The sequence below is a fragment of the Lactobacillus sp. UMNPBX12 genome (assembly GCF_002553955.1).
Taxonomy (GTDB): Bacteria; Bacillota; Bacilli; order Lactobacillales; family Lactobacillaceae; genus Lactobacillus; species Lactobacillus crispatus.
This window is the reverse complement of the sequence record NZ_PCYY01000011.1, coordinates 1-57,671: the sequence shown is the minus strand read 5'-3', so window position 1 is coordinate 57,671 and position 57,671 is coordinate 1. Positions and strand designations below refer to the sequence as shown.

At 36.9% G+C, this 57,671-nt stretch carries 51 protein-coding genes, 7 pseudogenes and 1 CRISPR repeat array (1 of these 59 running past the window's edge); of the genes and pseudogenes, 8 read left to right on the top strand and 50 right to left on the bottom strand.

The window, feature by feature from the left end; translation table 11 throughout:
- The 9 genes and pseudogenes from CP363_RS06005 to CP363_RS05960 all read right to left on the bottom strand — a co-directional run.
- Positions 1-32, bottom strand: partial view of a putative quinol monooxygenase gene (locus tag CP363_RS06005; protein ID WP_065989791.1) — the start only. The gene continues 631 nt to the left of window position 1, outside the view; 32 of the gene's 663 nt are visible here — the first part of the coding sequence; the start codon lies at positions 30-32; its stop codon lies beyond the left edge, outside the window.
- A gap of 95 nt (positions 33-127) precedes the next feature.
- On the bottom strand, positions 128-676 hold the full coding sequence (locus CP363_RS06000) for a hypothetical protein (protein WP_005719232.1): 549 nt from the start codon (positions 674-676) through the stop codon (positions 128-130).
- A gap of 89 nt (positions 677-765) precedes the next feature.
- On the bottom strand, positions 766-1,383 hold the full coding sequence (locus CP363_RS05995) for a LysR family transcriptional regulator substrate-binding protein (protein WP_098035999.1): 618 nt from the start codon (positions 1,381-1,383) through the stop codon (positions 766-768).
- Positions 1,373-1,534, bottom strand: coding sequence for a hypothetical protein (locus CP363_RS10800; protein ID WP_005719234.1), 162 nt, complete (start codon positions 1,532-1,534; stop codon positions 1,373-1,375). Before CP363_RS10800 ends, CP363_RS05995 begins: the two co-directional genes overlap by 11 nt.
- A 15-nt stretch (positions 1,535-1,549) precedes the next feature.
- Positions 1,550-2,716 (bottom strand): enhanced intracellular survival protein Eis, encoded by a 1,167-nt coding sequence (gene eis / locus CP363_RS05985; RefSeq protein ID WP_098035998.1) that lies wholly within the window; start codon positions 2,714-2,716, stop codon positions 1,550-1,552.
- A gap of 115 nt (positions 2,717-2,831) precedes the next feature.
- A complete protein-coding gene (citX, locus tag CP363_RS05980) occupies positions 2,832-3,368 on the bottom strand; it encodes a citrate lyase holo-[acyl-carrier protein] synthase (protein WP_098035997.1) in 537 nt (178 codons plus the stop codon).
- Positions 3,369-3,381: 13 nt separating this feature from the next.
- Positions 3,382-4,560: pseudogene (locus tag CP363_RS05975) on the bottom strand (hypothetical protein).
- A gap of 10 nt (positions 4,561-4,570) precedes the next feature.
- A complete protein-coding gene (gene arcA / locus CP363_RS05965) occupies positions 4,571-5,800 on the bottom strand; it encodes an arginine deiminase (protein WP_098035995.1) in 1,230 nt (409 codons plus the stop codon).
- A 73-nt stretch (positions 5,801-5,873) separates the two neighbouring features.
- Positions 5,874-6,722 carry a LysR family transcriptional regulator gene (locus CP363_RS05960; protein WP_057726506.1) on the bottom strand — a complete coding sequence of 283 codons (849 nt, stop codon included), beginning with the start codon at positions 6,720-6,722 and terminating at the stop codon, positions 5,874-5,876.
- A 128-nt stretch (positions 6,723-6,850) separates the two neighbouring features.
- Here CP363_RS05960 and CP363_RS05955 point away from each other — a divergent pair, with 128 nt between their 5' ends.
- Complete coding sequence (locus CP363_RS05955; RefSeq protein ID WP_098035994.1) at positions 6,851-9,124, top strand: HAD-IC family P-type ATPase; 2,274 nt, start codon at positions 6,851-6,853, stop codon at positions 9,122-9,124.
- A gap of 67 nt (positions 9,125-9,191) precedes the next feature.
- Here CP363_RS05955 and CP363_RS10955 read toward each other — a convergent pair whose 3' ends face one another.
- The 3 genes and pseudogenes from CP363_RS10955 to CP363_RS10735 all read right to left on the bottom strand — a co-directional run bounded on the left by CP363_RS10955 (position 9,192) and on the right by CP363_RS10735 (position 10,243).
- Positions 9,192-9,302, bottom strand: a complete 111-nt coding sequence (locus tag CP363_RS10955) for an Ada metal-binding domain-containing protein (protein ID WP_233186472.1) — start codon at positions 9,300-9,302, stop codon at positions 9,192-9,194.
- On the bottom strand, positions 9,290-9,463 hold the full coding sequence (locus CP363_RS10950; RefSeq protein ID WP_233186471.1) for a hypothetical protein: 174 nt from the start codon (positions 9,461-9,463) through the stop codon (positions 9,290-9,292). The genes CP363_RS10955 and CP363_RS10950 overlap by 13 nt, the downstream gene beginning before the upstream one ends.
- A 92-nt stretch (positions 9,464-9,555) precedes the next feature.
- A pseudogene (locus CP363_RS10735) lies at positions 9,556-10,243 on the bottom strand (Bax inhibitor-1 family protein).
- A 199-nt stretch (positions 10,244-10,442) separates the two neighbouring features.
- Between CP363_RS10735 and CP363_RS05940 the strand changes: the two are divergent.
- Entirely contained in the window at positions 10,443-11,534 is a 1,092-nt protein-coding gene (locus tag CP363_RS05940) for a DUF871 domain-containing protein (protein WP_065989786.1), read from the top strand.
- Positions 11,535-11,578: 44 nt separating this feature from the next.
- On the opposite strand, the gene CP363_RS05935 is transcribed toward CP363_RS05940, so the two are convergent.
- Both CP363_RS05935 and CP363_RS05930 read right to left on the bottom strand, forming a co-directional pair.
- Positions 11,579-12,898 (bottom strand): FAD-dependent oxidoreductase, encoded by a 1,320-nt coding sequence (locus CP363_RS05935; protein WP_089146792.1) that lies wholly within the window; start codon positions 12,896-12,898, stop codon positions 11,579-11,581.
- Positions 12,899-13,187: 289 nt separating this feature from the next.
- Positions 13,188-13,890: a CRISPR direct-repeat array (repeat unit 28 nt; unit sequence GGATCACCTCCACATACGTGGAGAATAC).
- 93 nt (positions 13,891-13,983) lie between these two features.
- Positions 13,984-14,223, bottom strand: a complete 240-nt coding sequence (locus CP363_RS05930; protein WP_089145791.1) for a hypothetical protein — start codon at positions 14,221-14,223, stop codon at positions 13,984-13,986.
- A 165-nt stretch (positions 14,224-14,388) separates the two neighbouring features.
- Here CP363_RS05930 and CP363_RS05925 point away from each other — a divergent pair.
- Positions 14,389-15,180: pseudogene (locus tag CP363_RS05925) on the top strand (ABC transporter substrate-binding protein); the annotation flags it as partial.
- A gap of 82 nt (positions 15,181-15,262) precedes the next feature.
- Here the strand turns inward: CP363_RS05925 and CP363_RS05920 are convergent.
- The 26 genes from CP363_RS05920 to CP363_RS05795 all read right to left on the bottom strand — a co-directional run bounded on the left by CP363_RS05920 (position 15,263) and on the right by CP363_RS05795 (position 46,563).
- A complete protein-coding gene (locus CP363_RS05920) occupies positions 15,263-15,790 on the bottom strand; it encodes an adenine phosphoribosyltransferase (RefSeq protein ID WP_089150327.1) in 528 nt (175 codons plus the stop codon).
- A 104-nt stretch (positions 15,791-15,894) separates the two neighbouring features.
- Positions 15,895-18,168, bottom strand: coding sequence for a single-stranded-DNA-specific exonuclease RecJ (recJ, locus tag CP363_RS05915; RefSeq protein ID WP_098035993.1), 2,274 nt, complete (start codon positions 18,166-18,168; stop codon positions 15,895-15,897).
- A 123-nt stretch (positions 18,169-18,291) separates the two neighbouring features.
- Positions 18,292-18,978: a class A sortase gene (locus CP363_RS05910; RefSeq protein WP_068813264.1), complete on the bottom strand. Its 687-nt coding sequence runs from the start codon at positions 18,976-18,978 to the stop codon at positions 18,292-18,294.
- A 2-nt stretch (positions 18,979-18,980) separates the two neighbouring features.
- Positions 18,981-20,819 carry a translation elongation factor 4 gene (gene lepA, locus CP363_RS05905; protein ID WP_023488776.1) on the bottom strand — a complete coding sequence of 613 codons (1,839 nt, stop codon included), beginning with the start codon at positions 20,817-20,819 and terminating at the stop codon, positions 18,981-18,983.
- Positions 20,820-21,036: 217 nt separating this feature from the next.
- Positions 21,037-22,188 carry a molecular chaperone DnaJ gene (gene dnaJ, locus CP363_RS05900; protein ID WP_005719254.1) on the bottom strand — a complete coding sequence of 384 codons (1,152 nt, stop codon included), beginning with the start codon at positions 22,186-22,188 and terminating at the stop codon, positions 21,037-21,039.
- A gap of 82 nt (positions 22,189-22,270) precedes the next feature.
- Positions 22,271-24,124 (bottom strand): molecular chaperone DnaK, encoded by a 1,854-nt coding sequence (gene dnaK, locus CP363_RS05895; protein WP_013086488.1) that lies wholly within the window; start codon positions 24,122-24,124, stop codon positions 22,271-22,273.
- A 16-nt stretch (positions 24,125-24,140) separates the two neighbouring features.
- Positions 24,141-24,725 (bottom strand): nucleotide exchange factor GrpE, encoded by a 585-nt coding sequence (grpE, locus tag CP363_RS05890; protein WP_057726509.1) that lies wholly within the window; start codon positions 24,723-24,725, stop codon positions 24,141-24,143.
- A gap of 12 nt (positions 24,726-24,737) precedes the next feature.
- Positions 24,738-25,787, bottom strand: coding sequence for a heat-inducible transcriptional repressor HrcA (gene hrcA / locus CP363_RS05885; protein WP_005719259.1), 1,050 nt, complete (start codon positions 25,785-25,787; stop codon positions 24,738-24,740).
- A gap of 137 nt (positions 25,788-25,924) precedes the next feature.
- A complete protein-coding gene (gene ribF / locus CP363_RS05880; RefSeq protein WP_023488778.1) occupies positions 25,925-26,875 on the bottom strand; it encodes a riboflavin biosynthesis protein RibF in 951 nt (316 codons plus the stop codon).
- A 5-nt stretch (positions 26,876-26,880) separates the two neighbouring features.
- Positions 26,881-27,774 carry a tRNA pseudouridine(55) synthase TruB gene (truB, locus tag CP363_RS05875; RefSeq protein ID WP_098035992.1) on the bottom strand — a complete coding sequence of 298 codons (894 nt, stop codon included), beginning with the start codon at positions 27,772-27,774 and terminating at the stop codon, positions 26,881-26,883.
- Between the two features lie 55 nt (positions 27,775-27,829).
- On the bottom strand, positions 27,830-28,195 hold the full coding sequence (locus CP363_RS05870) for a ribosome-binding factor A (RefSeq protein ID WP_013086491.1): 366 nt from the start codon (positions 28,193-28,195) through the stop codon (positions 27,830-27,832).
- A 19-nt stretch (positions 28,196-28,214) separates the two neighbouring features.
- Positions 28,215-30,818 carry a translation initiation factor IF-2 gene (infB, locus tag CP363_RS05865; protein WP_098035991.1) on the bottom strand — a complete coding sequence of 868 codons (2,604 nt, stop codon included), beginning with the start codon at positions 30,816-30,818 and terminating at the stop codon, positions 28,215-28,217.
- A gap of 4 nt (positions 30,819-30,822) precedes the next feature.
- On the bottom strand, positions 30,823-31,134 hold the full coding sequence (locus tag CP363_RS05860; protein WP_005719268.1) for a ribosomal L7Ae/L30e/S12e/Gadd45 family protein: 312 nt from the start codon (positions 31,132-31,134) through the stop codon (positions 30,823-30,825).
- A gap of 2 nt (positions 31,135-31,136) precedes the next feature.
- On the bottom strand, positions 31,137-31,433 hold the full coding sequence (gene rnpM, locus CP363_RS05855) for an RNase P modulator RnpM (protein ID WP_005719270.1): 297 nt from the start codon (positions 31,431-31,433) through the stop codon (positions 31,137-31,139).
- Between the two features lie 9 nt (positions 31,434-31,442).
- Positions 31,443-32,636 carry a transcription termination factor NusA gene (gene nusA / locus CP363_RS05850; protein ID WP_089145795.1) on the bottom strand — a complete coding sequence of 398 codons (1,194 nt, stop codon included), beginning with the start codon at positions 32,634-32,636 and terminating at the stop codon, positions 31,443-31,445.
- Positions 32,637-32,655: 19 nt separating this feature from the next.
- Entirely contained in the window at positions 32,656-33,132 is a 477-nt protein-coding gene (gene rimP / locus CP363_RS05845; RefSeq protein WP_005722018.1) for a ribosome maturation factor RimP, read from the bottom strand.
- 110 nt (positions 33,133-33,242) lie between these two features.
- The gene (locus CP363_RS05840) at positions 33,243-37,553 is read right to left on the bottom strand and encodes a PolC-type DNA polymerase III (protein ID WP_098035990.1); all 4,311 of its coding nucleotides are present in this window, start codon (positions 37,551-37,553) and stop codon (positions 33,243-33,245) included.
- Positions 37,554-37,558: 5 nt separating this feature from the next.
- Positions 37,559-39,256 carry a proline--tRNA ligase gene (locus tag CP363_RS05835; protein ID WP_005719278.1) on the bottom strand — a complete coding sequence of 566 codons (1,698 nt, stop codon included), beginning with the start codon at positions 39,254-39,256 and terminating at the stop codon, positions 37,559-37,561.
- 27 nt (positions 39,257-39,283) lie between these two features.
- Entirely contained in the window at positions 39,284-40,540 is a 1,257-nt protein-coding gene (gene rseP, locus CP363_RS05830) for an RIP metalloprotease RseP (RefSeq protein ID WP_098035989.1), read from the bottom strand.
- A 12-nt stretch (positions 40,541-40,552) separates the two neighbouring features.
- Positions 40,553-41,368, bottom strand: coding sequence for a phosphatidate cytidylyltransferase (locus CP363_RS05825; protein WP_023488787.1), 816 nt, complete (start codon positions 41,366-41,368; stop codon positions 40,553-40,555).
- 2 nt (positions 41,369-41,370) lie between these two features.
- Positions 41,371-42,105: an isoprenyl transferase gene (locus tag CP363_RS05820; RefSeq protein ID WP_005719282.1), complete on the bottom strand. Its 735-nt coding sequence runs from the start codon at positions 42,103-42,105 to the stop codon at positions 41,371-41,373.
- 2 nt (positions 42,106-42,107) lie between these two features.
- Positions 42,108-42,665, bottom strand: coding sequence for a ribosome recycling factor (gene frr / locus CP363_RS05815; protein ID WP_005719284.1), 558 nt, complete (start codon positions 42,663-42,665; stop codon positions 42,108-42,110).
- Positions 42,665-43,390, bottom strand: a complete 726-nt coding sequence (gene pyrH, locus CP363_RS05810) for a UMP kinase (protein ID WP_005719286.1) — start codon at positions 43,388-43,390, stop codon at positions 42,665-42,667. Before pyrH ends, frr begins: the two co-directional genes overlap by 1 nt.
- A 144-nt stretch (positions 43,391-43,534) precedes the next feature.
- Positions 43,535-44,560 carry a translation elongation factor Ts gene (gene tsf, locus CP363_RS05805; RefSeq protein WP_005719289.1) on the bottom strand — a complete coding sequence of 342 codons (1,026 nt, stop codon included), beginning with the start codon at positions 44,558-44,560 and terminating at the stop codon, positions 43,535-43,537.
- 33 nt (positions 44,561-44,593) lie between these two features.
- Entirely contained in the window at positions 44,594-45,367 is a 774-nt protein-coding gene (rpsB, locus tag CP363_RS05800) for a 30S ribosomal protein S2 (protein ID WP_005719291.1), read from the bottom strand.
- 164 nt (positions 45,368-45,531) lie between these two features.
- Entirely contained in the window at positions 45,532-46,563 is a 1,032-nt protein-coding gene (locus CP363_RS05795) for a GIY-YIG nuclease family protein (RefSeq protein WP_098035988.1), read from the bottom strand.
- Between the two features lie 64 nt (positions 46,564-46,627).
- Here CP363_RS05795 and CP363_RS05790 point away from each other — a divergent pair, with 64 nt between their 5' ends.
- Positions 46,628-47,242, top strand: coding sequence for a 1-acyl-sn-glycerol-3-phosphate acyltransferase (locus CP363_RS05790; protein WP_057726517.1), 615 nt, complete (start codon positions 46,628-46,630; stop codon positions 47,240-47,242).
- A gap of 123 nt (positions 47,243-47,365) precedes the next feature.
- Positions 47,366-48,541 carry a cyclopropane-fatty-acyl-phospholipid synthase family protein gene (locus tag CP363_RS05785; RefSeq protein WP_089149833.1) on the top strand — a complete coding sequence of 392 codons (1,176 nt, stop codon included), beginning with the start codon at positions 47,366-47,368 and terminating at the stop codon, positions 48,539-48,541.
- A gap of 96 nt (positions 48,542-48,637) precedes the next feature.
- Here the strand turns inward: CP363_RS05785 and CP363_RS11200 are convergent, their stop codons facing one another.
- The 8 genes and pseudogenes from CP363_RS11200 to CP363_RS05760 all read right to left on the bottom strand — a co-directional run bounded on the left by CP363_RS11200 (position 48,638) and on the right by CP363_RS05760 (position 53,973).
- Positions 48,638-49,177: a transposase gene (locus CP363_RS11200; RefSeq protein ID WP_369822259.1), complete on the bottom strand. Its 540-nt coding sequence runs from the start codon at positions 49,175-49,177 to the stop codon at positions 48,638-48,640.
- On the bottom strand, positions 49,167-49,517 hold the full coding sequence (locus CP363_RS11195; protein ID WP_369822260.1) for a transposase: 351 nt from the start codon (positions 49,515-49,517) through the stop codon (positions 49,167-49,169). The genes CP363_RS11200 and CP363_RS11195 overlap by 11 nt, the downstream gene beginning before the upstream one ends.
- Entirely contained in the window at positions 49,496-49,888 is a 393-nt protein-coding gene (locus tag CP363_RS11190; RefSeq protein WP_369822258.1) for an IS66 family transposase zinc-finger binding domain-containing protein, read from the bottom strand. Before CP363_RS11190 ends, CP363_RS11195 begins: the two co-directional genes overlap by 22 nt.
- A pseudogene (locus CP363_RS05775) lies at positions 49,854-50,024 on the bottom strand (transposase). Before CP363_RS05775 ends, CP363_RS11190 begins: the two are co-directional and overlap by 35 nt.
- 57 nt (positions 50,025-50,081) lie before the next feature.
- Positions 50,082-50,429, bottom strand: a complete 348-nt coding sequence (gene tnpB / locus CP363_RS05770) for an IS66 family insertion sequence element accessory protein TnpB (RefSeq protein WP_098035987.1) — start codon at positions 50,427-50,429, stop codon at positions 50,082-50,084.
- Positions 50,426-50,602 (bottom strand): hypothetical protein, encoded by a 177-nt coding sequence (locus CP363_RS10795; RefSeq protein ID WP_198563869.1) that lies wholly within the window; start codon positions 50,600-50,602, stop codon positions 50,426-50,428. Before CP363_RS10795 ends, tnpB begins: the two co-directional genes overlap by 4 nt.
- A 125-nt stretch (positions 50,603-50,727) precedes the next feature.
- Entirely contained in the window at positions 50,728-52,980 is a 2,253-nt protein-coding gene (locus tag CP363_RS05765; protein ID WP_158227632.1) for an SLAP domain-containing protein, read from the bottom strand.
- Between the two features lie 134 nt (positions 52,981-53,114).
- Positions 53,115-53,973, bottom strand: a pseudogene (locus CP363_RS05760) (IS982 family transposase).
- Positions 53,974-54,205: 232 nt separating this feature from the next.
- On the opposite strand from CP363_RS05760, the pseudogene CP363_RS05755 reads away from it, so the two are divergent.
- The 3 genes and pseudogenes from CP363_RS05755 (at position 54,206) to CP363_RS05745 (ending at position 56,985) form a co-directional block, all read left to right on the top strand.
- Positions 54,206-54,825: pseudogene (locus CP363_RS05755) on the top strand (IS607 family transposase).
- Positions 54,800-55,960 (top strand): RNA-guided endonuclease TnpB family protein, encoded by a 1,161-nt coding sequence (locus CP363_RS05750; protein ID WP_098035985.1) that lies wholly within the window; start codon positions 54,800-54,802, stop codon positions 55,958-55,960. The pseudogene CP363_RS05755 and the gene CP363_RS05750 overlap by 26 nt, the downstream one beginning before the upstream one ends.
- A 182-nt stretch (positions 55,961-56,142) precedes the next feature.
- Entirely contained in the window at positions 56,143-56,985 is an 843-nt protein-coding gene (locus tag CP363_RS05745; RefSeq protein ID WP_098035984.1) for an SLAP domain-containing protein, read from the top strand.
- Positions 56,986-57,161: 176 nt separating this feature from the next.
- On the opposite strand, the pseudogene CP363_RS11185 reads toward CP363_RS05745, so the two are convergent.
- Both CP363_RS11185 and CP363_RS10945 read right to left on the bottom strand, forming a co-directional pair.
- Positions 57,162-57,350, bottom strand: a pseudogene (locus tag CP363_RS11185) (hypothetical protein); the annotation flags it as partial.
- Between the two features lie 135 nt (positions 57,351-57,485).
- Positions 57,486-57,671, bottom strand: a 186-nt coding sequence (locus CP363_RS10945) for a hypothetical protein (RefSeq protein ID WP_233187142.1), incomplete at its 5' end; no start/stop codon positions are given.

Below are 57,671 nucleotides of genomic sequence, written 5' to 3'. Positions count from 1 at the left end.
AAACGCAAAATTGGTGTTTGTTTTAATTTCATAACTTCTCCTCCAAGAATTAATTTTGTCACTATTATACTAAATTTTACCGCGTCTATTAGTAAAAAACATCCCTTAGTTAAGGGATGTCACAAAACTATAACGTGTAATTAACTTTCTTAAACTTGTAGTCCTTCATTTTTTTAGCTAATTTCTTGCTTCTGAAGTAGTTACCACCATCATATCTACTAGAATAAACCAGCACGTTATGCTTTTTACCATTAATGGTTTGTGGTACCACTCGATAAAGACTCCAATTTTCAAAAGTAATCCACGGATCAATCTCATAGAATGTATCATTCTTCATTTTGGTAGTTTTACCAGACATCCAGTTTTGCGTTACCTTATCAAAGTTCTTCTGGTTAGCAATTCTACCATTGAAGTAATCACTAATTGTCGAAGCCTCCTGGGTAAATATTGGTTTGCCATTAACAGTATGTTCAGTAAAGGTGATCTTTGTGCCATTATGTGCATTACGATCATAAGAGTACCAAGTACCCTGCATCTTTTTTGGAATAGTAACCTGTACACCATTACCATAAGTTGAAGCATCAACAGTCTCAACTTGACTAGCCAAACCAGTTAATCCTAAAACAAGTACCATTGATGTTAAAGGTAACAAAGTTCTTTTTAGCATAAAAATCATCTCCAGAATGTAAAATATATGAATCCGCTTTCATAATATATTTTACAGTATCTCATAGTACTTAGACAAGATATTTTTAACTTTACAGATTAATATTCTTGCTGCAATAGCTTTATAAACTCACTACTTAACACTGAATTTGACTTATAAAAAGCCATTATCTTTTGCTTTATTAACTGACCATGATCAAGCAAGAAAAGTGGCTGCAAATCTGCAGTATTAATTAACCTAGCCGTATTCTCATTTAAAATAAAATAGCCAGACCCAGAGGCGACCAACAGTGCTGCTTCTTCAACCGAGTTAGAAGCGATGAATTGACTGCCAATTTGATACAAATCTTTAAATAAATGTAGCTCACTAACCTCTTCTTCAGGTTTAGCCACAATAAAACAAGTCATATCATTGAGCTCGTCTTTTTCAATCATTTGAATGCCATTAGGATACATTCCCTTGGGCAAAATTGCCATTACACCAGCTTGAGTCAATTCTGTTTCATCAAAGTTAAGATTCTCGTCACGCAAATCATTGATTGCTATGTCTGCTTCATCTTCATTCAGTTTTGCAAAAGCACCATCATGACTAGTCGCAAGTAGTTTTACATCTACATTAGGATGTTTTAACACAAAATGCTGCACTGCCTGATCTAATTCCTTACGACCTAATTGGTCAAAATATGCAATCTTTAATTCCGTCATTTTATTTTTCATCCAGCGGTGCGTGTCCTTCTTCTGCTACTCTTCTTTTATCCTTAGTATCTTCATGCTTATTAAGTGCCATCAAGGCAAAAAAGATCAAATTCAAACCACTAACTACAATGCCAAATAATTTTATTAAATTGAGTTTCTTTTCTTTGCTCATTTTTTAACCTCACAACTAAAAATAATCATAAAATGATACATCGCCTTTAACGAAATCTAATTTTTGGATGCGGTAATCTGTAATTAATCCTAGTTTAACAGCAGCATTCATGGTTAGTCTACCTAATAGTACCTGGGTCCACGCAGTAATTGATCCCGAAAAATCAACCAATGCATCTTCCTTACGTTCTACCGCTACCTTACGTCCATGATTACTTAATTGCCAAACTCCAATATTCCAAGGACACTGTTCATCGCTATTGACTTCCAGATTAAAATCACCTTCTTGCATTGGCCGCATACAAGCCAAAACTTTTTCAAAATCAATAATTCGACTCATCATATAAGGACGCAAATCAACTTGGAGTTCGTTTTGTTCAGGAAAAAGTTCAGCTCGTAACGATTTCTCTGGTACGCTCATTTTAAATTGCTTAACACTGCCCGCGTGCGAACCCATAAAACCAAACATACTCAGTAATCCCTGCGGCGTAATTGCGTACATTTCATCAGCTAAAAAAGTATTGTCTCTAATGCGATAAATCAAGTAACTCATTGGCCGCTCATCTGCGTCAAAATAAACGGCTACATTGCGGTGATGATAATAAGAATCAAGTCTATTCCACCACCATGCCTCACGTACAACCGTGTTACGTTCATCATTAGTATGCAGTTGACGTTCATAAAGTTGAATCACACCATTTTGAACAGCTAAATTGTCCCACTTGCCACGCACTATATGACCAGAACGTGGTAATTTAAAACTACGCAATGCGCTTCCATCAAAGCGATATTCTTTTTGATAAATACTATTGCTAAACCCGTACTGGCGATAAAAGCTCTCCGAAAATGGTGCCAGGTTAGCAAACGGAATATCTTGCCTATGTAATTCATGCAAAATTTCTTTCATTAATTGGGAAATATGACCTTGGCCACGATACTCAGGATATGAAGCTACATAACCTATTCCAGCCATCGGTAAATGATGCCCAAAAACATCACTTTTAAATCGATTAACCATAATATAGCTAGCTAATTTTTCCTTATCAAAATAGCCATAACCTGTACTATGATCATAACGACTCATAAAATTTTCATCTTTAGTCAAATCATTATTTTTCAAAAATGCATATTGAATTAATGCCGTAATTTGCTTTAAATTATTCTTATTTTTCTTTAATTTCATGCTTATTCCTATACGTACATCTATAAATTTATTCATTACTATTTTAGTTCATTTTTTTAATTTTTAACTAGATTTTTCATAAAAATAAACCGGAATCATAAAATCCCGGTTTATTTTACGCAACGTATTCTTGATAAAGCTGAGAGATAAATGCCTGCATCTGTTCCACTGAATGTCTCCGGCTGCGAGCACATTCTTTAGCAGGGCGATCACATAAAAAGCACTTACGTGGCTGCCTGCCCAAATCTCTGCGTGAAATTGCAGCTTGTTTATTTTTTACCAACACGTCTGCATCAAAGAGACGTCCCAATGATGTCTGATCTTCAAAATCAATTGTTGAGCGCTTTACTTTTTTAATTGACAAAGATAATACATAGAAGTTTTCACAGCCACTATCATCATTAAGCTGTGTCACCAATTTAAAATGATAACCTAGGTTAGTCCAAGCATTTTCCAGCTTATTGATACCAAACATAAACATTTTAGTTAAATAGCGATTATTCTTGATTGGTCCTGGGATATTCATCTTAATGTCGACTAGAGTTTGATTAGGATACTTATTAAAAATCTTATGTTGTACAGCTACTCGCCTATCTTTAGCTGCTAAAACTTGGGCAATATCCTGCTTTTTTCCTTCATTAAAAATATTCATTTTTATCACCCAGTTAATTATAAACGATTGTGCCGACTCCGTCTGCTAGTTTGTTGGCATTGCTCAAAGAGGTGATAATTGCTAAATTACCTGTTTTTTCTACAAATTCAATTGCAGCTTCTATCTTAGGCTTCATACTCCCAGCTGCGAAATAACCTGCTGCTAGATATTGTTTGAGCTGTTCAACTTTTATTTTACCAATTGCTTGTTGATTTTCTTTGCCATAATTCAAAAATGCATGATCCACCGTTGTTAGAATTACTAATTCATCAGCGTTGATATCTTCTGCCATTTTAGCAGCGGAAAAATCTTTATCAATTACGCCGGCAACACCTCTGAGATGCCCATCTTTCACAATAACAGGGATGCCACCACCGCCACAGGCAATCGGAATAAATAAATTTCCTAAAGTAGCCTCCATCACTGCTTTAATTGAATGCAATCGATTTTCAGCTTCTGTAAATTGCCAAGCATACTTTGAATTAAAGACCTCATCAGTTACTTCCATCTCATTTAAGCCATATTTTTCATAGATTTCTTCTCCCACCTGAGTTGTTCGATCATGAAAAGCTGGCAAACAATGCATAAAGATCAATTGGTCATCTGGTGTACCAGTCATTTTCACCCATCGAAACCCAAACATCGGTATAAACAACATTGGCTCCTTTAACGCCCTGAGCAATTTTTTGTACATCAGGATGTGTAAACAAAGGCTTGGGTGTAACAATATGTACATTAACACCTAACATTGAGCCACAAACTAAAAGACTGTCGGCAACATTATCGCGGCCATCACCCATTTCCAAACAGGAACACCAGAATATTTAGCCAGCTCTTCTACATCTTCTTGAGCAAAACCGCGATATTCAATTCCATCATACATTGAGCCTAGGACTTTAGCCGTATCCTTGACGCTTTCTTTTTTACCTAAGTGGATCTCGCTTGCGCCTAGATATTCTGGATGAGCACCTAAATCATTACAAGCTACTACAAAAGCAGATTGCGTCCTAGTTGAGGCTTTTTCAAAAAGTAGTGCAATATTTTTACCTTTCAGATATTCATGTGGGATATGCTCTTTTTTAAGTTCTTTTAAATGTGATGCAAAATCAATTAAATATGAAATTTCAGCTGGAGTATAGTCTTTACAATCGAGAAAACTTCTACCTTGAAAAACATTTTGTAAATATTTCATTTTTTGCCTCTTATAAATCTTCACGAATCAACGGACACGACATACATCTAGGACCGCCACGACCACGTGAGAGTTCACTAGACCGAATCTCATGAACGATGATGCCATGTTTTCTTAGCAAATCATTGGATACATAATTACGATCATAAGTAACGACTTCACCTGGTGCAATTGCCAAGGTATTTGAGCCGTCATTCCATTGCTCACGTGGTGCGTCAATTGGATCACCACCGCCAGTTGGAATTAAATCCAATTCGCTTAAATGCAAGTTTTCTTTCAAAACCTGCACCAAATCATTCTTTTCTGTAATTTTTACACCGTTGTGATCATCGGGCTGTAGAACATAAATATCAATTTTGCCGGCTTTATCTAAAATAAAGGGATGAACCGTAAATTGATCATAATTAATCATTGTAAAAACTGTATCAAGGTGCATCATAGCATGATTGTGCGGAATCTTAATCGCTAAAATCGTATCATAACTTGAATGACCAAATAAATTATGAGCTAAGTCAGTAATTGCAGTTGCAGAAGTGCGTTGTGAAATACCTACAGCTAACACATGGTTATTTAGAACTAGTTCATCCCCGCCCTCAAGGCGACCATGATGATAACGGTCACGCCAAACTGGAATAGTTGCGTTCTTGAAATCAGGATGATTTTTCAAAATTGTTTCCATAAATAATGATTCACGTCGTCTAGCTCTGAAAGTCATCCGGTTAATGGTCATCCCTGAACCAATTGCAGCCTGTTGATCTCGAGTAAAATATACATTTGGCATTGGATCAAGATAAAAAGGGTAATCTGGGTCCTCAGCCAAATCTGCTAAAGATGGGGTAGAATTATGAATCGCACTTTTTCTAATTCCAGCAATCACCGTTTTTACCATTTCCTTAGTTGGCAATTCTTGGAGATAATTCAGCAATAATTGATGCAAAGGATCCTGTTTTTTAATACTTGATTCATCCAGTAACTGATCTAAGAATGCCCGACGAACTTTCTCATCTGTTAAAGATTCTGCTAATAAATCCTCAAGATATAATACTTTGATCCCCTGCTGCCTCAATACATGCGCAAAAGCATCATGTTCTTCTTGGGCAATCTTCAGATAAGGAATATCGTCAATTAACATTCGATGCAAAATATCTGGGGCTAGATTTTCTAGTTCTTTTCCCGGTCGATGTAACATCACCGTTTTTAACTTACCAATTTCTGAATAAACATGAATCGGACTCGACATTCAACCACCTTCTATTAATTATTGTATCCGTTTACATTCATTATGGATCAATTAGGCAAAAGTTACAGTATTATCATATTGCATCAATGATTTTTTTCATTAAAGGTGTAACTTGATGATCTTTACGCCAAACCAGCTGCAAATGTGTTATCCAATTAGCATGTTTAATTGCGATCATATTTTCTTGGGCATAAGTTGTCGCAATTGATTCTGGTACTAGCGCTACTCCCATTTTTCTCTTAGCCCAAGTAATTGCTGTCCGTGAATCATCACACTTAACCGCATAAAATGGCTTAAGCCCATGATGTGCAAAAGTTTGATTAAAAATATCCTCAAAGCGGCGATAAATAATCAATGGCTGATCTGCTAGATCTTTAATGCGTAATTCTTTTTTTTGCTGAAAATCTGGGTCTACACTAATAGCCATCATTTTTTCAGTTGTTAAAGTCTTGGTATTTAAACCTGTCTGGTTGTAAGGCGTTCGTACAATGCCTAGATCGATTGTCTTTTTTTCTAATTTATCCAGGATGCCATAAGTATTATCTTCATAAATATCAAAAGAAATTTCCGGATAATATTTTCGTAATTCATTAAAAGAATTCATTGGTATCAAGCCCGTTGAGGAAGATGCCATTCCAATTGCAATCGTTCCCAATTCACCGGAAATAGTCTTATGTACTTGGTTTTCAGCATTTTGAGCTAGAGAAATAATTTCATTGGCATAGCTTTGAAAAATTTGTCCCACATCAGTTAACTCAATACCATGTGCCGTTCTTTTAAATAATTGCGCGCCCAACTCTTTCTCTAATTGTTTTAATTGATAGCTTAATGGTGGCTGTGCAATATACAAGCGCTTAGCAGCTGCTGTAATCTGCTTTTCTTCTGCTACAACTAGAAAATAACGTAACTGTTTTAGATTCATATTATTTATCCTTTTTTTATTTCAATTGATAGTGATATTAAAATATTTAATATCTTATATTGTATTTTAGTATTTTATTCATAGCAATATCTGTGCTACCTTATTAAGGTAGATTTGGAGGGAAAATAATGTCTGATAAATTTCACGGCTTAACTCAAGCCGAAGCAGACAAGCGCTTAAAAGAAGATGGCTTAAATGAAGTACCAGAGCCTGAATATAATTTCTTTAAAGAGTTCTTGTCTAAGTTATGGAACCTATCCGCTTGGATTCTAGAAGCTGCTTTAATTCTAGAATGTATCTTGGGCAAATGGGTCCAATCATTATTCGTGTTGTTGATGCTTTTATTTGCTGCATTTAACGGTGCATCTAAGAAAAAGCAATCAAGACGAGTTTTAAATAATATTTCACACAAGTTGACTCCTACTGTATCAGTTGAACGCGATGGCAAGTGGATCAAACTTGATTCTAAACAACTAGTTAAAGGCGATTTAATCTCACTTAAACGCGGGGACGTACTCGCAGCAGATGTTAAAATTGTTGACGGTAACTTAGCTTGTGATGAAAGCTCAATTACAGGTGAATCTAAACCAGTTAAGAAAGCAATTGATGACACCGCCTTTGCCGGTACTACAGTTGTTGAAGGTGATGGCCTAGCTGTTGTTACTGCTACAGGTAAAGATTCTAGAAGCGGTAAGACGATTAATTTGATCAACAATTCCGCTGCTCCTGGTCACTTACAACAACTTTTGACTAAGATTATCTACTACCTTTGCTTACTAGATGGTGTTTTAACCTTAGTTATTATTATCGCCTCCTTCTTCAAAGGCGGTAATTTCAATACCTTTATTAATATGTTGCCATTCCTGGCAATGATGTTTATTGCTTCAATTCCTGTAGCAATGCCATCAACTTTTGCTTTATCCAACTCATTTGAAGCAACCCGCTTAAGTAAAGAAGGAGTCCTGACTTCTGACCTAACTGGAATTCAGGACGCAGCTAACTTGAACTTGCTTTTACTTGATAAGACTGGAACAATTACGGAAAACAAAACTGCCGTAGCCGCTTGGACTGATCTAAGTGACTTGCCTGATAAAGACGTGCTTGCTTTAGCTGGAGCCGCAACTGATAAACGTAATGCTGGTATTATCGATACAGCAATCGATGAATACTTAGTAGAAAATAACATTCCAGTCATGAATGCTGAAAACTTTACTCCATTTACTTCTGACACTGGTTATTCTATGGCTGATGTTGCTGGACATAATGTAAAGCTTGGTTCATTTAAGCAATTATCCTTGATCGATAAACATGCCGATGAAGAAATTTCTGGAATTAATTTCAAGGCAGGACGCTCAGTGGCAGTCTTGATTGACGATAAGTTAGCTGGTGTCTTCATCTTACAAGATAAAGTTAGAACAGACTCTAAAGCAGCTTTGGCTGAACTCAAGAAACGTGGCGTTCGCCCAATTATGTTAACTGGTGACAATCAAAAGACCGCTGCTGCAGTGGCAGAACAAGTTGATTTAACTGGTGAAGTAATTTCGATTCACGATTTCAATGAAAATACTGATATTAATGATTTGGCCGGTATTGCTGATGTTTTACCAGAAGATAAACTCAAGATGGTAAAGCTTTTCCAAGAAAAAGGCTATATCGTAGGGATGACTGGTGACGGAGTTAACGACGCACCTGCATTAAAACAAGCTGAAGTTGGAATCGCGGTTTCAAATGCTGCTGACGTAGCTAAGCGTTCGGGTAAAATGGTATTACTAGACGATGGTCTAGGCTCAATTGTTAAAATTTTAGACGCTGGACATCGCGTATACCAAAGAATGACTACTTGGTCACTAACCAAGCTTGCTAGAACTGCTGAATTAACGATGCTGTTAACTTTTGGCTATCTTTTCTTTGACTACATCCCAATGGCCTTGAATGCAATGGTTATCTATACCATTATGAACAATATGGTTACGATGATGATTGGGACGGACCGGACTCACATTACTTATAAGCCAGAAAACTGGAATATGGCTAAGCTTGCTAAGATCGCCTTTTCACTAGCTGCTGGTTGGACTTTAATTGGTATTGGGTTTGTTTGGTTCTTAAACACACACGGTTGGAGTCACGGTGCTGTTTCTACTATGGTTTACGTATACCTAGTTCTTAGCGCAATGTTGATTGTTTTGATTACTAGAACTCGTAAGTACTTTTGGCAAGATTACCCATCCAAGTTGGTTGGTAGTGTTCAAATTGCAGATGTTCTATTGACCTTTATCTTAGCTCTTTGTGGTTGGGCAATGGTGAAAATTTCCATTCAAAACTTAGCAATTACCGTTTTAGTCGCACTAATTGCTGCTGTAGTGATCGATTTAGTTTACCAACCGGTGATGAAAAACAGATAAATTATTAATTCAATTTTGCATTAAAAAAGCGCTTCTAAGAAATTACATTCTTGGAAGTGCTTTTCGTTTACCTTTTTGACTCACGATATCCCGCCGCACGAGCCGCTGCTTTGCTCTTAAAGAAAATTGCATTTTCGCGATTCATTCGGTAATTATGTCCACGCATTACATGAAATATTTTTGATCGCTTATTACCAACAATTTTAGTCCTGTCATGTTGCTTACGCCTTCTTTTTTACGATAAGATGTATTCTGTAGATTCGCAGGTATAACACTAATTTCCCCAACTAACGTTAATAATGCAACAATTGCCATCAACAAATTTTTGCATTTTTTCATTAAAAACCTTCCTAATAATAACTATATCTTCGTAGCATACGCTTATATATTAGATTGTGCTTATTTCATTTGAATTAACATAAAGTCAAATTTTAATTACTTTCACTTGCGCTAAAAATATCTAGAAATTGTAAAAACAAGTTAACAAAGTCAAGATATAACTGCAGTGCACCCAGCACTGCTAGTCCATTAGTTGAAATATCATCACCATAGCGTAAATAAATATTCTTCATGCGCTGAGCATCCTATGCCGTCAATATAGTAAAAATAATGACCGCAATAGTTGAAAAAATATAATCAATTATAGGATTATGTAAAAACAAATTAATTACCATTGCTACAATTAAGCCGATTAAAGCAGCGGAAGCATAAGAACCAATTCGACTCAGGTCTTTTTTAGTTACAGTTCCGATAATTGCCATAATGACAAAAACAGTAGCCAAAGCAACATTGTGTCCGCTATAAGCCTCGGCAAGAAAAGCAAAAGTAACGTCATAAACAATTGCGGTTATCATCAGTAAGGCAAAACTCGCGACGGGATTACGCGTTGCTCTAAAACTAATAATAAAAGTCAAAGCAATTGGCAGTAAAATTAAAAGCCACACTTCCCATTGATGAGCCGCAATAAAGCTAGCAAATGATCTAGCAAAAACCGTCATTGTTAGATAAGCACTGGTAGCTGAAATAAAAACCGCCAAGGCCATATATTCTACTCAAAAAAAGATTTAACCCAAGTGCATCCACTTGTCGTCGCTCAGACTCTTGATCACAATTTTCCATCTTGATTTTCCCTCTTTTTAAACATACTCTGTACACCTAATATAACACCTGGTTTACTGAAAAAGTAACGAGACGAATTGCTATCAGCATACTATATTTTGAGCGTATTATTTCACTGCTTTTCTTGCTTTGGACTAGACCTATAATGCTAAGCTTGATCTAATTGGTATAGACATATTAATAAGAAAGAGGTACTTTTATGACAATGAGATCACTTGGTCTGTCCATTTATCCAGATCATACCAACTTTGAAGATAATACGAAATACTTAGAACTAGGTCATAAATACGGCTTTACTCGTATTTTTATGAGTATGCTTGAGGTACAAGGTAGCCCTGAAGAAACTCCAGCTAAATATAAGAAGATTATTGACTACGGCAATAAATTAGGCTACCAAACTTTTCTTGATGTATCACCTCAGCTCTTTAAGAAATTAGAAATTGATTATTCAGATCTGAAATTTTTTGCAGATATCGGTGCAGCTGGTATTCGGCTTGATGAAGCTTTTGACGGTGCAACAGAGGCCATGCTTTCATACAATCCTTATGGCCTAATTATTGAACTTAACATGAGTAATAATGCTGACTACCTCAACAATATTTTATCTTATCAAGCCAACCAACCTTTCATCTATGGCTGCCATAATTTTTATCCACAGCGCGGCACGGCTCTACCTTATGATTTCTTCTTAGATTGTAGTACACGTTTTAAAAATTTGGGCATTCACTCTGCTGCTTTTGTCTCTAGTCAAGTTGGCAAAGTTGGTCCTTGGAATGTTGAAGATGGCCTCCCTACTTTAGAAGAAGACCGCGATTTACCAATCGAAGTAAAAGCAATGCATTTATTTGCTTCAAATATGATTGATGATGTAATTATTGGCAACGCCTATGCTAGTGAAGCGGAACTTAAAGCACTCTCTGAAGTAAATCGCTATCAGTTAAAATTACACGTAAATTATGTATCTGACATTAACGAAATTGAAAAAACAATAGTTGAAAAGCCACAACACTTCCGCCGAGGTGACCTAACTAAGGCGGTTATTCGTTCAACTATGCCGAGAGTTACCTATAAAGATATTCCTAATCCTATCCATGATAACGAAGTAGAATTTCAACGCGGTGACGTTATTATTGGCAATGATAATTTTGGTCATTATAAAAATGAATTACAAATTGTCCTTGAACCGCATAAAGAACCGCGCATGAATAAAGTTGGTTCTATTAGTTCAGATGAATTATTCTTGCTCGACTTCATTAAACCATGGTCTAAATTTAAATTAACCAGTAAGTAAAAAACAGCTCGTGATCTACTATTTTGTAGACACGAGCTGTTTTTTTACTTGAATAAATCGTTAAAACTTTCACTCATCGTTGGGTGCGTATAAATTTGATCCCGCAAAACATGTGCTGGTATTTTCATTTTCATAGCCAAACTGATTTGATTAATTAATTCATATGATTCAGCGCCATATAAAGTTACACCTAAAATCTGGTTATTAGCTGGATTAATTAGAGCCTTAAATAAACCACGTGGGTCTTTCAGTACTTGTGCTTTAGGAATTGCAGCTACCGGCAACTTTTTCAATTCATATTCAACTTTCTGTGCCTTTGCTTCTTTTTCATTTAGGCCAACTCGAGATAAAGCTGGCGTAATAAACACACTATATGGCACATTAATTCGATCACTTACTTTCCTTTGGGCATCCCCATATAATTGGTCCTTAATAATTCGAAAATCATCAAGCGAAATATAGGTAAATTGCAAGCCGCCTTTAACGTCTCCAATTGCCCAAACATTTTTGACATTAGTCTTTAAATAATCGTCAACTACAATTGCACCACGTTCAGTTAGCTTAATCTTAGTATTCTTTAAGCCGAGATTCTCAGTATTTGGCTTTCTACCAGTAGCAACTAAAATTCGATCAGCAGTTATTGTTAAAGACTCGCCATTTTTCTCATAATAAATAGTATGGTCATCAACTTTAGTAATCTTTACACCTAATTCAAATTTTACGCCATTAAGTTCCAGATCACGCTTAATTTCAGCCGCAATATCATCATCTTCACGTGGCAAAAAATTATCGTGCAAGTCCAATACGGTTACTTCTGAACCATATTCTGCAAACATTGAGGCAAATTCTAAGCCAATATAGCCAGCACCAATAATGACCAACTTCTTAGGTAATTCAGCTTGGGCCATAGCAGCAGTTGAATCAAGAATAGCACTACTTTCTGCCAGACCGGGAATCGGCAACATCACTGGAACTGCTCCAGTGTTAATAAAAATTCGCTCACCGCGGTATTCTTCTACTTGACCATTTGTTAAAGTTACAGCAACTTCATGGTCTCCTGTAAACTTAGCAGTACCATCAAGCACAGTCACTGTTTTCTCATCTGCTAGCATATGGTAATTCTTCCCGCGTAACATTGAAGTCATTTTGTTTTTACCATTAACTGCATCTACGAAATCCACGCCATTACCCGCTTCGATAATTAAGCGTTTAGATGGCAGACAAGCAATATTAATGCAAGTACCACCATACATTTGATTAGATTTTTCAATGACTAGGACTTCTTCGCCCTTTTTCGCTAAAAATTTAGCTAGCGTTTTGCCGCCTTTACCAAAGCCGATAATAATATTCTTTACTGTTTTCATAATTAAATCCTCTAATTCAACAATTTGTTGTTCCCTATTGTGAATGATTACAGCATTTTTGTCATCTTTTTTGTTTGGCAATAAAAAAACAAAACCTCCTAAAAGCGAGTCGCCTTTAAGAGGTTTGCTAAAATTTCTGTTGATCGGGCATCGTGAATAAGGATTCTCAATGCAACACTTTCTTTAGTATAACGATGTTTGGAAGTTAGATCAAGCACGATTTTTAGAATGATTAAGTTAATCGATTATCTATTTTTTTATTTTTAGAGAAATCCCTTGATACAAGAGTAAGATGCCTCCACGTACGTGGAGAATACAGCCACGTTGGAACGGTGATATTGACAGCCTTGGGATCACCTCCACATACGTGGAGAATACTCTAAATATGCATCTTCCATTAATGCACCAACAGGATCACCTCCACATACGTGGAGAATACTGCGTGCTTACATTTCAACCGTATTCAAGAATAGGATCACCTCCACATACGTGGAGAATACCAATTGTTAGACGTGCAATGCTGAAACATTCGGGGGATCACCTCCACATACGTGGAGAATACGGCTTGATCCATAATCATCTTAAAAATGTCCATAGGATCACCTCCACATACGTGGAGAATACCTCAATTCTTCGACAGTGAAGTAGACAAAGACAGGATCACCTCCACATACGTGGAGAATACGCCACGATCAATGCGTAACTTAACTAAAATTTTAGGATCACCTCCACATACGTGGAGAATACTGTTCATCATAAATTTGATAAACAAATCTTTCTGGGATCACCTCCACATACGTGGAGAATACCACTCTCGCCATCAAGAAATCCATTTACCTTAAGGATCACCTCCACATACGTGGAGAATACCCAGGGCTCATTTTTCCAATCGCATCAGCAATAGGATCACCTCCACATACGTGGAGAATACGCTTGTTGAAGTAAATCTGCTAATCCGTTCTTGGGATCACCTCCACATACGTGGAGAATACACTAAACAAATCCCGCTATATCAATGATCCTTAATTCAAATCATAACATTTTCAATCACTTTTAAGAAGACTCACTTTTCAAAATTTATGTAATTAGATATTCAAAGTTAATTGAATAAAATAAGATTCTCTTTTTCTGATTCGTTGACTAACTCCCCGATCATCGTTAAGCTTCATCCAATTTTGATTTAGCAGCTTAGCTTCAAGATACATCTGAAAGATTTGTTCATCTTGCAAATTTTGTAATTTTTTACAATCAGCACCAATAATATTGCTAATTATGGCATTAATTGCTCTCCTTCCCTGATTGATAGTACGTGTTTTTTTAGGCATATAATGAAAAGGCTTAGAAATACCTTTAATTTTTTATTTAACTTTCGCAGTTTTTCAAATAATTGACTATAATCCATATCAGCGCTTAATGATTGTTTTAATAAATTCAAATTATCCATCAGATAAAAAACAGCTTGATCAAACTTCTTATCACTCAATAGTGCTTTTCGCGTCGACCGTTGGGATAGTAAATTAGGCAAAAATGTTGAGAATAAGCACAGCAAGATGAATAACCTAGCTTTAAGAAGAGCAATGTTATCAGCCATGAATATTGATATGATCAACCACCGCTTCTATCATGATCTTAATTTCCGAGTTGACACTTTAATTCCAGAACAATACGGTAAATTTCATGATGGAAGTATTCCTGGTTATCCATATAATCTTAAAAAAGCAAAACAATTGCTAGATCAAGCTGGATATAAATATCAAAAAGGTGCCAAATTCCGTAGTCAGCCTAATGGTAAACCATTAACAATTAACTTAGCAGTTCGCGCATCGTCACCAAACGCGGAATCTATCTGGTCCAATTATATTCAACAATGGAAGAAGGTCGGCTTGAATGTACGTTTTTTAGGCGGTCGACCAATGGAATTCAATTTTTGGGTTCAAGCAGTTAAAGCCGCAGACCCTAGAATTGATGTACTTGAGGGTGCCTGGGGCTTAGAAGATGCTTCACCAAATAGTCTCTATGGTCAAAGTTCGCAATTGAATTTTGCCCGGTTTGCTTCTAAAACCAATAATAAACTATTAAACGATATCGACAGCCAAAAGGCCTTCGATCCTAACTACAGAGTTCAAGCCTTCAAAAAATGGCAAAGATGGATGCATGATCAAGCCTATTTCGCACCAATCTCTAATAGTTATGAATTGACCGCCGTTAATGCAAATGTCACTGGCTGGTCAGTTAAATACAATAGTAATGTCTGGTATGACGCCGGCTTTGTTAAAAAATAATTCTTAATATAATATCAACTTGCTCAAATAAAAGAGGGAACTAAATCAGATCGATTTAATTCCCTCTTTTTATTATTCTATTTTAAGCGCCGTGATACTTAACCAAACTGTAAATATCAACATCTGGCAACTTTTCTCTACCATGTAAATCCGGTAATTCAATATAGAACGCAGCACCTACAAGCTTACCACCAAGATTTTCGATTAATTCTTTAGAAGCTCTTAAGGTACCAGCAGTAGCCATCAAGTCATCACACAGAACCACTCTTTGACCCGGCTTAATTGCATCTTTATGCATTTCCAAACTGTTTGAACCATATTCCAAATCATAGGAAGCACGTTCAACTTCTCTTGGTAACTTATGTGGCTTTCTTGCAGGTACAAAACCTAAACCTAACTCAGTAGCTACTGGACAACCTACAATAAAACCACGTGCTTCAGGCCCAACAATTACATCTGCTTTTTTACTCTTTGCATATTCTGCTAATTCGTGAGTAGCGGCACGATACAATTCACCATCTTGCAAAATTGGTGTAATATCGCGAAAAACGATGCCTTTGTTAGGAAAATCCTTAACACTTGCAATATATTTACTAAAATCAACTGCCATAAGAAGCATAACCTCCAAAATTCTCTGTGTTTGTGTTCAAACGCTTTTGACCAGTATATTTTAACAAATTTTAACGATAAAAGCACTGAAAACAGAATAGTTATCTATTTATTTGTCAAATTATTAACATATGTAATCAAACGTTGACTAGGCATAGTTCTTAGTTGATTAACAAATTTAATCTGAGAAGAAGTTCCCATTAAATATTTAGAAGCTGTCAGCGGCTGTTTTTTAGGAGAAGGCTCTCCTACCAATTTACCTTCATCCAATTTTACAAAGCCTAATTCAAAGAAAACTCGTAAAATGAAAAGCACACTATCATAATCTAGTCCCAAATAAGGTGCAACTGTACGGTAATCTGCTGGCTTTAACGTAGGGTGACTATAAATATATTTTAAAACAGCACCAAAATAATTTTTAGCGGGAATTTGTTCAACAGGCAATTGATCAAGCAAAAAGCGTAAATAGATTTGTTGATAATCTTTCTCCAATGCAGCATTTAATTCAATCTGATTGCGTGGCACATCTAATAATGCAACTGTTTCACCAGTTTGATCATAATCTTTAACTAAAGAGATCTTGTCTTCATCGATCTGTAGTCGGTTGCGAACAATCGGAATATTTTTTTGATCAAATAACAGGTAGCGGTCCGCGAAACCCATAACATATTTCTCTTGGCGTAAGTCAACAACTGGCGTTGGCACTGCCAATTTTGGTGAAGCAAAAGCTAGTCCGGTCATGATTCCTTGTAAAGAAACTTGATTTCGATAAGTATTTAATGATAATTGAACAAAAATTTGAGAAATAAACGGCAAAAGATTATTATTCAAAAAGCCTTTATTAAATCCAACAACTGATAAGTTACCGCCTTTTTTAGCAACCGTAAATTTGACATGATTCTTATCTTTACCCATTTTAAAGAAATGAGTGATTGTTGGATTAGAGATACTAAAGATTGGCTGCGTGTCACCTGTCCCAAATGGACCTACTTGATTGATTTGTGCTAGTGTCTGCGGAGTTAAGCCCTGCATAGGCAATTCCATGTCATATTTTTTAGTCTCAAGACCACCTTCAACATGAAAGTCATCTTCAAATTTTTCCCGTAATGGCGCAATCTGATTTTCTTCTAATGATAAACCACAGGCAAAATCATGGCCACCAAATTTGGTTAAATATTGATCCTTGATTGGATTTAAAGCATCAAACAAGTTGAAACCAGCAAATGACCTACCTGAGCCTTTAACCTCACCTGCATCATTTTTAGTCAAAACAATCGTGGGTTTATGTGTCTTTTCAACGATCTTATTAGCTACTAAACCTAACACACCTTCGTGAAATTCAGGGTCATATAAAACGAAAGTATTTTGTTTTTGCCAGCTATTTTTATGAATTAACTTCATACATTTGTCATAGACTTCGGTGGTTAATTCTTTCCGTTTATTGTTTAATTCTTCGATCTTATCTGCAATTTTTTGGGCCTCCAGGTCATCATCACTTAGCAAAAGCTCAACTGCCAAGTTGGCATTATCTAATCGACCTACAGCATTTAATCGAGGAGCAATATTAAAGCCGACATCAGTTTCATTAATACTGCCTAAAGTCAAACCAGCATTTTTGATTAAAGCGCGCAAGCCAGGACGATCTGTCTGATTAAGCATTTCTAAACCACGCTTAACGATAATATGCCCCTCTCCGGTCACCTCAACCATATCGCCAATAGTTCCGATCATAGCCAAATCTAGCAGCTCAGGCATAGTATCCTGCATTAGACCACGACAAATCGTGTAAGCTACTCCGGCACCACAATAATCATCAAAAGGATATTTTTGGCCAGGATAATTACAATGAACAGTAGCATAAGCTGCCGGTTTCTTTTCTTGAAAAGTATGATGATCTGTAACGATTACATCAACATTATGTTCTTGAGCATATTTGACTTCCTCGACCCCAGTAACACCATTATCAACAGTGATAATCAATCTGGTTCCATCAGCTACAATATCTTGATAGCGGTCCATATTAGGACCATACCCATCATTGAAGCGATTAGGAATAAAATAATGAACATCAGCGCCCAAAATGCTTAAGGTTTCAGTCATAATAGTCGTTGCAGTAATTCCATCAGCATCATAATCGCCATAAATTGTAATCTTTTCGCCGCTATCAATTGCTTGATTAATTCGGTTAATTGCCTTATCCATGTCATGCATTAACGCTGGATCAGCCAGATTTTCTTCTGTTGCATTAAACCAAAAATCAAGTTTTTCGTCTGTATTAATACCCCGCAATGCAAAAAGTTTGGCTGCAATGGGACCTAGTTGATATTTCTCAATCAAGTCTGGTGCTAATTCATCAGCTATTCTTTCTTGCCATTTCATTAATTATCAAACACCTTATGTTCTCTCATCAAAACGAAAAGGCACTCATTGTTGAGTGTCTTTATTACAAAATCTATTTATAATTTTATCGCAAATCTAAATCTGATTAAAGATTGTAAATTTTTATTTTAATTTAAAAACCTTAAGATTATTGTTGTTAGCCTTTTCGGTTTTAATCAGATTACCCCGAATTGCCCAACGATTCTTACCGCCATCAGCACAAGTAATCAAAGTTACAATATTCTTCTTAGTATTATCGACTAGCCAAACCGCAGTTGGATCAACAATCTTTTTCATATAAATTCGATAGACATATACTTTGTTAAGATTAGTTAAATAAACTAACTCACCTTTTTTAACATCTTCAAGTGGTGAGAAAAGAATGCCTTTTGCTGTCATGTAGTGACCTGCAAGAGGATAATTTCCCTTACCCATTACTTGGTCGGCTCGCATCGTGCCGCCACCAGTCGACATTGCATCATCACTCATCCCCAACATAATCGGTAAATACATATTAACATCGGGAATAGCTAACGCACCAATCGCACCAGAAGTCTTTTTCACTTGTGATCTTGCTGCTTGTGCAATGCCTAAAGACTTAACTTTACTAAAATCATACATTCCTTTTTTCTTTTTGTTTTCTTCAATCGTCGTTCTATTTATTCCACTTAAAGTAGATTGTTGATTATGATGAATTAATTGATCACTGATCTGTTTGTTAAATATCAAAGCAATACCAACAAGCAATAAAATAATAGCAGCAACTCTAAGTAAAATTGTACTTACACTATTTTTTTTATTTTTAGCCATTTTTATTTACCTTTGATATCATCATCGTTCATCTTCAAGACTGCCATGAAAGCATCTTGAGGTACTTCAACTCTACCAACTGCTTTCATTCGCTTCTTACCACGTTTCTGTTTTTCAAGCAGCTTAGCCCGACGATCTGGATCACCAGTATGAATTTTCCAGGTAACATCTTTTCGGTATGGCTTAATTGTAGCTCGAGAAATAATTTTAGCTCCAATTGCGCCCTGAATATCAACTTCAAAGTTTTGCCGTGGAATTAGTTTTTTTAGCATTGAAGTCATTTGACGGGCACGATCTTGAGCTTCTGATCTGTGAGCAATAAAACTCAATGCATCAATTGGCTCCTTGTTAAGCAAAATGTCGATCTTAACCAAATCAGTAGCACGATAACCCGTAATTTCATAATCAAGTGAAGCATAACCTTTAGTCGAAGATTTCAAATCATCAAAGAAATCAAAAATAATTTCAGCTAATGGCATGTTGTAAATTACATTAACTCGGTACTTATCCAAGTAATCCATGGTAACGAATTCACCACGCTTACGTTGACAAAGCTCCATTACTGGACCAACAAAATCATTTGGCACCATAATTTCCGCTTTTACATAAGGTTCTTGAACTTCCTTATATTCACCAGCATCTGGCAAATCAGATGGATTATCAATCACCTTGGTTGTTCCATCATTCATAATTGCATGATAATCAACAGATGGTGCTGTCATGATTAGATCAAGGTCAAATTCTTGCTCTAATCTTTCCTGTACAACATCCATATGAAGTAAGCCTAAGAAGCCACAACGAAACCCAAAGCCTAAAGCTGTTGAAGTTTCAGGCTCAAATTCTAAAGCTGCATCATTCAGCTGTAGTTTTTGTAAAGCTTCCTTCAAATCTTCATAATCACGGTTGTCAACTGGGTACATCCCAGAATAAACCATCGGTGGAATTTGACGATAGCCTGGAAGTGGTTCAGCCGTTGGATTATCAGCTTGAGTAATTGTGTCACCAACACGTGTTTCTCGAACGGACTTAATGTTAGCAGTAATATATCCTACATCCCCTGCGATTAAAATATCCTTCTTAATTGGATGAGGACTAGAAACACCAACCTCTGTGACTTCATATTCCTTGCCAGTATTCATAATTTGAATTCGATCGCCTGGTTTAACAGATCCATCTTCAATTTTGACAGACATTACCACTCCGCGATAATCATCATATTTAGAGTCGAAAATCAATGCTTTTAATGGAGCAGCAATATCACCAGACGGAGCTGGAATATCTTTAACTACCTTTTCCAGCATGTCCTTAATACCTTGACCGGTTTTACCTGAAACTTCGGCAGCTTCTGAAGCATCCAAACCTAACATTTCTTCAATTTCTTCCTTAGTCTTAGGAACATCGGCAGATGGTAAGTCAATCTTGTTAATTACTGGCAAGATTGCCAAATCGTCATCAATTGCCAAATAAGTATTAGCCAAAGTTTGAGCCTGTACACCTTGAGAAGCATCAACCACCATTAAAGCACCTTCACAGGCAGCTAGAGAACGTGATACCTCATATGAAAAGTCAACGTGTCCTGGTGTATCGATTAAGTGGAAAATGTAGTCTTCACCGTCTTCAGCATGATATTTCACTTCAACTGAGTTCATTTTAATGGTAATACCACGTTGACGTTCAAGTGGCATATCATCTAACATCTGATTTTTAAGCTGACGTTGACTAACTGTATCAGTTAACTCTAAGATTCTGTCAGCAATAGTCGATTTACCATGGTCAATATGCGCCACAATAGCAAAATTTCGAATGTGTTTTTGATAGTCTTTTAATTTTTTTAAATCCATAAAATCGTTCACCCTTTACTATGTATTAATTATAGCAAAGCTAGAATAAATGATGAAATTGTAGCATAGTAAATTTTCAATAAAATGCAGAGTTTTTAGAATAATAATTGAAAATTCAGCATTGAATATTTTCCAAGAAAAACTCTAAAAATCACCAAAAAATTAATTGATCTTAAAAAAGGTTTCTGTTGCAATTAGCAGAAACCTTTTTTAGCATTTACATATTAAACTTATCTTTTAAGCGTTCAAAAAATCCTTTTTCTTGTGGTGTAATATTGCCACCACCATCATGAACAAAGTTGGTCAAATCTTTCTTTTGCTTATCATTAATGTGCTTTGGAATAACAATATTAACTGTAGTAATTTGATCACCATTGCCATTACCACGAAGATATGGCACACCCTGTCCACGCAAAGTAAACTTCTTATTAGGTTGCGTACCAGCTGGAATAGTTAGCTTTACATCACCATGCACAGTCTTAACGTTAATTTCATCTCCTAAAGTAGCCTGGGCAAATGAGATTGGTACTTCTGTATAGATAGTCTGGCCACGACGCTCAAAATCTTTAGATGGTTTAATTCGATAGTTAATATATAAATCACCATATGGTCCGCCATTTATACCTGCTTCGCCTTGGCCTTGATATCTAAGTTGTTGACCATTGTCGATTCCCGCTGGAATATCCACTTCAATAGTATTCTTACGGTCAACTGTTCCTTTACCGCCACAGGTTTTACATGGATGCTCAATAATCACACCACGACCATGACATTTGTCACAAGTGGTTTGACGACGGATCATGCCCAACATTGATTGTTGAGTAATTGTCATATAACCAGTTCCATGACATTTATCACAGGTAATTGGATGTGTACCTTTTTCACAACCATTACCGCCACAAGTCTCACAAGTTTCGCTTCGAGTATAGCTGACCTGGGTCTTTTTGCCCTTAATGGCATCCATAAAATCAATTGTCAATTGATAATCCAAATCTTGGCCACGTTGTGGTGCAGTTGGATCAACCCTCTGTTGACGGCCTTGACCAAAAATATCGCCAAAGATATCGCCAAAATCACCAAAGCCAGAAGTATCAAATCCGGCACCGCCAAAGCCTTGACCAGCTCCACCACCAAAGCCACCTTGACCATTTACACCAGCAGAACCAAATTGATCATATTGCGCACGTTTTTGCTTATCGTGCAAAACCTCATAGGCTTCGTTAACCTGCTTATACTTTTCTTCAGCTCCAGGTTCATGGTTTAAATCTGGGTGATATTTTTTGGCTAATTTACGATATGCCCTACTTATTTCCTGATCACTGGCGTCACGATCTACGCCAAGTACTTTATAGTAATCTTCTTGTGCCATCTATTTGAACTCCTTGTATTCTCAAAAGAAAAGAACTACTCAATGGGTAGTTCTTTTCTCCTTTTGTTTAATTATAAACCCATTACTTATTTGGATCTACTTTGTGGAATTCACCATCTTGGGCATCACCGTTGTTGCCATTATTTGAATTACCACCTTGTGGGCCTTGAGGACCTGCTTGTGGACCAGCTTGACCAGCAGCACCACCATTTTGTTGATACAACTTAACAGCTAAGTCTTGAGCAGCCTTGGATAAAGCATCTTTCTTTTCTTTCATTTCATCCAAGTTGTTGTCCTTTTGGGCTTTCTTCAAAGCTTCAAGAGCATCTTCAACTGGCTTACGATCGCTATCAGAGAGCTTATCCTTAGTATCTTTCAAAGTCTTATCTGTAGTAAAGATTAATTGATCTACTTCGTTTCTAAGGTCTGCTTCTTCCTTACGCTTCTTATCTTCATCAGCGTGTTCTTCAGCATCCTTTTGCATACGTTTAATTTCTTCATCTGATAAACCGGATGAACTCTTAATAGTAATCTTTTGTTCCTTGCCAGTACCCATATCCTTAGCAGATACATTTACAATACCGTTCTTATCGATATCGAAGGTAACTTGAATTTGAGGAACACCACGTGGTGCTGGTGGAATATCAGTTAACTCAAAGCGGCCAAGAGTCTTGTCGTCTGCAGCCATTGGACGTTCACCTTGCAATACGTGAACATCTACAGCTGGTTGATTATCTGCTGCAGTTGAGAAGATTTGACTCTTTGAAGTTGGAATAGTAGTGTTTCTGTCGATTAACTTAGTGAAGACACCACCCATGGTCTCAATACCAAGTGACAATGGGGTAACATCAAGTAAAACAATATCCTTAACATCACCTGAGATAACACCACCTTGAATTGCTGCACCCATAGCTACAGCTTCATCAGGGTTAATTGAATGGTCAGGTTCCTTACCAGCCCATTCCTTAACTGCCTTTTGAACAGCTGGAATACGAGTAGAACCACCATTTAAAATAACCTTGTCAATGTCATTAACAGTAAGACCTGCATCCTTCAATGCATTGTCAAATGGTACCTTAGTCTTTTCTACCAAGTCAGCAGTTAATTCATCAAACTTAGCACGAGTCAAATCTGCTTCAAGGTGTAATGGACCAGCTTCGCCAGCAGAAATGAATGGAAGTGAGATGTGAGTACTTGATACACCTGACAAGTCCTTCTTTGCTTTTTCTGCAGCATCCTTTAAGCGTTGCATTGCCATCTTGTCCTTCGACAAATCAACACCATTTTCATCCTTAAAGTTCTTAATTAACCAATCCATGATACGGTGATCAAAGTCATCACCACCAAGATGAGTATCACCATTAGTTGACAATACTTGAAAGACACCATCACCTAATTGCAATACAGAAACATCAAAAGTACCACCACCAAGGTCGTATACTAAGACTTTTTCATCTTGGTCTTTATTTAAACCGAAGGCTAATGCTGAAGCAGTTGGTTCGTTAATAATTCTTTGCACATTCAAACCAGCAATCTTACCAGCGTCCTTAGTAGCTTGGCGTTGAGCATCATTGAAGTAAGCAGGAACAGTAATAACAGCATCCTTAACTTCTTCACCCAAGTAATCTTCTGAGAATTTCTTAATATATTGTAAAATAAATGCTGAAATTTCTTGTGGTGTATATTCCTTATCACCAACTTTAACCTTATAATCAGCTTCACCCATGTGACGCTTAATTGAAACAATGGTATTAGGGTTGGTAATAGCTTGACGCTTTGCTACCTCACCGACTTGAATTTCACCATCTTTAAATGCAACTACTGAAGGAGTAGTCCGGTTACCTTCTGGATTAGTGATAATCTTTGGTTCTTTACCTTCAAGAACTGCAACTGCTGAGTTAGTAGTCCCAAGGTCAATCCCAATAACTTTTGACATATATTAGCTTCCTCTCTTATTGAGCAACTACAACCATTGCTGGTCTTAGTGTTCTATCCTTATATTGATATCCTTTTTGTAAAACCTGAACAACGTGATCTTTTTGATCATCATTCTCAGCTGCTACTGTTTGAACAGCTTGATGTAATGTCGGATCAAATTTAACGCCATCAGCCTCAATCTCAACTACACCGTGATCTTTCATTGCCTTCACAAGTGCATCCAGGGTCATTTTCACGCCCTTCTTTAACTGCTTAGACACATCATCATCGGCCTCAACGCTTAGGGCTCTTTCCAAATTGTCCATTGCTGGCAAAATGTCCTTCGCTAAGCTTTGAGATTCGTACTTAATTAATTGAGCACGTTCTTTAGTGTAGCGATTTTGCATATTTTGAATTTCTGCTTCACTACGCAAATACTTATCTTCAAGATCCTTGTTCTTATCTTTTAAATCAGCTAATTCTTTAGCTAATTTTTGATCTTGTTTATTTTTTTCTTGCTTCTTTTCTTCACCTTTATCGGCTTCTTTTTTAGCCTTAGGCTCAGAAGTCTTTTCTTTTTGCTCTAGATTTTTTTCACTTGGAAATTCTTCTTTACTCACGGCTAACCTCCTTTATTGAAACTTGCCGTAATAATCAAGCAACTTTTTAGCTAGTTCATTTCTAAAATATTCAAGCAACCCAATCATTTGTGAATATGGCATATTCGTTGGTCCAAGTAAAGCAATAGTTCCTTTACCATGGGAGCCAACGCTGTACTCAGCTGTCAGCAAACTATAATTTTTTAATAAATCATTGGGTAATTCAGATCCCAACTTTACCTTTACTGGATAATTTCCAGACTTTGGATCCACCTTTGCATCCATTAAATTAGTGAACAGATTATTATGATCAATCAACTCGTACAAAGAACGAATGTCATTTACATCATGTTCAGAAGTATTATTGAGCAAATTAATCTGTCCATCCACATACATCTGCTCACTAGCTGCATCTTTTACGACATCTTCAACTAAACTAAGCAATTCAGTCACATGTTCGCCGCCTAATTCGTTTTTAGCTAATTCACTTAGCAACGAAACGTTGATTTCATTTAGGCTCTTTCCGACTAACTGATCATTAATCATGCGGACAGCCTTTTCAATTTCTTCGCCGTGAATATTATGTGGCAAAGCATATACCTGATTTTGAATGTTACCATCACTTGTAACCAAAATTGCCATAATCTGTCGTTGAGACAGCGGTACAATTCTAAATCCTGTGACTCTAACATCATGACTCTCAGGTCCTTCCGCAAATGCGGTATAGTTAGTTAAATCTGACAGAATTCGTGCAGCTTCTTGTACAATTTCATTTACTTGATGAAAAGGTCGATCTAATTGACTTCCTATTGTATTATAAACAGACTCTGGTAATTGCAACGGCTCAACTAAATTATCAAGATAATAACGATAGCCCTCGCTTGAAGGAATTCGACCACTTGAAGAGTGAGTTTTTTCAATTAACCCCTGCTCTTCCAACACGGCCATTTCATTTCTAATCGTTGCACTTGAAACTTTAATTGGCAACTGCTTCATTACGGTCTTTGAACCTACTGGCTCATGACTTTGTGTAAAGTCTGTAATTATTGTTTTTAAAATAAGCTCTTGACGCTCGGTCAACATATTATATCGCCCTCACTTTTAGCACTCACATCTCTCAGGTGCTAACAGTTAATATGATACCAGAAATTAGCACTAAATCAAGTAGATTGCTAATTTTATTCAAAAAAATACGCACTTTTTTCAAAGTACGTAGCTTCTTAACCCTTTTGCTTAAAATAAGCCCTAATTTCTTGCTCATCTCGTTCAAGTTGCTCTTTCAGTTCAGGTAATCCGGCAAATTTTTTCTCACCTCTGGTATATTTATACCATTTGATCTTCATTGGCTTACCATAGATATCTTCATTAAAATCAAAAATATTAGATTCAATATATATCTTCTTGTCCTGATTAATGGTTACATTATAGCCAACGCTAGTCATGGAGTTATACCACTTACCATTTACTTTAGTCTTGGTAGCATAAACTCCAATTTTAGGAATCACCTTATGGTCTGCCCAAATCAAATTAGCTGTTGGATAGCCTAGCTTATGACCATTTCGTTTACCATGCCCAATGATACCACTCATTACATAATGGTGCCCCATTAATTCAGTGGCTAATTCCATCTGACCATCCTTAATTGCTTGACGAATTTCAGTTGAGCCAATTTTTCTACCGTTAAAAGTTTGCTTTGGCATCACTACAATATTAAAACGCCCTTTGGAAAATTGGGGTAAATTAGCCATATTTGCAATATTCTTAGGACCATAAGTGTAATCAAAGCCAGCAACAACGGTATCAGCATTTAATCTGACAATTACATTATCGACAAATTCTTGTGCAGAAATTTGACTGAAATTTTTAGTAAATGGTAAAACAGCCAAATAATCTACTCCTAATTCCGCCATTTTGTTAGCTTTTTCTTCCAAAGTTTCTAAGTATTTAAAATCTCGTTTCGACTCATAAACTTCCTTAGGATGTCGATCAAAGGTCAACACAACTAATGACAATTTCTTCTGTAATGCAATTTCTTTAGCCTGATTAATTAAGCGCTGATGTCCCAAATGAACCCCATCAAAAAAGCCAAGGGCAAGCACAATTCTAGTAGATAAAATATTTTCCTTAACAGGATATGTTAAATGAACGATTTTCACAGCTAATTCCTTCATTTCATTTATTCATTTTGCAACAGCATTAAGCTTGGGCGATAAAGCTTTCCTTTTTTTTCATAAATTGCTTTCACCTTTTTATTGTATCGTAGTGCAACTTTTTTCGCATTAGTTTCAAGCGAAATACCTGCTCCATTTTTAACTTTAAGCCACTTTTCTTCAGTTAAATCAACCTGAGTGTATTCCTTAAAAAATGCATCAATCGGCTGTATAAGTTCAGTGGCCTTTTTCGGATTCTCTTCAATCTCCTTTAATTTTACTGCTTGTGTAATATTAAAGCCAGAACTAGCTGTTCTTCTCAAATAAGTCATCGTTGCGGGGCAATCTAATTTTTCACCTAGATCATTAACTAACGATCTAACATAAGTGCCTTTGCTGCATTTAATCTTAAAATCAAAGCTTTCTTGTCCAGTATTTATATCAAAAACTGGTTCTTTAGTTAGATCATATTGTTTGACTTCAACCCTTCTCTGAGGCCGTTCAACTTCAATTCCTTCACGCGCATATTCATAAAGATGTTTACCATTCACTTTAACAGCAGAATAAATTGGAGGCACTTGAACAATTTCTCCTACAAATTTATTCATATTTTCTTGAATTTCTGCACCAGAAAAAGGCTGAATCAACTTTTTTTCTTTTAAAACAGTTCCAGTTGCATCATAACTATCTGTGCTATAACCAAATAGTCCCGTGCCAATATATTCTTTTGGCCTAGTATGCATCATTTCAATTAATTTAGTAGCCTGACCAATAGCAATTGGTAAAACGCCTGTCACCTCAGGATCAAGCGTACCAGCATGTCCTATTTTTCTAATATTTAATACGCGGCGCAAATGATAAACTACATCTGCACTAGTCATCCCTTTATCTTTATCAATAACTAAAATTCCGTTTAACATAATTATTCCCTATTCCTTTCAACAAAAAAAGGGCACCATCACGGCGCCCTCTTTTTTATTTGTTTTCCCGCTTAGCATCTTGTTTCTTAACTTCTGCAATCAAACGGTCAATCTTACTACCATACAAAACTGAATTATCACGTTTAAAAATTAATTCAGGAACCTTATAAACAGTTAATGTTTGACCAAGCAAATGACGCATCATGCCTTTTGCCTTTTCAAAACCTGCCTGAACCTCTTCTTCCTTATGCTCATCTTCAGTTAGCAGGCTGTAATAAACAGTTGCATATGAAAGATCATTCGTACATTCAACTGCGGTAATAGTTACACCACTTAAGCGCGGATCACGAATATTCTTTTGTAAAATCTTGGTTAATTCGCGTAGAATTTCACCTTCAACACGACCAATTCTATGCTTCATGTTTTCCTCCTAATAGTAATTACTTAGGCTCAACTTGTTGCATTTCGTAAACTTCGAATTCGTCGCCAACTTTAATGTCGTTGTAGTCCTTAATCGTTAAACCACAATCGTTACCTTGCTTAACTTCCTTAACATCATCTTTAAATCTCTTAAGTGAAGCAATTTCACCATCATATTTAACGATACCATCACGAATAACTCTAATCTTAGAATCATTCTTAACCAAGCCCTTATCAACGAAGGAACCAGCAATTGTACCAACCTTAGAAACCTTCCAAGTTTCACGAACAGTAAGATTACCGATAACCTTTTCTTCATAAGTTGGTTCAAGCATACCCTTCATGGCAGCAGTAACATCATCAATAGCCTTGTAAATAATGCTGTAAAGACGAATATCTACGCCATCGGTTTCAGCTTGGCTCTTAGCAGTAGCAGTTGGACGAACGTTGAACCCAATAATAAATGCATTTGATGCACCAGCCAAAGTTACATCTGATTCATTAATGGCACCTACACCTGAGTGAATGATATTTACACGTACGCCTTCAACTTCAATCTTTTCAAGCGATTGTTGTAAAGCTTCTACAGAACCTTGAACATCAGCCTTCAAGACAATGTCAACTTCCTTCATGTTTTCCTTCTTCATAGTATCGAAGAGGTTATCAAGAGTTACGTGTTGAACATTTTCACGAGACTTTTGTAAAGCTTGTTGTGCTCTAGCTTCACCAACACTTCTAGCGGTCTTTTCATCCTTAAATTCAACTAACTTATCAGCAGATTCAGGCACATCGTTCAAACCAGTAATTTCAACAGGTTCTGATGGTGTAGCCTTCTTAACTTGACGTCCACGATCATTAGTCATAGTACGAACACGACCAAAAGTGTTACCAACAACAATCGGGTCACCAACATTAAGTGTACCTTGTTGGATTAAAACGTCTGCTACAGGTCCACGACCACGTGACAAACGAGCTTCAATCACAGTACCAATTGCCATTTCAGTTGGATTAGCCTTAAGTTCCATCACATCAGATTGCAACAAGATCATTTGTAATAAGTCATCAACATTTTGACCTGTCTTAGCTGAAATATTAACGAAGATAGTATCACCACCGTAATCTTCAGGAATCAAATTGTATTTCATTAATTCCTCAGTTACGTGTTGTGGATTTGCACCTGGCTTATCCATCTTGTTAATTGCTACAATTATTGGAACATTAGCACTCTTTGCATGGTCAATTGCTTCTACAGTTTGTGGCATTACACCATCATCTGCAGCAACAACCAGTACAACAATATCAGTAATTTCAGCACCACGTGCACGCATGTTAGAAAATGCTGCGTGTCCTGGTGTATCCAAGAATGTAATTAAGCGATCATCTAATCTAACTTGGTAAGCACCAATCTTTTGAGTAATACCACCAGCTTCATGAGCTGAAACATGAGTATGACGAAGACGATCAAGTAAAGTGGTCTTACCATGGTCAACGTGTCCCATGATTGTAACAACTGGTGGGCGTTTAACCTGGTTTTTAGATTCCTTTGACTCTTCCATTCTCTTGTCATAGATATTATCAATATCAGAGATGTCTTCATGAACTTTTTGCTCAGCATTGATACCATATTCAGCAGCTAAAAGTTCAATTGTATCTTTATCCAAAGATTGGTTTTGGTTAGTCATCACGCCAAGCATGAAGAGTTTCTTAACAATTTCAGCTGGTTCACGGTGAATTAACTTACCAATATCTTGAGCGTTCATACCTTCTTCGTAAACTAATGTTTCTGGTAATGGACGTTCCTTACGCTTAGTAAGTGTTTTCTTTGGTTTTTGCTCTTGTTGACGTTTTTTATTCTTACGCCGCTTTCTCTCTGAACGATCTGAATGGTCACTACGACCATTGCCAAATTGATTTTTACCCTTGCGTCCTGGCTTTCCCATGTTGCGACCACGATTATTGCCGCGTTTTTCTTCCTTAGGAGCCTCAGGAATAGTAACTTGAACTCGTTCTTTAGTCGCTTCAGGCTGTTGCTTCTTCAAACGAGCTGGAGAAGGCTTTAAAATCTTAGGACCAATAACTTTCTTTTCTACTGGTTCTGCTTTCTTCTTGTTATCTTTGTGGTTGGTTGTTTTCTTATTATCTTTCACTGGCTGTTCTTGTTTTGGATGTCTTAATTGCTCATGATATTCTTTTCTGGCTTTTTGGGCTTCACGATTAAGTTGCCCTTCTTCTGCCCGTTGCTTTTGTTTAAATTGTTGTAACAAAGCAGCTGCCTTTGGCTTACCTGTATTATTTCTACGATCATTTTTATTCTCATGACCGTGATTATTTGAACGACGTTTATTATTGCGTTTCTTAGAATTCTTAGAACTATTATTATCTTCTTGCTTCTTTTCATTTTTGCGAATAGAAGAAACAGATATTTTTATTTTATTCTTTTTATTAGAAGATTTTGCAGCAGGAGCGGAGTTTTGGAAACTATTCTTTAACTTTGCAACCTGTGAATCATCTACTGATGACATGTGATTCTTTACATCTAAGCCTAAATCCTTTGCTTTTTGGACTACAACTTTGTTATCAACGCCGACTTCTTTTGCGATTTCATAAATTCTTTTCTTTGCCATCCAATCACACTCCTTCATTTATTTTTTTAACTAACGCCTTAGCAAAACCAGCATCAGTTAATCCTAAAACTTTGCGTTTTTTGCCAATTGCCTTTGACAATTCAATGGCAGTAAACATAGTTATCATAGGAATATTGTCTTTTCTGGCAGCGCGGTTTACTTTTTCTGCCGTGTTGTCTTGAACATCACTAGCCATAATAACCGCTTTGATTTTATGCTTATTAAGTTCATTAATGACTGTCTCTGTACCGGTAGTTAACTTACCAGCACGCTCAGCTAAACCTAACAAATTAATTGCTTTTTGTCTATTTTGCAATCTTATTTATCACCAAATAATTCTTTTCTTGCCTTTTGATGATCAACATAAGAGTAAAGCTCATCGTAAAAAGTATCTGGAACTTTCGCACCTAAACTACGTTCTAATACATTCTTCTCTTTAGCAGCTTCAATCTTACTTGGATCAAGGGAAACATATGCGCCGCGACCAGCCTTTTTACCTGTTGGATCAACTGACACATTTTTTTCTTTATCGATAACAATACGTACTAATTCCTTCTTGGGCTGCATTGTATCGGTTAATAAATCCTTCCGCATTGGGATTTTTCTTTTTTTCAAAAAAATCACCTATTCTTCAGTTTTATCTTCTTTACTTGAATCTTCTACAGTAGTTGTATCATCTGAGCTTTCAACGTCAGCAGCGTCATCTGTACTTTCAACATTTTCAGAAGTTTCGCTACTATCTGCAGCATCAGCTGTATCATTTGTTTTTTCATCTACAAATTCTACTTCAGATTCAGGACGAATATCAATCTTATAGCCTGTCAAACGAGCAGCTAAGCGAACGTTCTGACCTTTCTTACCAATTGCAAGTGATAACTGGTAATCTGGTACGATAACTAAAGCACTTTTTTCTTCTTCATCATCACCAAATTGAACCGCAATCACTTCTGCTGGATTTAATGCATTAGCAATAAAGTCAGATGGATCTTCTTCATACTTAACGATATCAATATTTTCACCGCCAAGTTCGTTAACTACATTTTGTACACGAGCACCCTTTTGGCCTACACAGGTACCTACCGGATCGATGTTAGGATCATTTGACTTAACAGCCATCTTAGTTCTGTCACCTGCTTCACGTGCGATTGAAACAATTTCAACGGTTCCATCATAAATTTCTGGAACTTCTTGTTCAAACAATCGTTTAACCATGTCAGGAGCAGTTCTTGAGACTGTAATTTGTGCACCCTTGCTATCGGAGCCAACATGAGTTACTAGTACACGAATCTGATCTTGGGGATTGTAAACCTCATTTGGCATTTGATCACGGTGAGGCATAACAGCTTCAACATTACCAATCTTTACATAAACGAAACGATTGTCGCGTCTTTCCACGGTACCAGTAACCAATTCATCTTCATATTGTGAATATTCATCAATAATATGTTTTCTTTCGGCTTCACGTAGACGTTGCATGATAACTTGCTTAGCAGTTTGGGCGGCAATTCTACCAAAATTTTTAGGTGTTACTTCAAAACGAATTTCGTCGCCTACCTCATAAGCACGATTAATTGTTAAAGCATCCTTTAAACTAACTTCAAGACGGTCATCTTGCACTTCGTCAACAACAGTTTTAACTGCCATTACCTTGAAGTTACCTTTTCTTTCATCAAAATCAACTTCAACGTTTTGTGCTTGATTATAATTCTTTTTGTATGCAGCTACCAAAGCGGCTTTAATTGCATCAACAATAACATCTTGCTTAATGCCCTTGGTATTTTCCAAAGTAGCAAACGCTTCTAGCATTTCTTTAGACATAAGTTTTTGATCAACCTTTCTAAAATTCAATTGCAAAACGAATATTTGCAATTAACTTACGGGGAACAGTTAATGTTTTTCGTCTTGTCTTATCTTTTATTTCTAATACAACTTCGTCATCATTATAAGACTTGAGTGTACCTTCATACATTTTTTTATTCTCAATCTTTTGATAAAGACCGACATGAATGTAATCATTCAGAGCTTTTTCCCAATCAGCTTTTGTTTTGATTGGTCGTTCTGCCCCTGGAGATGATAATTCCAAAACATAGGGATCTGGAAGCGGATCGGGATCAAGAGCATCCAGCTTTTCGGAAACAAGTTCACTTAAAGCTGCAATCTCATCAATGTCAATACCGTTTGGTTGGCGATCAACATAAATGCGTAAATAATTTTGCCCTTTTTCTTTAACGTATTCCATATCAACCAACATGTCACCATGTTCATCAATAATCGTTTCGACAACTGGACGAACAGAATCTATAACTTTAGACAAAAATTTTCCTCCGTAATAAAAAGAGTGAGCATCACTGCTCACTCGAATTTACCTATTCGAACTTCATACGTAGTATACCATGTTTTACCTGATCTTGTAAAATTTAACTATCAGAAAAGTGATAATTGATTTTCATCTGGCATCCCTTCCAAGACACCATTTTCTTCGAAATAATTCATAATTGTTTGTGATACTTTACCGCGCTTAGCTAAATCTTCTTTAGACAAAAACTTCTTTTCTGCACGAGCAGCTACAATCTGCTTAGCTGCATTATCCCCCAAACCAGGAACAGCATTGAACGGTGCTAAAATTGTATGCTTATCTAAGATCTTAAAGTCAGTTGCTTCAGATTGATCAATATCAACCATTTTGATCTTAATCCCTCGTTCTAGACATTCATTAGCTATTTCTAGCACGGTCATCAAACTCTTATCCTTAGCTGATGCATCGTTCCCTTTATCCTGAATTTCCTTCATTGCAGCCTTAACAGTATTCTTACCATGACTCATTGCAACCAAATCAAATAGATCGGCACGAACTGAAAAGTAAGCTGTGTAATAGATTTCAGGATAATATACTTTAAACCAAGCAATTCGTAGAGCCATTAAAATGTAAGCCGTAGCGTGAGCCTTAGGGAACATGTACTTGATCTTCAGACAAGAAGGAATATACCAATCTGGAATATTCTTATTTTTCTTTAAAATAGCCATATTTTCATCGCTGATACCACGACCATGACGAACGGATTCCATTGTTGAAAAGGCAACTTCTGGCTTAACGCCCCAGTGAATTAAGTCCATCATGATGTTGTCACGACAACCAATTACATTTTTCAGTTTGCAAATTCCTTGATTGATTAAGTCCTCAGCATTTCCTAGCCATACATCAGTCCCATGGGACAAACCTGAAATCTGTAATAATTCAGAAAATGTCGTTGGCTTAGTCTCCTCAAGCATTCCTCTAACAAAACGGGTACCAAATTCTGGAACACCCAAAGTTCCAGTTTCTGATTGAATCTGCTCTGGAGTAACACCTAAAATATCAGGACTAGAAAATAATGACATGACTCCAGGGTCATCGGGTGGAATAGTCAATGGATCAATCCCAGACAAATCCTGCAAGTGACGAATCATAGTTGGATCATCATGTCCCAGAATATCAAACTTCAAAATATTATCATGAATAGAGTGGAAGTCATAGTGAGTAATCAACCAAGCGGCATTTACATCATCGGCTGGATACGATACCGGCGTAAAATCGTAAATGTCCATATCATCGGGCACTACAACAATTCCTGCAGGGTGTTGACCAGTAGTTCTTTTGACACCACGGACACCAGCGGCCAAACGGTCTAATTCCGCATTTCTTAGCTTTAAATCATGCTCTTCATCGTAGTGTTTAGCATAACCGTAAGCAGTCTTATCCGCGACAGTCGCAATCGTTCCAGCACGATACGAATTATCTGGTCCAAACATTACTCGAATAAAATTATGGGCTACTGGTTGATAGTCACCTGAGAAGTTCAAATCGATATCAGGAACCTTATCGCCGTGAAATCCTAAGAAAGTCGCAAATGGGATATCTTGTCCATCTTTAACTAATGGAGTTCCACATTTTGGACAATCTTTATCAGGCAAGTCAAAACCAGAACCATATTCCCCATTTTCAAAGAATTGTGAATACTTACAGTTAGGACAACGATAGTGTGGAGCTAACGGATTAACTTCAGTAATTCCTGACATCGTTGCTACTAGACTAGAGCCAACAGAACCACGAGAACCTACCAAATAGCCATCTTTATTTGACTTAGCTACTAAACGCTGAGAAATCAAGTAAATAACCGCATAACCATTCGAAATAATGGAATTTAATTCCAAATCTATTCGATCCTTAACAATCTTCGGTAATGGCTTACCATATAATTCATAAGCCTTATCATAGGTCAACTTCTTCATTTCTTCATCGGCATGTTCAATATGTGGTGGGTATAACCCATCTTTAATTGGCTGAATTTCTGACAATTCATCAGCAATTTTATTGGTATTGTCAATAACAATTTCCTTAGCCACATCTTCGCCTAAGAATGAAAATGCATCTAGCATTTCCTGTGTTGAATAGAAATGCAAATCTGGCTGCGGCTTATTTCGACTAGGGTTTGATCTCTGAGCCGCAATCAAGATTTTACGATAAATAGCGTCCTTTTGGTCAACGTAGTGGGCATCGCTAGTTGCAACTACAGGCTTATTTAATTCCTTCCCTAATTTAATAATATTTTCAATAATTTCATGTAATTGATCTTCATCCTTAATCAAACCATCAGCAATTAATTGCGAACAGGTTGCTGGAGGTTGAACTTCAAGATAATCATAAAATTTAGCTTTTTCTCTTGCTTCGTCGTAACCTTTTTGCATCATTGCGATAAAGACATCGCCTTGCCAACAACCAGAACCATAAAGTAAACCATCATGCAAACGAGCCAAATCTGACTTCGGCGTACGAGGAATACGGAAAAAGTCCTTCGTGCTGGCAATTGATACTAATTTGTAAAGATTCTTTAATCCAGCTTGATCCTTTGCCAAAACTGTCATATGGGAAGGACGGGCTCGTTTATAAACTTCACCATGTGCTGCATAGCCATTCAAATTATTCAAATTATTTTCATGATACTTTTTATTAAAAGCATCTAACAATTTAAACATTAAATAGCCAGTTGCTTCAGCATCCTGATTTGCCCGGTGATGGTGTTCCAAAGAAACATTATACTTCTTAGCTAATGAATCTAAAGTATGACGACTCTGCTCTGGATGTAGTAAACGCGATACTTCAAGTGTATCAACTACTGGCTGAGTAATTTCTTTTAGCCCTGCACGTCTTAATGCTGCATTAACAAACCCAACATCAAATTGAACGTTATGTCCACACAGTGGTCGATCGCCATAAAAGTCTTGGAATTGCTTAATGACAACTGCTTCATCATCGGCTGCGCCAACCATTTCATCTGTAATTGAAGTCAAATTAATAGTTTGCTCACTTAAAGGATGGTGCGGATTAATGAACTTATCAAAGCGTTCAAGCACTTCTCCATTCTTCATCTTAACCGCACCAATCTCGATAATTGTGTCGTAAACAGATGACAACCCCGTAGTTTCAACGTCAAAAATTACAAACTCGCGGTCTTCATAGGTCATCGGTGCAGGATTCAAAACTAGTAAAGCATGATCATCAATCATATTAGCTTCTACACCATACAATATTTTCATGTCCAGTGCTTTACCACTGCTATATGCTTCAGGGAATGATTGAACATCACCATGATCGGTAATCGCAATTGCCTTTTGTCCAAACTTCTTAGCAGTTTTAATAAAGTCCGTCGGAGTATTAGTTGCGTCAACCTGACTCATATTAGTATGAACATGTAGTTCAACTCGTTTAGGCTCACCTTCGTATTTTTCAGTTCGCCCAACATGCTCGACAGTCTCTAAGCTACTAATATTAAAAACTACATCATGTATATATTGATCATCAGCAACTGACCCCTGCATTTTAGCCCAAGTTCCTGGTTTAATTGCAGATAGCTCTTCAATTTCATCTTTATTAGAAACAAATTTCTTAAATGCAATTGAATCACTATAATCCGTAATTTCGCCAGAAAAAATGATTGCGCCAGATTTAAGCTCACGAGTTTCAACATTAAAAATATTTCCCTCAATTACTACATTACGTACGCCATCTTCCAGCTCTTTAATTTGTGTAATTGGAGCATTTTCATCTAATTTACGTTTACCATAATTAGTACGTCTAGTTGGATACTGTTTAGGTTGTTGCGGTTTAGGTTTGTCTGGCGTCTTCTCAAAGACTTCCTGCATGCTTTTTTCATGCTCTTGTTGCAACTCCTGCAAACTTTCTAAATTGTTTTTAGAACTTGTCTGATCCAGCTGAGTTATAAATTTCAAATTAAAGAAGCCATAATCACGCATCTCTTCAGCTAAATCATCTAAAGCCTTCTGCTCAATTAAACCATCAATCACATTATTATCAACTGGAATAACCCAGCGGCCATCAACTTTTTTAGGTTTTTGGCCAGCCAAAAATTCACGAGCCACAGGTTGCAAAATATTTGAATTTTGAACTACATAATGCCAATAATCTGGTAAATATTGATCAGCACCATCAGCTGTTCCAACATAAAATCTTACATTTACAAAAGAAGAAAAAGTTTCTTCTACAGCTTTTCTTAATGCTACATAGGTGTCATACATCAAGGGAGTATCAAAAAAAACGTGGATATCCCACCTGTGTTCTTTAGCGTAAACATCCACGTTTTCAATTTTCCCTTTTTGTAGAAGCGCATTGTCTTCAAAACTATCAGGAAATTGAACCTGTTTGAGCAATTTTAAGAAAAGATCGTTTTTATTTGCCACAAAAATTATCCTAACTCTTGATTTACAAACTTATCTAATTCATCAATTGACATTTCGGTTGCTTTGTCATCAGTTGGTCGCTTAACTTCAACAATGCCATCAGCAGCCTTCTTACCAATCGTAATTCTAATTGGTGCACCGACTAAATCTGCATCAGCAAACTTAACACCAGCACGCTCTTTACGATCATCGTATAAAACATCATACTTTTCACTGAATTTCTTTTCAAGTTTTTCAGCTAATTCAGTTTGATCTTCTTTATTCATCTTCATTTGAACAATATGTATTGCAAATGGAGCGATTTCCTTTGGCCATGCAACACCACGTTCAGTTAAGTGTTGTTCAACAGCTGCTGATAACATTCTAGTAACGCCAATACCGTATGAACCCATGATGACAGGCTTTGCTTTACCATTTTGATCTAAGAAATCTGCACCCATGGTCTTAGTGTAATAAGTACCCAACTTGAAAATGTGACCAACTTCAATTGAAGTAGTGAACTTAAGCGGTAAATGATCAACAGGATCTGGTTCACCTTCGTTAGCAGTCCGAATATCAGCAAATTCATCCACCTTGAAATCACGGTCTAAGTTAGCATTTTCAAATTGATAATCGGTTTCACCTGCACCAACTACAACGTTGTAAAGATTCTTAACAGTTTCATCTGCAATAATCTTATCAGCCCAATCTGCATTAACAGGACCAACGCCACCCTTTTCACTACCAGTGATTTCCTTTAAATCAGCAGTATTTGCTTCATGAACCTCATCAGCGTCAAGGATATGACCCAACTTAACCTCATTGATTTGCTTGTCACCACGGATTAATACTAAAACTTTTTGGTCATCAGCAATGTATAAAATACTTTTAACAATTCTAGTAGCTGGTACATCGAGGAATTTAGCTAATTTTTCAATTGTATCGCAGCCTGGCGTAGCTACCTTAGTTAATTGCTTAGCATCTTCTGGTTCTTGCTTGAAAGTATCAATACTCTTAGCCATTTCAAGGTTGGCAGCATATGTTCCTTTTTCATTAGTAGCAATTGTATCCTCACCGATAGCAGCAGGGGCTTGAAATTCAGTAGAGTTTTTACCTCCCATTGTACCTGAGTCAGCAATTACAGGGTGAACAGTAACACCGGCACGTTTAAAGATACGCTTATATGCATTTTTTTGATCATCAAATTGTTCATCCAATTGATCACGAGTTGCAGCAAAACTGTAACCATCAAGCATTACAAATTCACGCCCACGAAGAAGGCCAAAACGAGGTCTATTCTCATCACGAAACTTAGTCTGAATTTGATACAAAGCAAGTGGCATTTGTTTGTAACTCTTTAAGTTCTTAGCAATAATTTCGGTAAAAGTTTCTTCATGTGTAGGTCCAAGCAAGCTTTCACGTCCATGACGATCTTTTAACTTGAACATTTCTGCACCATATTTCTTGTAACGGCCACTTTCTTGCCACAAAGTTGCAGGAAGTAAATGAGGCATAATCATTTCTGGAACATTAATTTTATCCATTTCTTGTTCAATGATTCCCTCAGCCTTGCGTAAAACACGGTAGCCTAATGGAAGATAAGCATAAACTCCAGCTGTGACTTGGCGAATATACCCACCTCTAATCATCAGCTTATGACTTTCAGCCACTGCATCTGATGGTGCTTCCTTCAAAGTTGGCATAAAAAATTTTGATTGACGCATTCTTATCTCCTAAAGTAAAAAATATAATTATTTAATAAAATAGCGATAGATATCGTTACCTGTAACTGCAATAATTAAAACTAATAATAAGCCGAAACCAATTAATTCAACAATTGCCTCATGTTCTTCGGAAATCGGTTTACCGCGAACTAATTCAATTAAGTTCAATAAAAGTTTACCACCATCAAGCCCAGGAATTGGAATTAAATTGACAATTCCCAAATTAATCGAAATCATTCCTAAAAAGGCTAATACATAAGTAAAGCCCATTTGTGAAACTTGTGAAGTTTGAGAATAAATTCCAACTGGACCTGATAATTTATTCAAACTAAAGTGGCTAAATAAGTTACCCACGGCTCTGAAAATCAGACCGGTAGTTGAAACAGCTGTATCCCAGCCACGTTTTAATTTAACAACTGCATTCTCATTGCTCTTAGCTACAATACCAATTTGATAAACTGTTTGTTTTTGAATTTTATGAGCTTTTGGCTTAACTGTAACTTTCCTAATTTGACCATTTTTCTTTAATTCAAAGTGTAAGGCCTTGCCTTTACTTTGATTAATCTGCTGTGACACTTGATCAAAATTATTAATCTTTTGTCCATTAATTGCCACAATCTGATCACCAGTCACAATTTTTGCATCACGCGCTGGTGAATTAGCCTGAGTTGATCCAACTGTAGTTGTTGCTGGACCTGGAACTGTAAATGTCCAGATTAAAAATACTACAAACCCAAGAAGAATGTTCATAAAAGGTCCAGCAAAATTAGTTGCCAACTTTTGCCAAACATTAGCTTGATTAAATTGTGTATCTCGAGGCGCAATAATTAATTCAGTTCCGTTTTTTTCAATAATAGTTGCATCATGAGCTACGTGATAAGTTACTGGATCATTTTCATCGCCATTTTCGTAACCATTAATTATTAAATCGTCTACTAGATCAGCCTTTGTTACTTGAACGGGAATTCCTTCAATTGGTATTTCGCTTTCTGAAGCATCAATTCTCACTACTTCATTTTGTTCATTCAATTGTAAAACAACCGTCATACCAGGATCCAGCTTGCTTTCATCGTCAGCGCCTGCTAAACGAACATACCCACCAAGTGGTAACCAACGAATGGTATAAGTGGTGGGGTTACGTCTAATTTGAAAAAGCTTTGGACCCATTCCAATTGAGAATTCTCTAACCAAAATACCTGACTTTTTGGCTACGATAAAATGCCCAAATTCATGGACAAATACCAATATACCAAAGACGACGATAAAGATTAGTATACCCTTCAATAAAAAATTCTCCTAATGAACAATACCTAAAATTGTAGCCACTACTGGCAATACAAACAGCATACTATCAAAGCGATCCAGGATACCACCATGACCCGGCAAAATCTTTCCGGAATCTTTCACACCATAGAAACGCTTGTAAGCTGATTCAACTAAATCACCCATTTGACCAACAATTGATAAGAAAAAGGCCAGAATAATCATCGTTAATTCAGATACACCAAAGTTAATACCAAAGCTGCCAAGAATCGCCATGTAGATGGCACTACAAATTAAGGCACAAATAACTGCACCGATCGAGCCCTCCCATGTTTTATTAGGACTAATAACTGGCCACAATTTATGTTTTCCAATCTTACGTCCAATCATGTAGGCACCGATATCAGTGGACCAAACAACAACAAAAACATAACCCAGCAATGCTAAACCGTTTTGTGGGTATGCTCTAATGGCTGCCATATAGTGAAAACCTATTCCAATGTAAAGTGCAGCCAAAATATATACACCTACATCATCAAAAGTGGTTTTATTCTTTGAAAGAACAGTCCAAGTCAAGAACAACATAATAATTCCATAAAACACACCTAATTTAGTGATATTTGAAGGAAATACTTTAAAGAATGAGTCTGGAACTGTCCAGGTTAAAGTTGCAAGTAAGGCTAACAAGAAATTAAAAGAAACTAAGATTTGTTTCTTCATTAAAAAGATTTCGCTAATGCCAACTGCTGCGAATAATACAGTCAGCCAATCCATCCAAAGGCCACCTGCGAGCACAATTGGAATAAAAAGACATAAGGCAATAATTGCCGTAATTGTACGTTGTTTCATATTTAACTATCCGATTCGTCTACTTTACCAAAGCGCCGGTTACGGTGCTTATAATCTTCTACAAATTTTTTTAAATCATTTTCATCAAAATCTGGCCAATTTTTTTCGCTAAAGGCAAGTTCTGAATATGCTAATTGCCATAACAAGAAATTAGAAATTCGCTGTTCACCGGACGTTCTAATTAATAAATCCGGATCTTGATATGGACCAAAGTTTTTAGTCATCAAATGGTCTGAAATCATTTTTTCAGTAATTTCTTCGCTTTTCAGTGAACCAGCTTCAATCATTCCACCAAGCTCCTGCATAGCAGACGTAATTTCTCTTCTTGACCCGTAGTTAAAAGCAAAATTCAGAATTAAGCCTGTATTATTGGCCGTCTCTGACATTGCACGTTGAACAATGCGATAAGTCTTTTCAGGCAATTCATCCAAATAGCCCATGATATTTACCTTAACATTATTTTCCATCAATGTTGGCATGTATTTATCAAAAAAGCGAACAGGGAGGTTCATTAAGTAAGCTACTTCTTCTTTAGGACGAGCCCAATTCTCAGTAGAAAAAGCATAAAGTGTCAAAACTTTAATTCCTAATTTATCAGCAGCTAAAGTAATCCGCTCAACATTATCCATTCCCTCTCGATGGCCAACAAAACGAGGTCTATGCCTCTTTTTTGCCCAACGTCCATTACCATCCATAATAATGGCTAAATGATTTAATTCATTATCCTTATTACTCATCTTTAACCTTGAGTAATTTCCTTACGCTTTTCATCAGCAAGTTGGTCAATCTGCTTAGCAGCATCATCAGTTACTTTTTGTACTTGCTTTTCTAAGTTACGTTGTTCGTCTTCAGTAATATCACCATTCTTTTCATCTTTTTTCAAAGTATTCATGGCATCACGGCGAACATTTCTCACAGCAATTTTAGCTTCTTCCGCAAATTTTCCAACTTCTTTGGCAATTTCTTCTCTTCTTTCACCAGTGAGTTGAGGGATTACTAATCTAATTACCTTACCATCATTTGCCGGAGTTAATCCTAAGTTTGAAGCCAACAATGCATGTTCAATATCATCTAATGAATTTTGATCATATGGAGTAATAAGCAATACACGTGGTTCAGGAATGGTAATACTAGACATTTGAGTCAATGGAGTTGGTGCCCCATAGTATTCTACTTGGACATTATCAAGAAGAGCAGCGTTAGCAACACCTGCACGGATAGAAGCTAATCTCTTTTGATAAACCTTAATAGAATCCGTCATTTTAGTTTTTGCTTTTTCAATAGTTTCGTTATTCATTATTTATCACCTCTAATAACAGTACCAATATTTTCACCCAATACAACCTTCTTGATATTGCCTGGAGTATTAACGTTAAAGACAATTAATGGAATTTCAGTATCCATTGAAAGTGAACTTGCAGTTCTATCCATGACCTTCAAGTCCTTTGAAATTAAATCAAGTTGAGTTAATTCTGAGAACTTAGTTGCTGAAGGATCAGTCTTTGGATCAGCTGAGTAAACACCGTCAACACCGTTTTTAGCCATCAAAATTACATCAGCACCAATTTCAGCTGCACGAAGGGCTGCAGTAGTATCAGTTGAGAAGTATGGATTACCAGTACCACCACCAAAAATGACTACACGACCCTTTTCAAGGTGACGCAAAGCTCTTCTTCTAATGTAAGGCTCCGCAATCTGTCTCATTTCAATTGAAGTTTGCATTCTAGTAGGAACACCTATTTTTTCAAGACCATCTTGCAAAGCTAAACCATTCATGATAGTTGCTAACATACCCATGTAATCTGCTTGAGCACGTTCCATACCCAACTTAGCGCCAGTTTCACCACGCCACATGTTACCGCCACCACAGACGATACCAATTTCAACACCTAAATCATGAACTGATTTGATTTCTTTAGCTAAGTGACCAATTACAGTAGGATTAATCCCCGTACCCTTGTCACCTGCTAAAGCTTCACCTGATATTTTTAAAATGACACGTTTATATTTAACTTGACTCATAATGACCTCCTCTAATAGCTTTAATTATTCTACCATATCTAATGCCGCAATGTCTTTTAACACTTAAAACACTACAAAATTTTTACAAAAAAAGAAGGAGCACACGCTGTACTCCTCCTTTCTATGATAATTATGTAATAATGACTACTTCATTTGTTCACGAACTTCAGCAGCGAAGTCTTCTTGCTTCTTTTCGATACCTTCGCCAACTTCGTAACGTTGGAAAGCAACTAACTTAGCACCTTTTTCCTTCAAAAATTCGCCAACAGTCTTGCTATCGTCCATAATGTAGTCTTGTGATAACACTGCAAATTGCTTATCAACTTGAGTATTATCATCAATAAAGCGTTGCATCTTACCAGGAATAATTCTGTCCCAAATCTTTTCTGGCTTACCTTCTTCTTTAAGTTCAGCCTTGATGTCTTCCTTAGCCTTAGCCAAAACATCATCAGTTAATTGCTTAGCTGAACCGTAAACAAGGTGAGGTAATGGTTTCTTATGTACCAATGCACGACTTTCATTGTCTTGGTCAATCTTGTGGTTCATCACAGCTAATTGATCAGTGATAAATTGATCATCTAATTCGTCTGGTGAAATAACCTTAGGGCTCATAGCAGCGATGTGCATAGCCAAGTGCTTAGCAGTTGCAGCATCTGCACCTTCTAAAACAGTGATAACACCAATTTGACCACCATTGTGTTGGTAAGCACCAAATTCTTGGTCGTCATTCTTTTCTTCTAAAGCAAAACGACGTAAAACAATCTTTTCACCAATTGTAGCAGTTGCGTTAACGAATGATTGGTCTAAAGTAGTACCATCAGCCATCTTCAATTCCTTAGCTGCTTCCATATCAGCTGGCTTACCTTCAGCAATAGTCTTAGTAGCTTCATTTACCAAGTTAACAAATTTGTCGTTTTGAGAAACAAAGTCAGTTTCTGAGTTAACTTCAGTAATAGCTGCCACATTACCATTAACGTAAACGCCAGTTAAACCTTCAGCTGCAACACGGTCAGCCTTCTTAGCTGCCTTAGCCATACCTTTATCACGAAGGTATTGAACAGCCTTATCCATGTCACCGTCAACTTCTACTAATGCCTTCTTAGCGTCCATAACGCCAGCACCAGTACGTTCACGTAATTCTTTAACTAATTTTGCAGTAATTTGTGCCATTAATAGATCCTCCTACGGAACTAATAGTAAAATCTAGTCTTCTGGGTTTTCTTCAGCGCTAACGATTTCTTCTGAACCGTCTGCATTTTCCTTGAAGTCAACTTCAACTGATTCATCATCTTGACCTTGTTGACCTTCAACAACAGCATCAGCCATAGCACCAGCAATCAAACGAATAGCACGAATAGCGTCATCGTTTGATGGAATAACTACGTCGATTGGGTCTGGATCAGTGTTGGTATCAACCATAGCTACAACTGGGATACCCAAAATGTTAGCTTCGTGAACAGCAATCTTTTCTTTCTTAGGGTCTACTACGAACAATACATCTGGAATTCTTGGCATATCTTCAATACCACCAAAGAATTTTTCAAGCTTGTCCATTTCCTTAGTTAAGAGAGCAACTTCCTTCTTTGGAAGAACATCAAAAGTACCATCTTCTGACATTTGCTTTAATTGCTTTAATCTCTTAATACGGCTTTGCATAGTTGACCAGTTAGTCAAAGTACCACCCAACCAACGTTGGTTTACGTAGTATTGACCTGCACGAGTTGCTTCTTCAGCAATTGAATCTTGAGCTTGCTTCTTAGTACCTACAAATAAGAAAACGCCACCGTCTTGGGCAACAGCCTTCATGAAGTTGTAAGCATCATCTAACATCTTGATAGTCTTTTGCAAATCAATGATGTAGATACCATTTCTTTGAGTGAAAATGTAAGGAGCCATCTTTGGGTTCCATCTTCTAGTTTGGTGACCAAAGTGGACACCAGCTTCAAGCAATTGCTTCATTGTAACAACGTCTGCCATATTTAAATTCCTCCTATGGTTTTATATCCTCTCAAGCGTTCATTTCATCATCTAACCACTACCCTGGGCACCACGATGATGATCGCTCTTGATGTGTTTTAAGTTTCATATGCTGACACAGCATACTCAAATATTCTACAAGAAAAGATTACAGTATGCAAGGATTAAAACTTTATATTATGCTCATGCAAAAATTTTTCCTTCCAAGCACGTGAATGATGTTTAAACCAATATTCTCGTTTCAAAGCTAAACGCTTATCGTCAAACTGTTCATGATAAATCATCCGTACAGGACGCCGTGTTTTAGTATACTTAGCTCCTTTTCCTAAATTGTGCATTTTCAAACGATGTTCTAAATCATTAGTAAAACCACCATAAAAACTGCCATCATTACACAGTAAGACATAAAAGTAATATTTACCCTGTGCTTCATGTTTAGCTTTGTCATCTGCAGTTTCTCGTGAGATTCGCTGTACTAATGGAGTGAAGTCGCCATTTGCTTCATGAACTTCAACTGCATCTTTTAAAACAGTTCCGTCAGTCCCTGTATGTTTAACAGCTTCAACGATCACTAAATTGGCATCTTCACCGCGATGTGGCACAAAAGGCTGCACCATTTTAATACTCAAATCATGCTTTATACAGTAGTAAGCAATCTCACTTAGTCGCTCTGGTCGATGTACCATGAACATCTTGCCCTTCATCTTAAGCAAGCCACTAGCCACTTCAATTATTTGCTCTAAATTAATCAAAAGTTCATGGCGAGCGATTGCCTTTTTGCGATCTGGATTAACTTCATGACCTTCTGGAGCTTTAAAATACGGTGGATTTACCGTCACCACATCATAACTATCTTTACGCAAAAAATGCGGAGCATTTAACACATTATCTTGATAAACTGAAATTCGATTCTCCATATCGTTTAATTCAATCGAACGCACAGCTTGAGAATAAATTTCATCTTGAATTTCAATTGCATCGTAATGTGCTCGGTTAAAATATGCCATATAAATAGTTGCGGCACAGTTACCCGCACATAAATCTGCTACTTTATCCTTATCGCGAATTAATCCTTTAGCCCAATATGCCAAAAATAAAGTATCCATTGAAAAACTAAAAGCCGTTTTATCCTGAATAATCCGTAGATTATCACTATACATATAATCGATTCGTTCATTATCTTTAAGCTCAACCATAAAAATATTTGCCTTTCTCGTCTATCTATTTTTATAATATTACAACAATTGGAGGAACAAAAAGATGTTTTATAAAATAATTCGTCCGATTGCCCGCTTTATCGTATGGGTACTAAATGGACACTTACATATTCATCACAAGAATCGTTTACCTAAAGGTAACTATATCTTAGTTGCACCTCACCGTACCTGGTGGGAACCTATCTTGTTTGCCTTAGGTGCTAGTCCAATGGAATTTATGTTCATGGCTAAAATCGAACTATTCAAAAATCCGGTTTTACGTTTTATTTTAGATCATGCCCATGCCTTTCCTGTCGATCGAAAAAATCCAGGACCATCTGCATTAAAAATCCCAGTAAAAGGATTAAGAAAAGGGGAATTATCATTAATCATTTTTCCATCGGGCACAAGACACTCTGCTGAATTAAAAGGTGGTGCACTTTTAATTTCTAAAATGTCGCAAAAGCCAATGGTTCCAGTAGTTTACCAGGGTCCATTAACTTTTAAAGGTTTATTGAAAAGAAAGCCAATGGAAGTTAACTTCGGCAATCCAATTACGATTGATAAAAAGACTAAGTTAACTCACGAAAATGAACAAATTATTTATAAGCAATTAGAAGATGCTTGGAATAAACTGGATGATGAACTAGACCCTAATTTCCACTATGTAGCTAAATAACATCAATGCTCAGTTAATGGTTAAATTTTTAAACTATGATCATTAGCTGAGTATTTTTTATTGCATAAATTTTTTAGTGTTAAAATAAATAATTAGGTTTAATAATTATTGGAGGAAAGATAATTGTTAGAAAAAACATTTTACAAAATGATGCTTAGCAAGTCCTTCCCTTTTCCCGTTAAAGTAACCTACTGGGACGGTAAAAGCGAAGTCTACGGTAATGGTACTCCTGAAATCGAAATTGTCTTTAACGGAAAGATCCCTATGGGCGATATTACTAGAAATGCTTCACTCGCACTTGGTGAAGGATACATGGATAAAAAGATTGAAATCTATGGGGATATTCAAAAATTAATTTTTGGTGCTTACGAAAGTGCCGACAGTTTCATGCGTTCCTCAAAGTTCCGCAAATTTTTACCAAAGCAAAAGCACACTGAAAAGCAAAGTGAAGAAGACGTACAAAGCCACTACGATATCGGTAACGACTTCTACAAGTTATGGCTTGATCCTACTATGACTTACTCTTGTGCTTACTTTGCAGATGGTAATGAAAATGATCTTGAACAAGCTCAAATTGCTAAAGTTCACCACATTTTAAACAAATTAAACCCACAAAAAGGCAAGACTTTACTCGACATTGGCTGTGGCTGGGGCACATTAATGCTTACCGCTGCTAAGGAATATGGCCTCAAAGTTACTGGCGTTACACTTAGTGAAGAACAATATAAACTAGTTCAAAAGCGTATTTACGATGAAGGCTTAGAAGATGTAGCAGAAGTTAGACTTGAAGACTACCGTGAACTTGGTGATCAAACCTGGGATTACGTAACTTCAGTTGGTATGTTTGAACACGTTGGTTCAGAAAACTTACCTAAGTACTTCACAGATGTTTACAAGTACTTAAACAAAGATGGTATTGCTTTGATCCACGGTATTACTCGTCAACAAGGCGGTGCTACTAACGCTTGGATCAACAAATACATCTTCCCAGGCGGCTACATTCCAGGTTTGCAAGAAATTGTCGGCGACATCGTTGACAGTGGCTTGCAAATCACTGATATGGAAGCTCTTCGTCGTCACTACCAAAGAACTCTTGAAATTTGGGACAAGAACTTCAATGCCGTTCGTGATCAAGTTGAAGATAAAATGGGCGAACGTTTCACTCGTATGTGGGACATGTACTTGAATGCTTGTGCTGCTTCATTTGAATCAGGCAACATTGATGTCATCCAATACTTGCTTACCAAGGGCCCTTCTGGCAAGAACTTACCAATGACTAGAGATTACATGCTTAAGTAATTAAAACAGAAAAGTAAGCGTCAAAAACTGAAGTATCTTAAAACCCCATCCAGTTCATGCTAAGATGGGGTTGTTTTATATATATTCAAATTTATTTTATCTGCAGTTTGCCTGCACTGCTTTTGCCCATGGCAAATAAGCCGACAGCTTTTCTCTGTCTGTCAGGATCGATTCATTGGGTAAATTAGAAAGTAAATATTCAAGATATTTTTCCGGATCCAATCCGTTGCGCTTGGCTGTTTCGATCATGCTAAGGATTACCGCTGATGACTGGGCGCCTGCAAAACTTTGCGTGAACAGCCAGTTCTTGCGTCCCATCACCAGCGTTTTGATTACCCGTTCGGCAATATTATTCGATAAAACCAAGCGGTCATCCAGTAAAACATGCTTAAATGTTTCTTCGTGATTCAAGGAATACGCGATAGCTTTGCCCAGCTTGGAATTAGGCAGGACCGTTGCCTTCTGCTTGCGGCACCAGGCAAAGAATTCTTCCATCAACGGTTTTAGTTCTTTTTGGCGTAAGCGGCAGCGCTCTTTATTTGATAAGCCTGACCAGTCTTTCTCTAGCGTAAACATCTTATTGCAGTAGCGGACGCCTTGCTTGGAGACTGATTTGTCTGAAACTTTAGGTGGCACGGCTTCGAAGAACTTTCTTCTCACATGGGCCCAGCAGCCCAACCAGGGTCGCATTAGGTAATTGCTGGTAGGCCTGCCACATGTCGCAATGCAAGAAGCCGGCGTAATCGCTTAAGAAGTCAAGCGCTACTCGGCCGCTGCTATGCGGGTTATGATGATACAAAGTAATCGGCTGCTCTAGCAGCTTCTCTTTAAGCAGCTGGTAAACCGGTTTTAAATAGTATTCTGTAGACTTGGCCTGCCAGTTGACGATATCCTGTCGTTTAACCGGCAGGCCCATTTTCTGCCAATCGTTTTCCCGGCGATAGGCCGGTACTTTTAGCTCGTATTTTTGGTAAATGGTATGAGCAATAATTGAAGCCGAACCGTAACTATGTTCCAGCGTTGCTTTATAGGTACCGGGGCTTTGATAATTTTATCAGCTGGATTTTTTAGGCTGTAAGCCTCACACTTATAAGCATGCTGGATATGATCCAGCCGCTTGATCTGCGCTGGAATAAACAATAATTCCTGTCTTACCGGATAAGCGCCGATCTCTTTCATTTCTTGCCGGCAGTCCGGACAAAGAAGCTCATCACCGGTTAGTTCATGGTGGGCTTCTTCACCGGCAAAGGTTTTTAGAACATCCGCTCTTTTAGCCTTTTGCTTTCTTCTTTGATAAACGATTCTTTTATTTTCAACAGGGAAGATCCTCGTCTTCGTTACTGTCAAAACCGTCTTCATCAAACAAGCTGGTTTTGCCGGATAAAGGCATTTATTCTGAAGACTTGCCGTAGCGCTTTTGCGTCAGGTAGGCTACTTGTTCACGCAGGAGGGCGATCTCATCTTTTGTTTCAACTTTAGTCATTGGTATCCCCCTCTTGTTTTTTTGATAAACTAAAGCATACCAAAAACGCACGCAAAATTAATAGAAATTGCGTGCGTTTGTCATTTTTATTCCCGGTTCGATCGAGAAGCCCTTCATCAGCCAGTCTACTTGCTCATCCGATAAAGCCCTGACTTCATCTAGATTGTTGGGCCAAACCATTTTACCGTTTTCGAATCTTTTGTAGAGCGGCCAATAGCCTTGGCCGTCCCAATACAAGGCTTTGAAACGATCACGGCTGCCACCACAGAAAATAAAGCCTTTTCCAGAAAAAGGATCTAAGTTGAATTTATCTTTGACTATCGCAGCTAAGCCATCAATTTCGCATCTCATATCGGTCCGCCCACAGACAAGATAGACCTGGCCCAGATCATAAAGATTGATCATGGCAATACTTTTTCCAAAAGTTTATTCATAATTTCAGAATCCAGGGAACTATAAAAATGTAGTTTAAGGTCGCCTTTTTTCAGGCTAAGCATCAAACTGTTGCGTGACGGATGAACCCTTTTAGGTTTTTGCGGGTGATCTAAAGCTACGATTGGACGTTCTTTTTCAAGCATTATCTTTGCCTCCTTAAGTTTTATGAGACAAGGATAACCGAAAAGTGGGAGCTAAGTAAGCGCAAAAAAGAACCGAATTTTGCTTCGATTCTTTAACGTATTTGTGTGTTTGCTTAATGAACTAATTACTTGATGTTCTTAACCTTAATGTATCCATTGTCAACTCGGTACATCATGTGTCCTTTGATCTTAACCGGAGCATCAAAGGTTCTTACTACACGTGACTTCTTCAATAAGCGTCTAATACCTTTATTACGAGTAGCCTTACCATTTTCATCATAAACGAATGAATTGTGGGAAAGTCTTCTCAAAGTACCTTCAAAGTTTCTAGCCTTGATGTATCTGTTCTTACCAATTCTGTACATCATATGACCCTTGATATTGATTGGAGCACCGTAGGTTCTTACGATACGAGTCTTCTTGACTAAGCGCTTGATGCCCTTGTTACGAGTAGCCTTACCCTTATTGTTGTAGATGTATGAATTATGGGTAATCACTCTTAAAGTACCATCAATATTTTCGGCCTTGATGTATTCATCCTTACCAGCAACCTTGTAGTACTTAATACCGTTAATGATTACAGGATTTTCTGCAACTACTACAGTTACATAGCTCTTAACAGTTGGCTTATCAAGCTTGATACCCTTGTTATCGTAGAGGTAAGCTGCGTGCATCAAGATCTTTTCAGTGGTCTTTTCTGCTGGAGTTTCAGTAGATGGAGTTGATGGCTCTGATGGAGTGTAGTCTCCGCCGATGAAGTTTGGTTCACCGTTCAACTCTGCCTTAGCCTTTTCTAAGTTTGCTACGGCTTCAGCTACTGCCTTTTGACTAGCATTCTTGTCGTTTAACAACTTAGTAGCTTGAGCAAGTGCTTCGTCGTAAGCTTGCTTCTTGTCTTGGCTAGCGTTGTAGTATTTGTCATCTAACTTAGTAGTGTTAGCTTCGTTTACAGCTTTTTCTAACCCACTATTGTCGGTTGCGACACCTGTCAAGCCCTCCTTGGCACTTGTTAATGCGCTATTGGCCTCGTCTAATTGATCTTGAGTGGCCTTTGGATCTGCCAATACTCTATTGGCTTTATCTAACGCATCATTATATGCCTTCTTAGCCTCATCACTGGCATTGTAGTAGTTAGGCTTGCCCTTGGTGTCACTTGCCTCGTCTACTGCTTTTTGGATGGCACTTACTGTCATGTCCTTCTTGGCTTGCTCGATCTTACTCAAAGCAGTATTTACGTCGGCTTGACTAGCTTTGCCATCATTAATCACAGCCTTACCTGCAGCTATGGCATCTTGATATGCTTTCTGCTTATCTTCACTGGCTTGGCTATTTGCTGCTTTAACTGTAGCGGCTTCGTTTACAGCGCTTTGTAAGTCGTCCTTATTAACTTTTTCAGCATCTTGTTTTAATTTATCATATGCTTGTTTTGAGCCATATTTGTCTAATGTACCAATAGCATTTTTCATAGCATTAGCATTTGTTATATTGTCGACAGTAACAGAATTTTTGGCGTCCCTTAGATTATTAATTGCATCCTTAATCTCTTGGTTATTTGGATATTGATTAGACAGATCTTGAAGATTTTCAATTCTTTTATCAATCTTGGCTTGAGTATCTTTAACCATTTGTTCGTTATTTTTCGATACGAGGCGTTTTACAAAATCATTATTAACTCCTCTAGGAACATCACCAGATAATACCCTTTCAAACCATTCGGAACCATAATCTGTTGCTTTTAAATCTAGAATTTTAGTAATACTGTTTAAGTTATTATAGTAATCTACGAATTCCTGTGCATGTTCTAAATCTAGATTATTAGATTTATACTTATCAACTAATTCCTGAGCAGTTAGTTGTTTCTGAGCAGTTCGTTGACCATCCTTTGGTATAGCTGCATACTGTGCAAGAACTAATGCACGAGTTCGTATTCCCTTAGCAGCACCCGCACCGTTTGTATCAGAGGTTGTACCCCCCCCATTTGCATTTTGGGTATCAGTACCCGTACTACCTGCTTGGGGATTACCAGTTCCAGCTTCAGTAGTTTCTTCACCGCCTTCACTAGTAATAGGTAAAGAATTGTAGCTGCCATAATTTTGTGCAGAATTATCTTGTCTAGATTGTTCTTCTTTATTAAAAGTAGCAGTAGCACCTTGTCCTTTATTATTTTGCGTACTCTTTGGCTCATCAACTGCAGCACTTGTTTGACTGCCATCAGTAGGTGTATCAGCCTTAACAACTTGGCCATTAAGAGCAAAACTACCAAAAATAGTTACCCCTAACAAAACTGAAGCGATTTTACCGCTTGACAATTTTCTAAAACCAAAGCGTTGTTTTTCCCTATTAACTAAATCCAATTTATCGTTTCTAAAATATCTCAAGTCATTCACCTCAAAAAATTGTCATGATGATTTAATTCTACTATATCTAAATCCTTCTTGAATAGAAAAATGCATCAACTTTGACAAATATTAATTTTTTAATCATATATTTTACATAAATTATACGCGTGGTGCTAGTTAAATCGTTCTAGACAATATGCTATATTATAAGCTAAAATGGCAACTTCGAGTCTCTCTTGAAAACCTGCTAAACTTCTAGCTCGATTATTTTCAGCGTTGTAGTAAGACAAAAGCGAAAAATCACTCTCGATGGTCCTTCTGAGTGCCATTAAATAGTGCTTATTGTGCTTTTGAGCATTCTTCATGTTTTTACGATATGGTGTCCAAAGCGTATAACCCATTTGCTCTAAGCGTTGATGCAGGTTTTTGCCCAAATATCCTTCATCGCCCAAAAGGTAACGATTGTCAGGAGGAGCATTAGTAATCAGTTCTACTGTTTCCTTAGCATCATGAACTGAGGCCTTGGTTACGATATAATCTAGCAAGTAGCCGTCGTCGCTAACAATAGCGTAAACCTTAAAACCATAATAATAGATTTTTTTGGCTGCCTTATAGCCAATATTGGCATAGCCGCGAAAGATCTTTGCTCGACGATTACGAATTGGCTGACAGACTGGCACAGGAAAGCTATCAATAATCAAGATGTCGCCTGACAGATCTACTTTCTCATTAAGGCCATGTCGAATTAAATAGATCAATGGCAAAAGCATGCGTGCTCTGCGATTAAAGCGAGAGTGAGATACATTAACAAGCTTTTCACAAAATCTTCTTTGAGATTCAACGCCCAATGAAGCCTGCCAAATAAGCAAGGCCAGAATAGAACTGTCAGATATTTTACATCGATTGATATTCCGTCTTTGCTTTAATGCATCTGGGGCATAAAGTTTGTACAAACAGCGACCAATTATATTTAAACGACTAAAACTAACTTGTGTTAGGATGAGAAAAACGTTTAAGCTTAGGGTAGTTCAATCTAGTCAAACTCTTTTCTATTAATATGTTTACAAGTCGAGTCTAACAAGATTGGACTTTTTTTGTTAACTAAAACAATTTAACTAGCACCAAGCGTATAATAATAGTAAATAAAATATTGATATTTTCAAGGGAGCTGATTAACTGTTAACAAAAATATGGAAATTTGTAGAAAATTATAGAAATATTTACCATAATATTCATTAGAAAGTTAAACATGGAAGTGAATATTATGACAATTTTAAAACCTAAAGATGTCGCTGATCGTTTAGGAATGACCACTAGAACCCTCCAAACATGGGATCGAAAGGGTATTCTTAAAGCTAAGCGCTCTCCTACTAATCGCAGATTCTATACAGAAGATCAAATAAATCAATATTTGAGCAAAAATAGTCTAAGCTCAAATAAAAAACAAGTTGCTTATGCCAGAGTATCAACTTATGGTCAAAAAGATGACTTAAAAGATCAATTAAGCTATATTCGACAATACGCTAACGCACAAGGTATCGTATTAGACGAAGAAATAAGCGATATTGGCAGCGGCTTAAACTATAAACGGCAAAAATGGAATAATCTTCTAGACGAAGTAATGAACAACAAAATAGATAAAATTATATTACTTATAAAGATAGATTTATCCGTTTTGGCTATGATTGGTTTGAAAACCTATGTAAAAAGCATGGGACTGAAATAATTGTTTTGAATAATATTGACACTAGTCCTGATAAAGAACTGGTTGATGATCTGATAAGTATAATTCATGTATTTTCATGCAGACTATATGGCTTAAGAAAGTACAAGAAAAAGATTAGAGGCGAGTACTTAAATGACGATCAAGACACAAGTAGTTAAGCTAAAAGTTAATAAGACCATGCAAAAGCATCTTGATGCTCTATGCGACTATCGTCGATACTGCTGGAATAAAGGTTTAGAAACTTGGCAATTAATGTATGAAGCTCATACATTAAACAAAAAAGATAATCCCAGTCCTAACGAACGCAGAGTCCGTGATGAACTAGTCGCAAATAAAGCCGACTGGCAATATGATTTGTCTGCCAGATGTTTACAATTAGCGATTAAAGACTTAGCTAATGCTTGGAAGAACTTCTTTGATAAGTCACAACCTGATTGGGGAATACCTAGTTTTAAATCTAAGAAAGCTCCCAGACAAGGCTTTAAAACTGATAGAGCTAAGATCGTTAATGGCAGGCTTCGCCTTGATCGCCCAAGAAGCATTTCAAAAGAGTCTTGGTTTGATTTAAAAAGCTATGAAGCTCTAAAGATGGATGAAGTCAAAGTAGTGAGTGTCTTCAAAGAAAAAGATGATTATTATGCGGCTCTTCCTTATGAAGAAGAAATTAAACTAAAAGCTAAAACCCAGCAAAAGACAGCAGTTGATGTCAATGTTGGCCACTTTAACTATACCGAGGGGCAAATCAATATTCTGCCTGCTAAATTGCAAAAGCTTTATAAGCGTATTAAGCATTATCAAAGAATGCTGGCACGCAAAAGAGAAGTTAACGGTAAGTTAGCTACAAAATCAAATAATTACTTTGCAGTGAGAACCAAACTGCAAAGAGATTATCGCAAAGCAGCTAATATTCAAAACGATCTATTACAAAAATTTACTACTAAGCTTGTTAATAATTACGATCAAATTGTAATTGAAGATTTGGCAGTCAAAGAAATGATGATGACACATGTAGCTTCAAAAGGAATGCAGAGATCACTTTTTAGCAAGTTTAGACGAATACTAACTTATAAGTGTGATTGGTATGGCAAAGAATTAATCTTGGCTGATAAAACATACCCATCAACTCAAAGATGTGCTGCGTGCGGTTATGTCAAAAAAGGCGAGGAAAAGATCACTTTGCAGGGCAATAAAAAGCATGGTACCAAACATAATGAGTATGTCTGTTATGAGTGTGGTTACAAGAATGATCGAGATGAAAATGCAGTTTTAAATCTTTTAGCTTTGGCAAAATAAACAGGGCTGGCTAGGTCCTTAAGCTGTAAGAGCTAGTCAATGTGATTACTCCTATTTGGAATATCAGAATACTAGTGAAGACGATAGTAAATGAAACAAAGAAAGGAAAAATATATCTTTCTGATATGTAGGAAATTCGTATTCTTCTACATATTTCCATGTTTTATATAGCAGGAATATCCATGAAACTCATTAAATCAATCAGCTTAGCTGCTGCCGCATTATCTTTAACAGCACCAGCTATTGCACTTGTAAATCCATCAATCACTACTGCTCAAGCTGCTACTAAAAAGTCAACTGGCACAATTACTGTTGGCAATAACAATAGTAGTGTAATCGGTGTCTACAATGCTGCTGGCAAACAAAAGAATCAAAAGATTAAGAACGGCACTACTTTTAAATACTACGGCGCTCCTAAGTTAATCAACAATGAATATACTTATAAGATCGCTAAAGACAAGTACGTTCCGACTTCCGCAATTTCAACATTAAACGGCAAGAGCGTCTTATATATTGCTAATAATTCATATGTTTACGACAAAAATGGTAAGCGCGTAACTAAGAACTCTAAGCGTGTCTTATTGCGTAGATCTCGAATTGTAAACTACACCGGCTCGATTAAAACAGCTGCTAGTCATGCATACCGCTTCTTAGTAAATGATGGCAAAAAGATGGCTTTATCAACTAAGACTATTAAGGGCCACCAATATTACAGCATCGGTAAAAATGCATATATCCGCGTATCTAATGTAAGTTACGTAAATAATGAACCATTATATGCTGCATACCAAACTGTAACTTTAGGTAAGCATAGCAATGAATCTAAAGTCCCTGTTTACGATGCCGAAGGTAAAAGAGTTAGCCAAGAATTAACTGCTGGCAGCAAAGTTAGTGTTGACCGCACTAAGACTATTAAAAATGGCGACCAAACTTTGATTTTATACGGCATTAAGGGTCAAAAGTCATACATTGATATGAACGACATTGCAACTATGCCAAACTTGGCTGTTACAACAGAAGAATAAAATTCAATAATTAATTTAAATTTAAGGCCAGTCGAATTTGATGCGAACGCCAAATTTGGAACATATTTTAGATCACTCTATTTTAAAACCATATTTCGATATTTTATCGGAGTATGGTTTTTATACTGTCTTGATTCTATCATAATTGTAGTAACAAGATGTACGCTTGGTGATAATTAAAGCTTGTCCACCAATACACCATTATATGTTAATATTGTCATTTCTAAGCGGTTTGAAATCCTACTAAAATGCGTGTTCTATTTTCCGCATTATAATAAGCTAAAAGTGAAAAAACACTTTCATTTATCCTTCCTAATTTTCATCAACTTACGATCGTTATGTTCCTTAGCACCTTGCATATTCTGCTATATAGAGTTCAGAGATCTGACTTATCTCTATTATGTTTTAGGTATCCTAAGATCTAATCTTTTTAATTTTATTTATATTTTTAACAAAAATAGATAAAACAATTTGCTTTTTTAATAATCATATAATAAAGATTAAATATAATTTAATAAAATTTCTTTAGAGGTGCGCTTTACCATGACTAAAGCAAGAAAATATTTTGGTGCATTAGCACTTATTTCTGGAGCAACTTTAAGTTTAGTTGCATGTGGTAATAACAAACATACGAGACTGTAAAATAGTTTGTGTAAGGATGAATGATTCCTTAAATTTATTTCTTT

What these genes read in the sequence shown, in the direction of transcription:
- CP363_RS05995 (WP_098035999.1), bottom strand. Translation starts at nt 1,383, where the DNA reads ATGAAAAATAAAATGACGGAATTAAAGATTGCATATTTTGACCAATTA.
- CP363_RS05920 (WP_089150327.1), bottom strand. Translation starts at nt 15,790, where the DNA reads ATGGCAGTTGATTTTAGTAAATATATTGCAAGTGTTAAGGATTTTCCT.
- pyrH (WP_005719286.1), bottom strand. Translation starts at nt 43,390, where the DNA reads ATGAGTCAAGTTAAATATAAACGTGTCATTTTAAAAATATCAGGTGAA.
- recJ (WP_098035993.1), bottom strand. Translation starts at nt 18,168, where the DNA reads ATGAAATGGCAAGAAAGAATAGCTGATGAATTAGCACCAGACTTGATT.
- lepA (WP_023488776.1), bottom strand. Translation starts at nt 20,819, where the DNA reads ATGGATTTAAAAAAATTAAAAGACTATCAAAAACACATTCGAAATTTT.
- dnaJ (WP_005719254.1), bottom strand. Translation starts at nt 22,188, where the DNA reads ATGGCACAAGAAGATTACTATAAAGTACTTGGCGTAGATCGTGACGCC.
- CP363_RS05935 (WP_089146792.1), bottom strand. Translation starts at nt 12,898, where the DNA reads ATGAAAACAGTAAAGAATATTATTATCGGCTTTGGTAAAGGCGGCAAA.
- tnpB (WP_098035987.1), bottom strand. Translation starts at nt 50,429, where the DNA reads ATGATCAATCTTTATGATCTGGGCCAGGTCTATCTTGTCTGTGGGCGG.
- tsf (WP_005719289.1), bottom strand. Translation starts at nt 44,560, where the DNA reads ATGGCACAAATTACTGCAAAATTAGTTAAAGAATTACGTGAACGTACT.
- CP363_RS05910 (WP_068813264.1), bottom strand. Translation starts at nt 18,978, where the DNA reads ATGGCTAAAAATAAAAAAAATAGTGTAAGTACAATTTTACTTAGAGTT.
- CP363_RS05835 (WP_005719278.1), bottom strand. Translation starts at nt 39,256, where the DNA reads ATGCGTCAATCAAAATTTTTTATGCCAACTTTGAAGGAAGCACCATCA.
- CP363_RS05750 (WP_098035985.1), top strand. Translation starts at nt 54,800, where the DNA reads ATGACGATCAAGACACAAGTAGTTAAGCTAAAAGTTAATAAGACCATG.
- CP363_RS10795 (WP_198563869.1), bottom strand. Translation starts at nt 50,602, where the DNA reads ATGCTTGAAAAAGAACGTCCAATCGTAGCTTTAGATCACCCGCAAAAA.
- CP363_RS05795 (WP_098035988.1), bottom strand. Translation starts at nt 46,563, where the DNA reads ATGGTTGAGCTTAAAGATAATGAACGAATCGATTATATGTATAGTGAT.
- citX (WP_098035997.1), bottom strand. Translation starts at nt 3,368, where the DNA reads ATGAATATTTTTAATGAAGGAAAAAAGCAGGATATTGCCCAAGTTTTA.
- CP363_RS05745 (WP_098035984.1), top strand. Translation starts at nt 56,143, where the DNA reads ATGAAACTCATTAAATCAATCAGCTTAGCTGCTGCCGCATTATCTTTA.
- nusA (WP_089145795.1), bottom strand. Translation starts at nt 32,636, where the DNA reads ATGTCTAAAGAAATGCTAGAAGCGTTTGCTACTTTGGAAAATACCAAG.
- CP363_RS05825 (WP_023488787.1), bottom strand. Translation starts at nt 41,368, where the DNA reads ATGAAACAACGTACAATTACGGCAATTATTGCCTTATGTCTTTTTATT.
- CP363_RS05940 (WP_065989786.1), top strand. Translation starts at nt 10,443, where the DNA reads ATGACAATGAGATCACTTGGTCTGTCCATTTATCCAGATCATACCAAC.
- CP363_RS05955 (WP_098035994.1), top strand. Translation starts at nt 6,851, where the DNA reads ATGTCTGATAAATTTCACGGCTTAACTCAAGCCGAAGCAGACAAGCGC.
- CP363_RS05870 (WP_013086491.1), bottom strand. Translation starts at nt 28,195, where the DNA reads ATGAAGCATAGAATTGGTCGTGTTGAAGGTGAAATTCTACGCGAATTA.
- rpsB (WP_005719291.1), bottom strand. Translation starts at nt 45,367, where the DNA reads ATGGCAGACGTTGTTACAATGAAGCAATTGCTTGAAGCTGGTGTCCAC.
- hrcA (WP_005719259.1), bottom strand. Translation starts at nt 25,787, where the DNA reads ATGTTGACCGAGCGTCAAGAGCTTATTTTAAAAACAATAATTACAGAC.
- CP363_RS10950 (WP_233186471.1), bottom strand. Translation starts at nt 9,463, where the DNA reads ATGAAAAAATGCAAAAATTTGTTGATGGCAATTGTTGCATTATTAACG.
- ribF (WP_023488778.1), bottom strand. Translation starts at nt 26,875, where the DNA reads ATGAAGGAATTAGCTGTGAAAATCGTTCATTTAACATATCCTGTTAAG.
- CP363_RS05820 (WP_005719282.1), bottom strand. Translation starts at nt 42,105, where the DNA reads ATGAGTAATAAGGATAATGAATTAAATCATTTAGCCATTATTATGGAT.
- CP363_RS10800 (WP_005719234.1), bottom strand. Translation starts at nt 1,534, where the DNA reads ATGAGCAAAGAAAAGAAACTCAATTTAATAAAATTATTTGGCATTGTA.
- frr (WP_005719284.1), bottom strand. Translation starts at nt 42,665, where the DNA reads ATGAATAACGAAACTATTGAAAAAGCAAAAACTAAAATGACGGATTCT.
- dnaK (WP_013086488.1), bottom strand. Translation starts at nt 24,124, where the DNA reads ATGTCAAAAGTTATTGGGATTGACCTTGGGACTACTAACTCAGCAGTT.
- CP363_RS05960 (WP_057726506.1), bottom strand. Translation starts at nt 6,722, where the DNA reads ATGAATCTAAAACAGTTACGTTATTTTCTAGTTGTAGCAGAAGAAAAG.
- eis (WP_098035998.1), bottom strand. Translation starts at nt 2,716, where the DNA reads ATGAAATTAAAGAAAAATAAGAATAATTTAAAGCAAATTACGGCATTA.
- arcA (WP_098035995.1), bottom strand. Translation starts at nt 5,800, where the DNA reads ATGTCGAGTCCGATTCATGTTTATTCAGAAATTGGTAAGTTAAAAACG.
- truB (WP_098035992.1), bottom strand. Translation starts at nt 27,774, where the DNA reads ATGTTAAACGGAATTTTAGTTATTGATAAAGATAAAGGGATGACTAGT.
- CP363_RS05930 (WP_089145791.1), bottom strand. Translation starts at nt 14,223, where the DNA reads ATGCCTAAAAAAACACGTACTATCAATCAGGGAAGGAGAGCAATTAAT.
- CP363_RS05790 (WP_057726517.1), top strand. Translation starts at nt 46,628, where the DNA reads ATGTTTTATAAAATAATTCGTCCGATTGCCCGCTTTATCGTATGGGTA.
- infB (WP_098035991.1), bottom strand. Translation starts at nt 30,818, where the DNA reads ATGGCAAAGAAAAGAATTTATGAAATCGCAAAAGAAGTCGGCGTTGAT.
- CP363_RS06000 (WP_005719232.1), bottom strand. Translation starts at nt 676, where the DNA reads ATGATTTTTATGCTAAAAAGAACTTTGTTACCTTTAACATCAATGGTA.